48 protein-coding genes (1 of these 48 running past the window's edge) are annotated in these 57671 nt (G+C 72.8%); 28 read left to right on the forward strand and 20 right to left on the reverse strand.

The annotated features are described in order from the left end of the window. From ABZ801_RS39595 to ABZ801_RS39605, 3 genes are all read right to left on the reverse strand, one after another. Window positions 1-104, reverse strand: a 104-nt coding sequence (locus ABZ801_RS39595) for a Clp protease N-terminal domain-containing protein (protein WP_360708722.1), incomplete at its 3' end; no start/stop codon positions are given. Between the two features lie 155 nt (window positions 105-259). After that, the gene (locus ABZ801_RS39600) at window positions 260-1600 is read right to left on the reverse strand and encodes a HAMP domain-containing sensor histidine kinase (protein WP_360708599.1); all 1341 of its coding nucleotides are present in this window, start codon (window positions 1598-1600) and stop codon (window positions 260-262) included. A gap of 8 nt (window positions 1601-1608) precedes the next feature. After that, complete coding sequence (locus tag ABZ801_RS39605; RefSeq protein WP_344958043.1) at window positions 1609-2265, reverse strand: response regulator transcription factor; 657 nt, start codon at window positions 2263-2265, stop codon at window positions 1609-1611. 203 nt (window positions 2266-2468) lie between these two features. On the opposite strand from ABZ801_RS39605, the gene ABZ801_RS39610 reads away from it, so the two are divergent. Genes ABZ801_RS39610 through ABZ801_RS39625 form a run of 4 tightly spaced genes read left to right on the forward strand, consistent with a single transcriptional unit; the run spans window position 2469 to window position 6215 of the window. Further along, window positions 2469-3002 (forward strand): hypothetical protein, encoded by a 534-nt coding sequence (locus tag ABZ801_RS39610; protein WP_360708602.1) that lies wholly within the window; start codon window positions 2469-2471, stop codon window positions 3000-3002. After that, entirely contained in the window at window positions 2999-4231 is a 1233-nt protein-coding gene (locus ABZ801_RS39615) for a peptidoglycan-binding domain-containing protein (RefSeq protein ID WP_360708604.1), read from the forward strand. The genes ABZ801_RS39610 and ABZ801_RS39615 overlap by 4 nt, the downstream gene beginning before the upstream one ends. After that, entirely contained in the window at window positions 4228-5007 is a 780-nt protein-coding gene (locus ABZ801_RS39620; RefSeq protein ID WP_360708607.1) for an ABC transporter ATP-binding protein, read from the forward strand. The genes ABZ801_RS39615 and ABZ801_RS39620 overlap by 4 nt, the downstream gene beginning before the upstream one ends. Beyond that, window positions 5007-6215 (forward strand): ABC transporter permease, encoded by a 1209-nt coding sequence (locus ABZ801_RS39625; RefSeq protein WP_360708609.1) that lies wholly within the window; start codon window positions 5007-5009, stop codon window positions 6213-6215. Before ABZ801_RS39620 ends, ABZ801_RS39625 begins: the two co-directional genes overlap by 1 nt. A gap of 76 nt (window positions 6216-6291) precedes the next feature. Here ABZ801_RS39625 and ABZ801_RS39630 read toward each other — a convergent pair whose 3' ends face one another. Continuing rightward, window positions 6292-7890 (reverse strand): BTAD domain-containing putative transcriptional regulator, encoded by a 1599-nt coding sequence (locus tag ABZ801_RS39630; protein WP_360708612.1) that lies wholly within the window; start codon window positions 7888-7890, stop codon window positions 6292-6294. 318 nt (window positions 7891-8208) lie between these two features. Here ABZ801_RS39630 and ABZ801_RS39635 point away from each other — a divergent pair, with 318 nt between their 5' ends. The 3 genes from ABZ801_RS39635 to ABZ801_RS39645 all read left to right on the forward strand — a co-directional run bounded on the left by ABZ801_RS39635 (window position 8209) and on the right by ABZ801_RS39645 (window position 11892). Beyond that, window positions 8209-8871, forward strand: a complete 663-nt coding sequence (locus ABZ801_RS39635) for a hypothetical protein (RefSeq protein ID WP_360708613.1) — start codon at window positions 8209-8211, stop codon at window positions 8869-8871. Between the two features lie 197 nt (window positions 8872-9068). Continuing rightward, window positions 9069-10484 (forward strand): cytochrome P450, encoded by a 1416-nt coding sequence (locus ABZ801_RS39640; RefSeq protein ID WP_360708615.1) that lies wholly within the window; start codon window positions 9069-9071, stop codon window positions 10482-10484. Window positions 10485-10818: 334 nt separating this feature from the next. Next, window positions 10819-11892 carry a S1 family peptidase gene (locus ABZ801_RS39645; RefSeq protein ID WP_360708725.1) on the forward strand — a complete coding sequence of 358 codons (1074 nt, stop codon included), beginning with the start codon at window positions 10819-10821 and terminating at the stop codon, window positions 11890-11892. Between the two features lie 69 nt (window positions 11893-11961). On the opposite strand, the gene ABZ801_RS39650 is transcribed toward ABZ801_RS39645, so the two are convergent. Beyond that, window positions 11962-13320, reverse strand: coding sequence for a cytochrome P450 (locus tag ABZ801_RS39650; protein WP_360708618.1), 1359 nt, complete (start codon window positions 13318-13320; stop codon window positions 11962-11964). An 81-nt stretch (window positions 13321-13401) separates the two neighbouring features. Here ABZ801_RS39650 and ABZ801_RS39655 point away from each other — a divergent pair, with 81 nt between their 5' ends. From ABZ801_RS39655 to ABZ801_RS39675, 5 genes are all read left to right on the forward strand, one after another. Beyond that, window positions 13402-14241 carry an SAM-dependent methyltransferase gene (locus ABZ801_RS39655; protein WP_360708621.1) on the forward strand — a complete coding sequence of 280 codons (840 nt, stop codon included), beginning with the start codon at window positions 13402-13404 and terminating at the stop codon, window positions 14239-14241. A gap of 90 nt (window positions 14242-14331) precedes the next feature. Further along, the gene (locus tag ABZ801_RS39660; RefSeq protein WP_360708623.1) at window positions 14332-15093 is read left to right on the forward strand and encodes an enoyl-CoA hydratase; all 762 of its coding nucleotides are present in this window, start codon (window positions 14332-14334) and stop codon (window positions 15091-15093) included. A gap of 64 nt (window positions 15094-15157) precedes the next feature. Then, window positions 15158-15715, forward strand: coding sequence for an extracellular solute-binding protein (locus ABZ801_RS39665; RefSeq protein ID WP_360708626.1), 558 nt, complete (start codon window positions 15158-15160; stop codon window positions 15713-15715). An 85-nt stretch (window positions 15716-15800) separates the two neighbouring features. Further along, window positions 15801-17420 carry a cellulase family glycosylhydrolase gene (locus ABZ801_RS39670; protein WP_360708627.1) on the forward strand — a complete coding sequence of 540 codons (1620 nt, stop codon included), beginning with the start codon at window positions 15801-15803 and terminating at the stop codon, window positions 17418-17420. Window positions 17421-17489: 69 nt separating this feature from the next. After that, window positions 17490-17840 (forward strand): SDR family NAD(P)-dependent oxidoreductase, encoded by a 351-nt coding sequence (locus ABZ801_RS39675; RefSeq protein ID WP_360708630.1) that lies wholly within the window; start codon window positions 17490-17492, stop codon window positions 17838-17840. Between the two features lie 146 nt (window positions 17841-17986). Here the strand turns inward: ABZ801_RS39675 and ABZ801_RS39680 are convergent, their stop codons facing one another. Then, on the reverse strand, window positions 17987-19630 hold the full coding sequence (locus ABZ801_RS39680) for an ankyrin repeat domain-containing protein (RefSeq protein WP_360708632.1): 1644 nt from the start codon (window positions 19628-19630) through the stop codon (window positions 17987-17989). A 903-nt stretch (window positions 19631-20533) separates the two neighbouring features. Here ABZ801_RS39680 and ABZ801_RS39685 point away from each other — a divergent pair. Beyond that, on the forward strand, window positions 20534-21175 hold the full coding sequence (locus ABZ801_RS39685) for a GNAT family N-acetyltransferase (RefSeq protein WP_360708635.1): 642 nt from the start codon (window positions 20534-20536) through the stop codon (window positions 21173-21175). A 158-nt stretch (window positions 21176-21333) separates the two neighbouring features. Here ABZ801_RS39685 and ABZ801_RS39690 read toward each other — a convergent pair whose 3' ends face one another. Then, window positions 21334-23295, reverse strand: coding sequence for a BTAD domain-containing putative transcriptional regulator (locus tag ABZ801_RS39690; protein WP_360708637.1), 1962 nt, complete (start codon window positions 23293-23295; stop codon window positions 21334-21336). A gap of 52 nt (window positions 23296-23347) precedes the next feature. On the opposite strand from ABZ801_RS39690, the gene ABZ801_RS39695 reads away from it, so the two are divergent. The 9 genes from ABZ801_RS39695 (at window position 23348) to ABZ801_RS39735 (ending at window position 31914) form a co-directional block, all read left to right on the forward strand. Continuing rightward, window positions 23348-24226: an alpha/beta hydrolase gene (locus ABZ801_RS39695; protein ID WP_360708640.1), complete on the forward strand. Its 879-nt coding sequence runs from the start codon at window positions 23348-23350 to the stop codon at window positions 24224-24226. Window positions 24227-24275: 49 nt separating this feature from the next. Next, the gene (locus tag ABZ801_RS39700) at window positions 24276-24797 is read left to right on the forward strand and encodes a DUF6624 domain-containing protein (protein WP_360708642.1); all 522 of its coding nucleotides are present in this window, start codon (window positions 24276-24278) and stop codon (window positions 24795-24797) included. A 176-nt stretch (window positions 24798-24973) separates the two neighbouring features. Then, a complete protein-coding gene (locus tag ABZ801_RS39705; RefSeq protein ID WP_360708645.1) occupies window positions 24974-27097 on the forward strand; it encodes a BTAD domain-containing putative transcriptional regulator in 2124 nt (707 codons plus the stop codon). A gap of 150 nt (window positions 27098-27247) precedes the next feature. Then, complete coding sequence (locus tag ABZ801_RS39710; protein ID WP_360708648.1) at window positions 27248-27649, forward strand: hypothetical protein; 402 nt, start codon at window positions 27248-27250, stop codon at window positions 27647-27649. Further along, a complete protein-coding gene (locus ABZ801_RS39715; RefSeq protein WP_344945593.1) occupies window positions 27649-27930 on the forward strand; it encodes a hypothetical protein in 282 nt (93 codons plus the stop codon). The genes ABZ801_RS39710 and ABZ801_RS39715 overlap by 1 nt, the downstream gene beginning before the upstream one ends. After that, the gene (locus ABZ801_RS39720) at window positions 27927-28949 is read left to right on the forward strand and encodes an MvdC/MvdD family ATP grasp protein (protein ID WP_360708651.1); all 1023 of its coding nucleotides are present in this window, start codon (window positions 27927-27929) and stop codon (window positions 28947-28949) included. Before ABZ801_RS39715 ends, ABZ801_RS39720 begins: the two co-directional genes overlap by 4 nt. 4 nt (window positions 28950-28953) lie before the next feature. Next, complete coding sequence (locus ABZ801_RS39725; RefSeq protein WP_360708654.1) at window positions 28954-29502, forward strand: MauE/DoxX family redox-associated membrane protein; 549 nt, start codon at window positions 28954-28956, stop codon at window positions 29500-29502. 25 nt (window positions 29503-29527) lie between these two features. Beyond that, window positions 29528-30082 (forward strand): hypothetical protein, encoded by a 555-nt coding sequence (locus tag ABZ801_RS39730; RefSeq protein ID WP_360708656.1) that lies wholly within the window; start codon window positions 29528-29530, stop codon window positions 30080-30082. After that, window positions 30079-31914, forward strand: coding sequence for an ABC transporter ATP-binding protein (locus ABZ801_RS39735; RefSeq protein WP_360708659.1), 1836 nt, complete (start codon window positions 30079-30081; stop codon window positions 31912-31914). Before ABZ801_RS39730 ends, ABZ801_RS39735 begins: the two co-directional genes overlap by 4 nt. A gap of 48 nt (window positions 31915-31962) precedes the next feature. On the opposite strand, the gene fusA is transcribed toward ABZ801_RS39735, so the two are convergent. The 4 genes from fusA to ABZ801_RS39755 form a co-directional block, all read right to left on the reverse strand. Beyond that, window positions 31963-34059 (reverse strand): elongation factor G, encoded by a 2097-nt coding sequence (gene fusA / locus ABZ801_RS39740; RefSeq protein ID WP_360708662.1) that lies wholly within the window; start codon window positions 34057-34059, stop codon window positions 31963-31965. 167 nt (window positions 34060-34226) lie between these two features. Then, complete coding sequence (locus ABZ801_RS39745) at window positions 34227-35189, reverse strand: ATP-dependent DNA ligase (protein ID WP_360708665.1); 963 nt, start codon at window positions 35187-35189, stop codon at window positions 34227-34229. 116 nt (window positions 35190-35305) lie between these two features. After that, window positions 35306-35650, reverse strand: a complete 345-nt coding sequence (locus ABZ801_RS39750) for a hypothetical protein (RefSeq protein WP_360708668.1) — start codon at window positions 35648-35650, stop codon at window positions 35306-35308. Between the two features lie 109 nt (window positions 35651-35759). After that, the gene (locus ABZ801_RS39755; protein ID WP_360708671.1) at window positions 35760-36479 is read right to left on the reverse strand and encodes a WHG domain-containing protein; all 720 of its coding nucleotides are present in this window, start codon (window positions 36477-36479) and stop codon (window positions 35760-35762) included. A gap of 50 nt (window positions 36480-36529) precedes the next feature. Between ABZ801_RS39755 and ABZ801_RS39760 the strand changes: the two genes are divergently transcribed. After that, window positions 36530-37999 carry a carotenoid oxygenase family protein gene (locus tag ABZ801_RS39760; RefSeq protein WP_360708674.1) on the forward strand — a complete coding sequence of 490 codons (1470 nt, stop codon included), beginning with the start codon at window positions 36530-36532 and terminating at the stop codon, window positions 37997-37999. Window positions 38000-38096: 97 nt separating this feature from the next. Then, on the forward strand, window positions 38097-39065 hold the full coding sequence (locus ABZ801_RS39765) for a TerC family protein (protein ID WP_360708676.1): 969 nt from the start codon (window positions 38097-38099) through the stop codon (window positions 39063-39065). Window positions 39066-39121: 56 nt separating this feature from the next. Here the strand turns inward: ABZ801_RS39765 and ABZ801_RS39770 are convergent, their stop codons facing one another. The 3 genes from ABZ801_RS39770 to ABZ801_RS39780 all read right to left on the reverse strand — a co-directional run bounded on the left by ABZ801_RS39770 (window position 39122) and on the right by ABZ801_RS39780 (window position 40649). Further along, complete coding sequence (locus ABZ801_RS39770; RefSeq protein ID WP_360708679.1) at window positions 39122-39253, reverse strand: hypothetical protein; 132 nt, start codon at window positions 39251-39253, stop codon at window positions 39122-39124. A gap of 30 nt (window positions 39254-39283) precedes the next feature. Beyond that, the gene (locus ABZ801_RS39775; RefSeq protein ID WP_360708682.1) at window positions 39284-40024 is read right to left on the reverse strand and encodes a class I SAM-dependent methyltransferase; all 741 of its coding nucleotides are present in this window, start codon (window positions 40022-40024) and stop codon (window positions 39284-39286) included. 130 nt (window positions 40025-40154) lie between these two features. Continuing rightward, a complete protein-coding gene (locus ABZ801_RS39780; RefSeq protein WP_344945629.1) occupies window positions 40155-40649 on the reverse strand; it encodes a VanZ family protein in 495 nt (164 codons plus the stop codon). Window positions 40650-42619: 1970 nt separating this feature from the next. On the opposite strand from ABZ801_RS39780, the gene ABZ801_RS39785 reads away from it, so the two are divergent. Continuing rightward, entirely contained in the window at window positions 42620-42925 is a 306-nt protein-coding gene (locus ABZ801_RS39785; RefSeq protein WP_360708685.1) for a hypothetical protein, read from the forward strand. A gap of 266 nt (window positions 42926-43191) precedes the next feature. On the opposite strand, the gene ABZ801_RS39790 is transcribed toward ABZ801_RS39785, so the two are convergent. Next, window positions 43192-43539 (reverse strand): hypothetical protein, encoded by a 348-nt coding sequence (locus ABZ801_RS39790; protein WP_360708688.1) that lies wholly within the window; start codon window positions 43537-43539, stop codon window positions 43192-43194. Between the two features lie 646 nt (window positions 43540-44185). Continuing rightward, complete coding sequence (locus ABZ801_RS39795) at window positions 44186-46480, reverse strand: N-acetylmuramoyl-L-alanine amidase (RefSeq protein ID WP_360708691.1); 2295 nt, start codon at window positions 46478-46480, stop codon at window positions 44186-44188. Between the two features lie 227 nt (window positions 46481-46707). Between ABZ801_RS39795 and ABZ801_RS39800 the strand changes: the two genes are divergently transcribed. Continuing rightward, window positions 46708-47835, forward strand: coding sequence for a hypothetical protein (locus tag ABZ801_RS39800; RefSeq protein WP_360708694.1), 1128 nt, complete (start codon window positions 46708-46710; stop codon window positions 47833-47835). Between the two features lie 82 nt (window positions 47836-47917). Here the strand turns inward: ABZ801_RS39800 and ABZ801_RS39805 are convergent, their stop codons facing one another. Next, window positions 47918-52216: a ThuA domain-containing protein gene (locus ABZ801_RS39805; protein WP_360708697.1), complete on the reverse strand. Its 4299-nt coding sequence runs from the start codon at window positions 52214-52216 to the stop codon at window positions 47918-47920. Window positions 52217-52643: 427 nt separating this feature from the next. Here ABZ801_RS39805 and ABZ801_RS39810 point away from each other — a divergent pair, with 427 nt between their 5' ends. Continuing rightward, entirely contained in the window at window positions 52644-53699 is a 1056-nt protein-coding gene (locus tag ABZ801_RS39810) for a DUF1080 domain-containing protein (RefSeq protein ID WP_360708700.1), read from the forward strand. Between the two features lie 324 nt (window positions 53700-54023). Here the strand turns inward: ABZ801_RS39810 and ABZ801_RS39815 are convergent, their stop codons facing one another. Beyond that, window positions 54024-54452 (reverse strand): MarR family transcriptional regulator, encoded by a 429-nt coding sequence (locus ABZ801_RS39815; protein WP_360708702.1) that lies wholly within the window; start codon window positions 54450-54452, stop codon window positions 54024-54026. Between the two features lie 155 nt (window positions 54453-54607). Here ABZ801_RS39815 and ABZ801_RS39820 point away from each other — a divergent pair, with 155 nt between their 5' ends. Next, complete coding sequence (locus ABZ801_RS39820; protein ID WP_360708705.1) at window positions 54608-55495, forward strand: MBL fold metallo-hydrolase; 888 nt, start codon at window positions 54608-54610, stop codon at window positions 55493-55495. A 155-nt stretch (window positions 55496-55650) separates the two neighbouring features. Here the strand turns inward: ABZ801_RS39820 and ABZ801_RS39825 are convergent, their stop codons facing one another. Beyond that, window positions 55651-57084: an oxygenase MpaB family protein gene (locus ABZ801_RS39825; RefSeq protein WP_360708708.1), complete on the reverse strand. Its 1434-nt coding sequence runs from the start codon at window positions 57082-57084 to the stop codon at window positions 55651-55653. After that, on the reverse strand, window positions 57081-57671 hold the 3' portion of the coding sequence (gene uppS, locus ABZ801_RS39830; RefSeq protein WP_360708710.1) for a polyprenyl diphosphate synthase. The gene runs 138 nt beyond the window's last position; 591 of the gene's 729 nt are visible here — the last part of the coding sequence; its start codon lies beyond the right edge, outside the window; the stop codon is at window positions 57081-57083. The genes ABZ801_RS39825 and uppS overlap by 4 nt, the downstream gene beginning before the upstream one ends.

The following is a 57671-nucleotide window of genomic DNA, read 5'->3' on the forward strand; positions in this document are numbered from 1 at the left end:
AGAAGGATGTGCTCGGTGCCGATGTAGTTGTGATTGAGCATCCTGGCCTCTTCCTGGGCCAGGACGACAACCCGCCGCGCGCGGTCGGTGAACCTTTCGAACATGTCGTCGCTCCTCGGGCGCCGGTTCCCTCAAGGAGGGTCTTCCTCCCCTTAGGAGTGCGTACCCAGCATTCAACCCCCTGGCGTTCGCTGAACCTTCCTGCGTACGCCGCCAGCGAAAAACCCTGCGATCGCAGGCGGAGGTTCCGGGCGGGTGTTCAGCCGACCGGGACCGTCCGGCTACCCGCCGGGTACATGGCCGCGCCCGCACTCCGCTCGGCGGGCAGCACGGCGGTCACCACCAGACCGCCGCCCTCGCGCGGCACGGCGGTGACGGAGCCGCCGTGGGCGCGCGCGATCGACCGCACGATGGACAGCCCGAGCCCGGCGCCCTTGGTGTCGACGACGCGGTCGCGGTTCATGCGGCGGAACGGCTCGAACAGGCCGGTGATCTCGTACGGGGGCACGACCGGCCCGGTGTTGGCCACCTCGACCTCCACCCGGCCGTCCCCGCGGGTGCGGCTGGACACCCGTACCCAGCCGCCGTCGGGGACGTTGTGCCGGATGCCGTTCTCCACCAGGTTCTGCACGAGCCGTTCCAGCAGCAGCGCGTCGCCCGAGGTGGGCGCCTCGTCCGCCTGCTCGTGCACCCGCACCCCGGCCGCCTCCGCCTCCGCCCCGGTCTGGACGGCGACGTGCCCGACCACGTCGGCCAGGTCGACCGGGGCCCGTTCGGTGATCTCCTGGTCGGAGCGGGCGAGCAGCAGCAGGCCGTCGATCAGCCGTTCGTGCCGGGCGTTGATCAGCAGCAGGCTCTCGCCGAGCCGCCGGACGTCGGCCGAGGCGGACCTGCGGTGCATGGCCAGTTCCACCAGCGCCCGGCCGAGCGTGAGCGGGGTGCGCAGCTCGTGCGAGGCGTTGGCGACGAAGCGGCGCTGCCCGTCGAAGGACTGGTCGAGCCGCTCCAGCATGGTGTCGAAGGTGTCGGCCAGCTCCTTGACCTCGTCGTCCGGGCCGCGCAGCGCGATCCGCTCGTGCAGGCCGCGGTCGGCGGCGGGGGCGGCGGCGATGCGCCGGGCGGTCTCGGTGACGCGGTGCAGCGGGGCCAGCGTGCGTCCCGCGATCAGCCAGCCGAACCCGGCGGCCGCGCCGCCGACCACGGCCAGCGCGACGCCGCCCTGCGTGACCAGCGACGTGACCGCGGCCTCGTGCAGCCGCTCGCTCTGCTCGCGGGCCAGCCGTTCCAGCTCCGAGCCGGTGACCGGTTCGCCGCCGGGACCGCCGATCGTGTAGCGCTGGGACTGCTGCGCCGCGCCGTCGCCCGCGCCGCCCGGCCCGCCGGTCCGCTGCTGCATCGTCGCGATCACCTTGATGCGGCCCTCGGAGATCTTCTGGGTGAACAGCGCGTACGTCACGCCGAGCAGCACCACGCCCGCGACCAGGAACAGCGCGGCGTAGGTCAGGGTGAGCCGGGCGCGCAGCGACATGCGCCGCGGCCGGGCGGGCGCCTCCGCCGGCGCCGCGGCACTCCGCACGGTCGGCGTCACGGTCGGCCTCATGGTCGGCCTCATGGAATCCGGTACCCCGCTCCCTTGACGGTCTCGATGACGGGCGGTTCGCCGAGCTTGCGGCGCAGCTTGAGGATGGTGAGCCGGACGGCGCCGGTGAACGGGTCGGCGTGCTCGTCCCACGCCTTCTCCAGCAGCCCCTCGGCGGACACCACCGCCCCGTCGGCGCGCAGCAGTTCGGCCAGCACGGCGAACTCCTTGCGGGCCAGCGGGACGTAGCGGCCGTCCCGGAACACGCGGCGGCGCGCCGGGTCGAGGGAGATGCCCGCACGGCGCAGCACCGGCGGCGCGGCCGGACGGGCCCGCCGGCCGAGCGCCAGCACCCGGGCGGCCAGCTCGGCGAACGCGAACGGCTTGGTGAGGTAGTCGTCGGCGCCCAGGCCCAGCCCCTCCACCCGGTCGGTGACCTCGGCGGCGGCGGTGAGCATCAGCACCCGGGTGGCCGAGCCGCCGTCCACCAGCTCGCGGCACACCTCGTCGCCGTGCACGGCGGGCAGGTCGCGGTCCAGGACGACGACGTCGTAGTCGTTGACCGCCAGGCGTTCCAGCGCCGCCGCGCCGTCGTGCGCGAGGTCGACGGCGTGCGCCTCGTCCCGCAGCCACTCGGCGATCGCCTCGGCGAGCATCCGCTCGTCCTCCACCACCAGCACCCGCATGCCGCTCCTCTCCGCCGGACGCGCGTTCGCCACGGGCCATCGTGACGGGCGCGGCGTTTCCTTTCTGTTAGGAGAGCGCTGTCAGGGGAGCGCCTGGAACCCGCGGGACGCAGGAAACGGAGGGGAAACAGGCGGTCGAGTTGCATGCCGTGCGTCCGGTCGGAGCCGTCGGGCCCGGCCGCGGAGCAATCGAGGAGCAGACGATGAAGCTTCGGACGCGCGGCGCCCTCGCGGCGATGCCGCTGGCGCTCGCCCTCGCCCTGACCGGGTGCGGCGGCGGGGACGACGGCGACGGCGGGGTGGCCACGGTGAACGGCGGGAACCAGACCAGGCCCGCCGACGCGGCCGGCCTCAGCCCGGAGGAGAGGGGCGTCAAGTTCGCCGAGTGCATGCGCAAGAACGGCATCGACATGGAGGACCCGAAGGACGGGCGGGTGATGGTCAAGGCCAAGCCGGGCCAGGAGCAGACCATGCAGAAGGCCATGGAGGCGTGCCGCCAGTACAGCCCGCAGCAGAACTCGCGGGGCGGCTCGGACCCGCGGATGGAGCAGCGGCAGCGCGAGTTCGCCGAGTGCATGCGCAAGAACGGGGTGGAGAAGTTCCCCGATCCCAAGCCCGGCCAGCGCGGCATCTTCATCGACAAGAAGGCGACCGGCGACGACCCGGACCTTGAGAGCGCTCAGCAGAAGTGCCAGGACGTCCTGGGTGGCCCGGCGGGCGGCGGAGCCGGGAAGTGACCACTGTGGAGGGGCACGAGGACCAGAGGGTCGCGGGCCCGGACGGGCGGCGGCCCGAGGCCCGCGAGACGCTCACCGACAAGGCGCCGCCCGGCACGCCGACGTCCGGGCCGGAGGACCCGCCGAATCCGCCGCAGCCGTCGCGGCGGCAGCGGCGCCGCGGCCGCTCCCGCCGGACGAAGATCGTCGCCGCGGCGGCCGTGGTGGCGGCGGGCGGCGCGGCCACCGCCGCCGCCCTGAACCTCACCGGCGACGCCACGTCGGAGCAGACGGCGCGCGGGCTGCCGCCCAACACCACCAAGGTCACCCGGGAGACGCTGCGCGACACCCAGGACGCCGACGGGGTGCTCGCCTACGGGGAGCAGACCGCCGCGACCAGCCGCCTGCAGGGCACGCTCACCGGCCTGCCCAAGAGCGGCGACCAGATCACCCGCGGCAAGACGGTGTACCGGGTGGACGACAAGCCGGTGACGCTGATGTACGGGTCGCGGCCCATGTACCGCCCGCTGCGTTCCGGCGTGGAGGGCGAGGACGTCCGCCAGCTCGAACGCAACCTCCAGGCCCTCGGCTACGACGGGTTCACCGTGGACGACGAGTACACCGGCGACACCGCCGAGGCCGTCCGGGAATGGCAGGACGACCGGGGCCTCGACGAGACCGGCGTCGTGGAGCTCGGCCGGGTGCTGTTCACGCCCGGCGCGATCCGCGTCGACAGCCTGGAGGCGGGGGAGGGCGACCCCACCTCGCCCGGCCGCAAGGTGCTCAACTACACCGGCACCGAGAAGGCCGTCACCGTGCAGCTGGAGGCCACCGACCAGCGCCTGGCCAAGGAGGGCGCCGACGTGGAGGTCACCATGCCCGACGACCGGAAGGTCGAGGGCCGGGTCGACGAGGTGTCCACGGTGATCGAACCCGGCGGCAACGGGGAGGAACCGCAGACCAAGGTGGAGGTCACCGTCGAGCTCAGGGGGAGCGGGGCGCAGAAGATCGCCGCGCCGTACGCGATGGCCGCGGTGGACGTCACCTTCACCGCGGGCACCCGCGAGAACGTGCTGACCGTGCCGATCGCGGCGCTGCTGGCGCTGCGCGAGGGCGGCTTCGGCGTCGAGGTGGTCCAGGGCGGCCGGTCGTCGTACGTGCCGGTGCGCACCGGCCTGTTCGCCGACGGCAAGGTCGAGGTCTCGGGGAACGGCATCGCCGAGGGCACGGTCGTGGGGATGCCGAAGTGATCTCGCTGACGGACGTCACCAGGACCTATCCGGGCGGGGTGACCGCGCTCGACGGCGTGTCCCTGGAGATCGCCGCCGGTGAGCTGGTGGCGATCGTGGGGCCGTCCGGGTCGGGCAAGTCCACGATGCTCAACGTGCTGGGCACCCTGGACCGGCCCACGTCCGGCACCGTGCGCATCGACGGGTACGAGGTCGGCGGGCTGTCGGACGCCGAGCTGTCGGCGCTGCGGGCCCGGCGCATCGGGTTCGTGTTCCAGCAGTACCACCTGGCGCCGGGCACCCCGGCGCTCGACAACGTCGCCGACGGGCTGCTGTACCAGGGGATACGGCCCGCCGAACGGCGCCGCCGGGCGGCCGCGGCGCTGGAGCGGGTGGGGCTCGGGCACCGGCTGGACCACCGTCCGCTGGAGCTGTCGGGCGGCGAGCGGCAGCGCGTGGCGATCGCGCGGGCCGTGGCGGGGGGACCGCCGCTGCTGCTGGCCGACGAGCCGACCGGCGCGCTCGACTCCGTCTCGGGGGCCGGGGTCATGGCGCTGCTGCGGGAGCTGAACGCCGCCGGCACCACCGTCGTGATCATCACGCACGACCGGGACATCGCCGCGGCGCTGCCCCGGCAGGTGCGCATGCGCGACGGCCGCGTCGTGTCCGACAGCGCGACCGACGGCGCTGTCGACGGCGCGACCGGCGGCGCGACCGGCGGCGCGACGGGCAGTGCGTCCGGCGGCGCGCCCGGCGCTCCGGCCGTGGACGTCGCGGCCGCGCGGGGGGTGGCCTGATGGCCGCCGCCGAGGCGCTGCGCCCGGCCCGGATGTGGCCGGGGGACGTGATGAAGGTCGGCGCGGTGGGGCTGCGCACCCGCCCGCTGCGGGCGTTCCTGTCGGCGCTCGGCATCGCCATCGGCATCGCCGCGATGGTCGGCGTGGTGGGGATCTCCTCGTCCTCGCGCGCCGACCTGGACCGCACCCTCGCCGCGCTCGGCACCAACCTGCTGACCGTCAAGCCCGGCAGCACGCTCACCGGGGAGCAGGCGCAGCTGCCGCTGGAGGCCGAGGCCATGGTGCGGCGCATCGCGCCGGTGCGGTCGGTGTCGGCGATCGGCATGATCGACGACGCCAAGGTGTACCGCAACCGCAAGATCGACCAGGCGGAGACCGGCGGGATCGCCACCTACGCCACCCGGCTGGACCTGCCCGCCACCACCGGCGCGACGGTCGCCAGCGGCACGTGGCTGAACGAGGCCACCGGCCGCTTCCCGGCGGTGGTGCTCGGCGCGAGCGCGGCCGAACGGCTCGGCGTCGGCCGCGCCGGTCCGCAGACGCAGGTGGTGGTCGGCGGCAAGCCGTTCACCGTCGTCGGCATCCTGGCCAAGGCGCCGCTGGCCCCGGAGCTGGACACCGCGGCGCTGGTCGGCTGGCCGGTGGCGCGGGCGGAGCTGGGCTTCGACGGCCACCCCACCACCGTCTACACCCGGTCGGCCGACTCGGCCGTCGAGGACGTGCAGTCGGTGCTGGGCGCGACCGCCAACCCGGCCGCGCCCAACGAGGTGGACGTGTCGCGCCCGTCGGACGCGCTGGCCGCGCGGCAGGCCGCCGACGAGGCCCTGACCGGGCTGCTGCTCGGCCTGGGCGCGGTGGCGCTGCTGGTCGGCGGGGTCGGGGTGGCCAACACCATGGTCATCTCGGTGCTGGAGCGGCGTTCGGAGATCGGCCTGCGCCGCTCGCTGGGGGCGACCCGCGGCCAGATCCGCACCCAGTTCCTCGCCGAATCGCTGCTGCTGTCGGCGCTGGGCGGGGCGGGCGGCGCGGTGCTGGGCATGGCGGTGACCGCCGGGTACGCCGTCTCGCAGGACTGGCCGATCGTCATCCCGGCCTGGGCGGTCGCGGGCGGCATGGCGGCCACCCTGCTGATCGGCGCCGTCGCCGGACTGTATCCGGCGATCCGCGCGTCGCGCCTGTCGCCCACCGAGGCGCTGGCCACGCCGTAGGCGCCCGCGATCCGGTCCGCCCGTCCCGCCCCCTCCCGCGCGGACGGGCGGACCCAGGCTCCACCTCGATCCCGATTCAGGTCGCCTCAGGGGTCGGGGCGGGCGCGGGCTCCGGGACGGCCACGAGGACATCGTTCAGCGAGCGGACCACCGTGGCCGGGAGCACGCCCCGGATGACCAGGTCGTCCACCGAGGCGAACGGGCCGTGCGCCTGGCGCACCGTCACGATCAGCTTGGCGTGATAGGGATCGATGCCGGGCAGACCGGCGAGGACGTGCTCGGGCACGGCGTTGACGTCGACGAGCCCGCCGTCGTCGAACGCGCGCGGCAGATCCGGGCGCCCGACGTGCAGCTCACGGGCCACGGCGGGGTGGTGGGCGACCAGGGCGCGGGCCTGCTCGCGGCGGGCCCCGCGTTCGATCATCGCCACCACCGCGGGAGGCGGCATGACGGCGGGGTCGGTCACGGGCCCGGCGGTCAGCAGCGCCACGTGCACCATGCCGCCGAGCGTGGTCACCAGCGCCGCGGCGGTCGCGGGCAGGTCGTACGGCGTGGAGCCGTCCTCCTCGGCGGTGCCCATGATGGCCCAGAAGACGATGGTGAGCAGCAGGTATCCGGCCGCCGCCAGCCACAGGAGCCGGCTCCGGCGGCGGCCCGCGTAGTAGCCGACCAGCGCGCAGGTCCCCGTGCCGAAGGTCAGCGGCGGGATGCCGATCAGGATGATCCGCAGCCACCACGGGGTCCGGCGCGGCGCGTACGGAGGCACCGCAGGCGGAACCAGGCCGTGGTGCGGGACGGGCGTCTGCGGCAGGGGCGTGGGCGGGACGGTCATCGGCGGGGCCGGCGCGGGCGGGGGCGCGGTGGGCGGCGCGGGCGGTGCGGTGGCTGCCGCCGGACCCGCCAGGGTCGGGTCCGAGCGCAGGATGCGCATGTGGAGCTGCCGCAGGCGGTCGCCCGGCTCGACCCCGAACTCGGCGGCGAAGAACTCCCGGGCGTCCCGGTAGGCGGCCAGCGCCTCGGCCTGCCGGCCGCACCGGTAGAGCGCCAGCATCAGCAGGTGGCGCGGCTGCTCCCGGAGCGGGAAGTCGGCCACCAGCCGGATCAGCTCGGGGACCAGGTGCGCGTGCCGCCCCTGCTCCAGCTCGATCTCCACGCAGGTCTCCAGCGCGGCCGCGCGTTCCTCCGCGAGCCGTTCGCGCGCCGCGTCGAACACCCGGCCGGTCAGCCCGGCCAGCGCCGGACCCCGCCACATCGCCAGCGCCGCCCGCAGCGCGGCGGCGGCCTGCGCCGGGTCGTCGGCGCGGGCGGCCAGGGCCCGCTGGACGTCGCGCTGGAACAGCTCGGCGTCCAGGCACTGCGGCGGAACGTGCAGCGCGTACCCGGCGGGCGTCAGCTTCAGCAGCCGCCCCGGCGTGCGCGGTGACCGGTCGGGCTCCAGCACGCGGCGCAGTCCGGCCACGTACTTCTGGACGACGTTGGCCCCGTTGTCGGGGGGATCGTCCTCCCACACCGCGTCCACGATCGCGTTCGTCGAGACGGGCCGGTTGACGTTCAGCAGCAGCACCGCCAGCACCGCGCGCTGCTTGCCGGGGCCCAGGTCGAGCTCCTCGTCGTCCCGCCAGGCCCGCAGCCGGCCCAGGATCTCGAACCGTGGCGACGGATCGGTCGTGGACATCTGGACCACCGGCATTCCTCCAGGTACCACCCATGCGGCAGTGGGAACGCAGCCCGGCGGCAGCCCGAGCGCAGTGACCGCAGCATAACGACAGTGACTTCGCAGAGGCACTCCATAACGTCACCGGCACCCCATAAGGTCACCCGGGCGATACCGGCCGGTCTCGCCACAGACCGAAACGTTCGCGACAGTCCTGACATAGGAGACCTTTCATGCGAAGACACATGACCGTCGTCCCGGCCCTGCTGGCGTCGGCGACGCTCGTCCTCACCGGCTGTGGCACGGGCGGCGAGGGGGCGAAGGGCGCGGCCCGCACCGATGCGGCCAAGCCCCCCCGCCTCGCCCCCGGCCTCGCCCACGCCGACCGTCACCCCGAACGGCATCGAGCGGCTGCGCCCCGCGCAGATCCTGGCCCGCGCCCGCGCGGCCACGGTGGCGGCCAGTTCGCTGCGGCTGCACGGCGGGATCCGGGAGGACGGGGAGAACATCCAGCTCGACATGCGCTACGCCGGCCGCACGCGGGCGACCGGCGAGATGACCACCGACGGCCAGCGGCTGTTCCTCACCCGTGTCGGCCCGGCCGTCTACATCAAGGGCGACGACGCCTTCTGGAAGGCGGCCGGCGGCAAGGGCGCGGTGCAGCTGCTGTCCGGCAAGTACCTGAAGGCGACCGCCAAGGACGAGGGATGGGGGGAACTGGCCGCCTTCGCCGACCAGAAGAAGTTCCTCACCGAGATGCTCAAGGGCCTGGGCCCCCTCACCGAGGTGAAGGGCGGGACGACGCGCATCGACGGCCGGGCCGCCCTGGCGCTGCAGACCGCGAGCAAGGACCGGATCTACGTGGCGACGGAGGGCCTGCCGTACCTGCTGCGCCTGGAGGGCGGCCGGAAGAACCGCATGGACCTGTCCGCGTTCGGCGCGCCGGTCACCGTCCAGGCGCCGCCGCGGAACCAGGTGGTGGAAGTCTCCGCGCTTCAGTGACCGTCCGCGTGACGGCGCCGGGCGGTGGGAGAGCGGCGGGGCGGTCCGGCTTCGACGGGGGCGCCGGACCGCCTCGACAAACACCCCCATCGGCGGAGACATGCCGCTAAAGTGACACCCCGACTCCGGAAAGTGGCCGAATGGGACGGCCTGATCGCGGTGATCATGCCGTGACCGCCGACTGAGCGAGGGATGCCATGGATGTCCAGCCACCCGCCTCCGGCCCGGCGCTCTCCGCCGGTTCCCTGGAGACCTCCGCGGTCGTACCGCTGATCACGCGCGACTACGACTCCCGTCCCTCCCTGGTGTACGAGCGGCTGCGCGCCAGGTACGGGCCGGTCGCGCCGGTCGACCTGCTGGGCGTGCCGGTGTGGCTGGCGCTGGGCTACCGCGAGGTCCTGGAGGTGCTGCGCGACCAGCGCGGGATCTGGAGCAAGCGGCTCGCCGACTGGCGGGCGCTGGCCGAGGGCCGGGTCCCGCGCGAGTGGCCGCTGCTGCCCGCGCTGGAGGTCAACCACGTGATCTTCCAGGAGGGGGACCGGCTGCGGTCGCTGCGCGCGGCCTACCACCAGGCGCTCAAGCCGTTCCAGGACGCCGGGCACCCGCAGGGCCGGCGGCTGCGCGAGGCCGTCGCCCGCAGCGCCGACGAGCTGATCGACGTCATGACCGAGGGCGGCGGCCGCACCGGATGGGCCGACCTGTCCGCCCAGTACGCCCGGCCGCTGCCGCTCATGGTCGTCGACCACCTGCTCGGCTTCCAGAGCGGCCGCGGCGACGAGGTCCTCATGGACATGTGGCGGGTGCTGGACGCCGGGCCCGACTCCTCGGCCGCGCTCGAACGGCTGCTGGCGGCGCTGGGCGAGCTCGGCGCCGCCAAGATGGCCCGTCCCGGCGACGACTTCCCGTCCTACCTGCTGGCCGCCCATCCCGGGCTGACCGTCGACGAGCTGTCGCGCGAGCTGATGATGCTGGTGGGGGTGACCGGCGACCACACCGGCACGCTCATCGGCAACACCATCGCCGCGGTCCTCGCGTCCGACTCCGCCGCCCGCGAAAGCCTGTCCCTGGGCATGATCCGCGAGACGGTGAACCGGGTCGCGATGGTGAACCCGCCGATGGCCAACCTGACGTTCCGCTGCCCGGCGGTCGACACCCGGCTCGGCGACGTCACCATCGCCGCGGGCGAGCCGGTGTTCCTGTCGGTGGCGGCCGCGCACCAGGACCCCGTGTTCGCCGCCGGGCTCAACTCCGACTCGCTGCTCAGCTCCCGGGCGCACCTGGCCTGGGGCGCCGGGCCGCACGAGTGCCTGGGCCGCGAGCTGGCCACCACCATCGTCACCACCGCCATCAGCCGGCTGTTCGGCCGGTTCGAGGAACTCTCCCTGACCCTGCCCCCCGACCAGCTGCCGTGGCGGTCCTCGCCGCTGATGCGCGGGCTGCGGTCGCTGCCGGTGCGGTACACGCTGGCCGGGAGCCAGGCGCCCGCCGCGCCGCCCGCGGCCGGGCCGCCGGGGGCGCCCGCCGCGCCGCAGGCCGGACCGGAGGGCGGCGCGGCGGCGGCGCGGCCCTCGCTGTGGCGCTTCCTGCGCGGCCTGCGCCGCGGCGCCCGCTGACCCGGGCGGGAGCCGCCGCACCGGGCGAGGCTCGCCCCCTCGGGCCGGGGGACGCCTCGCCCGGTGCGGCAGCGCCGAGCGCAAAAGGACGATCTTGGCGAATGGTTACATAGACGTCCGCATCCGGCCAAGTAGCAATTTTCAGGGTCAAGAACCGACAGGGCGCGGGCATGTCGACCTTGCGCTGACACGGCATTTTCGCAGTGTTGCCATAGTCGGTCAGATCATTGGGCAACTTCTTCGTCTTGTGCGGGATTCCCCGGTGCCTCGAAGATCCAAGTCACTCAGGACACCTCACCCGGAGGCGTCCTGACCGTTTGGAGGCACAGTGAGGATGCGACCCATCCACCCCGCCACTGTCGTCGGAGCCACCGTCATCGCCGCCGCGACCGCCCTGGTCGCCGCCCCCGCCGCGAGCGCCGCGCCCGCGGCCGCCGCGCCGGCGGCGACGCAGGCCGCGCCCGACCCCGGCGGCCTCGCCACCAGCCTGGCGGACCGGCTCGGCACCCGTTCCGCGGGCTCCTACATCGACCAGGGCACCGGCAAGCTCGTCGTCACGGTCACCGACGCCACGTCCGCCGAGCAGGTGCGCGCCGCCGGGGCCGTCCCCCGCACGGTCGCCCGCGACGGCGCCGCCCTCAAGCGCGTCACCGACACGCTGGAGCGCTCGGTCAAGACCCCCGGCACCGCCTGGGCCGTCGACCCGGTCAGCAACCAGGTCGTGCTGTCGTACGACGACTCGGTCACCGGCGACAAGCTGGCCAAGGTGCGCAGCGCCGCGCAGAAGCAGGGCGCCGCCGTCCGGCTGGAGCACGTCCCCGGCACGTTCAGCCCGCTCATCGCGGGCGGGCAGGCCATCTACACCGGCGGGTCGCGCTGCTCGCTCGGCTTCAACGTCCGCAGCGGCAGCACCTACTACTTCCTGACCGCCGGGCACTGCACCAACATCGGCTCGACGTGGTACGCCAACTCCAGCGGCAGCACGGTCCTGGGCACCCGCTCGGGCACCAGCTTCCCCGGGAACGACTACGGCATCGTCCGCTACACCAACACCTCGATCGCCAAGACCGGCGACGTCTACCTGTACGGCGCCGGCTCCCAGGACATCACGTCCGCGGGCAACGCGGTCGTCGGGCAGTCGGTGCGCCGCAGCGGCAGCACCACCGGCGTGCGCAGCGGCTCGGTCACCGCGCTCAACCAGACCGTCAACTACGCCGAGGGCACCGTCACGGGCATGATCCGCACCAACGTCTGCGCCGAGCCCGGCGACAGCGGCGGCTCCCTGTTCGCGGGCACGGTCGCGCTCGGCCTGACCTCCGGCGGCAGCGGCAACTGCAGCTCCGGCGGCACGACGTTCTTCCAGCCCGTCACCGAGGCGCTCAGCGCGTACGGCGTGAGCGTCTTCTGATCCGCGCTCTCGCGATCCGCGCGTGAGACCGGGGCCGGGCGGGCACACCCGCCCGGCCCCGCGTCGTCGTCAGGCCCGCGCGGGCTCCCGCGGGGTGAGGTTCATGTGGATGTCCTCGGCCGCCCACAGCACGAAGCGCTCGACCGGCGTGACCGTCCGACCGGGCGCGGGCTCGAACCGGAACCGCTTGAGCAGGACGGCCAGCACCAGCTCGGCCTCCACCATGGCGAGGGTCGCGCCCTCGCAGCTGCGCGGGCCGAGGCCGAACGGGATGTAGGCGAGCCTGGGCCGCCCGGCCGACGCCTCCGGCGTGAAGCGCTCGGGGTCGAACACCTCCGGGTCGGGCCAGTACTCGGGGTTCATGTGCACGGCCCAGAACGGATAGAAGATGGTCGTCCCGGCCGGGACGGTGTACTCGCCGAGGGTGACGTCCTCGGTGGCCTCGCGGGCGCCGTACGGCCCCGGCGGGTACAGGCGCATCGTCTCGCGGACCACCATGTCCAGGTACGTCAGCCGCCTGAGGTCGGCGTACTCGGGGACCGCCCGGTCGCCGAGCACCCGGTCGACCTCCTCGGTGACCCGCTCGGCCACGTCCGGGTGCCGCGCCAGCAGGTACAGCGTCCAGGAGATCGCGACGCCGGTGGTGTGGTGGGCGGCCAGCATCGTCATCAGCACGGTGTCGCGGATGCGCTCGGGCGACTGGCCTGCCGCCGACAGCGCCGCCACCAGGTCGCTGCGCTCGGCCTCGCCGTCCCCGGTGCCGCGGGCGCGGTGCGCGTCGAGCACCTCGTCGACGACCGAGCGCAGGTAGGCCAGGGCCTCGTCGGCGCGCCTGCGGTCCTTCTCGTCGCCCTGGTACTGGCGCTCCAGGTACTCGGTCAGCACGGTCTCGAACGCCGTCACGACGCGTCCGGCGGTCTCCTCGTCCGCGAGGCCGCTGCCCAGCGCGTAGTGGCAGATCATCCGCAGCGACAGCTCGGCCAGGTCGTGCTGCAGCCCGATTGGGCCCGCGGCGGCGCGCCCGGCCCACCGGTCGGCCAGCTCGGTCGTCAGCGCGGTGAACTTCGCGAAGTGCGCCTCGTGCGACGGGCGCCCGGCCAGCACCGACAGCATCACCCGGCGCCACGGGATGTGCTCCTCGGCCGGGATGGTCTGCAGGTTGCCCGACTCCTGCAACGGCGCCAGAAACTCGAACAGCTTGTCCGGCCGCTTGTTGATCTTGGCGGTGGCCTCCAGCAGCACCGGGTCGGCCACCGACACCGCCCGGTCCACGCCGGGCAGCGGGAACCGCACCACCGGCCCGTACTCGGCGTGCAGCCGCAGCTGGTAGTTGTGCAGCCCGCCCGCCGCCACGATGGCCTCGGCGCCGTCGCCGTCCGCGTCCGGCCCGGGGATCTGCGCTGGGGCACTGCCGTCGCCTGGTCGCATGGCACTCCACGTCGGGGTCGCGATGTTCGGTTCTCCGGGATGGCTCGCTATGCTTCCATGATCTCAGGTATCTCGCGATAAATGACGGTAGTTTCGACAAAGCGCCGTCACGCAGACCGGGAGAGGGCACTGAACACGGTCGATCCGCGGAAACCGAACGTACCCCGCATGTACGACTATCTCCTCGGCGGCAAGGACAACTACGCCGCCGACCGGGAGGCCGTACGCGAGGTCGTCAGCCGCGCCCCGGACACGCCGTTCATGGCGCGCGAGAACCGCGCCTTCCTGCGGCGCGCGGTGCGGTTCCTGGCCGCGTCCGGCATCCGCCAGTTCGTCGACATCGGCTCCGGCCTGCCCACGCAGGGCAACGTGCACGAGATCGCCCACCAGGTCGCCCCCGACTCGCGCGTGGTGTACGTCGACATCGACCCGGTCGTGCTGACCCACGGGCGCGCGCTGCTCGCCGGACGACCCGGCGTGGCGGTCATCCAGGGCGACGCCCGCCGCCCCGACGACATCATGGACGACCCCGAGCTGCGCAAGCTCGTCGACGTCGACCGGCCGGTGGCCGTGCTGATGTTCGCGGTGCTGCACTTCATCGACGACGCCGACGACCCGCAGGGCATCGCCGCCTCCCTGCGCGCAGCCATGGCCCCCGGCAGCTACCTGGCCATCTCCCACGTCACCGACGACTTCGACACCGGCGGCCGGGTCCGGGACGCCGCCGCGGCCTACGACTCGGCCACCTCCCAGATCACCCTGCGCGGCCGCACGGACGTCCTGCGCATGTTCGGCGACTTCGAGCTGGTCGAGCCGGGCCTGACCACGCTGTCCCGGTGGCGTCCCGACCCCAACGCGACCCTCCCGCCCGACGCCGACCGCCAGTGGTGCTACGCCGGAGTCGGCAGGAAGCCCGGCTAGACCCCGGCCCGGGGGAGCGCGGCCGCCCCGCCGGAGGGCGGCTCGGCGGCGGTGAGAAGATCGGCGCATGAGCAGTCTGGAGATGTCCCGGTGACCGCGCTGCTGGACGTGGCCGTCGAGCGCGGCGTGGCCACGCTGACGTTGAACGACCCCGACCGCCGCAACGTCATCTCCGGCGCCCTGGTCGGCGAGATCGTCGCCGCGTTCGACCGGCTGGAGGCGGACGGGACGACCGCCGCCGTGGTGGTCACCGGCGCGGGCCCGGCGTTCTGCGCCGGCGCCGACCTGGCCGACCTGCTGGCCGCCGCCGACGGCGACGCGTCCGGCGTCACCACCGTCTACGAGGGGTTCCTGCGGGTGGCCCGCTCGCCGCTGCCGACCATCGCGGCGGTCAACGGACCGGCCGTCGGCGCCGGGCTCAACCTGGCGCTGGCCTGCGACGTGCGGGTGGCGGCCGAGTCGGCCTGGTTCGACACCCGCTTCCTGAAGATCGGCCTGCACCCCGGCGGCGGGCACACCTGGATGCTGCACCGGCTGGTCGGCCCGCAGACCGCCGCCGCGATGGTGCTGTTCGGCGACCGCCTCGACGGCCCCGCCGCCGTCGCCGCCGGCCTGGCGTACCGCTGCGTCCCCGACGCCGAACTGCTCCCCACCGCGCACGCCCTCGCCGCGGGCGCCCGCGACGTCGACCCCGAACTCCTGCGCCGCACCAAGGCGTCGCTGCGGCGCGCCGGCGACGGACGCGGCCACGACCAGGTGCTGGCGGACGAGACCCGCGACCAGATGTGGTCCCTCACCCTCCCCACCACCAAGGACCGCCTCACCACCCTCCGCCGCAAGATCACCGGCTGACCGGGCCGGGCGCGGCCCCGGGCCGGGGACTAGGATTCCCCGCACCGGGCTGCGCGAGAACGGCATGAAGGACGACGCCTACGGCGTGGCGCCGATCCCCATAGTGCAGGGCGGCCAGAACGTCGCCAGCCACGTCGCGGGCATCAACATCGGCGTGTCCGCCGGCGCCGGGAACTCCGGCGGCGCGCTGAAGCTGGTGGAGTTCCTCACCTCGCCCGAGGAGCAGAAGATCCTCAACGCCGCGTTCGGGACGCTGCCGGTCGTCCCGCGGGCCTACGACGACCCGCGGTTCCGGACCGAGCACATCGGCACCTTCCGCAAGGTGCTGGCCGAGGCGGCGGAGACCATGCCGATGATCCCCCAGGAGGCGCAGTTCGAGACGCTCGTCGGCAACACCGTCAAGCAGCTCGTCGCGGACGCGGCGGCGGGCCGTCCGGTCGGCGAGCATCGAGCTCACCGGCACCGAATGAAAGATTCACCGCACGCCGAGATCGCCCGGCCTCGGACGCGCCCGGCCGCGGACGTGTTCTCCCTGCTCAACCGGCTTGCGGCGGACGGGCGGTACGCGCCGGCCCGAGACCGCGCGTCGCCGACACTGTACGACGGTGCGGCGCGTGCCTAGCTTCGTGGGTGCTCTGGCCGTCGGCGGGCGGACCCGGCCTGTGGCGCGTTCATCTGCACCCCGACTCCGCAAGGAGGACCCCCGGATGAAACCCTCCCTCCGGTCCTGTCTCGTCGCGGCGGTGGCGGCCCTGGCGTCGCTGCTCGCCTCGATGCTCGTGACCGCCGCCCCCGCCCACGCGGCCGTGGGGCTGCGGGTCAGCGGGACGAACATCGTCGAGTCCAACGGCAACCGGTTCGTCATGCGCGGCGTCAGCCACGCGCACACCTGGTACACCTCGCAGACCGGTTCGTTCGCCGACATCAAGGCGCTGGGCGCCAACACCGTGCGGGTGGTGCTCAGCGGCGGGCGCTGGCCCGCCAACAGCCCGTCCGACGTCGCCAACGTCGTCGCGCTGTGCAAGCAGAACCGGCTCATCTGCGTCCTGGAGAACCACGACACCACCGGCTACGGCGAGCAGGACGGCGCCCGCACCCTCGACCAGGCCGTCGACTACTGGCTGGGCCTGCGCGAGGTGCTGGCCGGCCAGGAGAACTACGTCGTCATCAACATCGGCAACGAGCCCATCGGCAACAACCCCGTGACGCCGGGCTGGGCGACCGCCACGTCCAACGCCGTCAAGCGGCTGCGCGACGCCGGGTTCGACCACATGCTCATGGTGGACGCGCCGAACTGGGGCCAGGACTGGCAGTTCACCATGCGCGACAACGCGCAGACGGTCTTCAACGCCGACCCCGACCGCAACACCGTCTTCTCGATCCACATGTACGGGGTGTTCGACACGGCCGCCGAGATCACCGACTACCTGGCCCGGTTCCGCACCGCCGGGCTGCCGCTGGTGATCGGCGAGTTCGGGTTCAACCACTCCGACGGCGACCCGGACGAGGACACCATCATGGCCGAGGCCCAGGCGCGCGGCGTCGGCTACATCGGCTGGTCGTGGAGCGGCAACGGCGGCGGCGTCGAGTACCTCGACATGGTGCAGAACTTCAACCCGTCGCAGCTCACCACCTGGGGCCAGCGGATCTTCAACGGCGCCGACGGCATCCGGGCGACGGCCCGCGAGGCCACGATCTACGGCGGCCAGAACCCGGACACCACGGCGCCCAGCACGCCCGGCACCCCGTCCGCGTCCAACATCACCGCGACCGGCGCCACGCTGACCTGGTCCGCGTCCACCGACACCGGCGGCTCCGGCCTGGCCGGATACGACGTGTACCGGGCCGACGGCACTCTCCTCGGCCAGACCGCCACCACGTCCATCGCCCTGACCGGCCTCACCCCCGACACCCGCTATCAGGTGTACGTGAGGGCCCGTGACGGCGCGGGCAACCAGTCCGCACCGTCGTCCACCGCGACGTTCACCACGGCGGCGGGCGGCGGCACGGGCGCCTGCCGCGTCACCTACACCACCAACGCCTGGGGCAACGGCCTGGTCGCCGGCATCAAGATCACCAACACGGGCACGTCGGCGATCAACGGCTGGTCGCTGACGTTCACCCTGCCGTCCGGCCAGACCATCATCTCCGGCTGGGGCGCGACGTACTCGCCGACGTCCGGCCGCGTGACGGCCACCAACGTCTCCTACAACGCCGCCATCCCCGCCCAGGGCTCGATCGACATCGGCTTCCAGGCCACCCACACCGGCAACCCCGCCAAGCCCGACACCTTCACTCTGAACGGCTCCACCTGCCAGACCACCTGACCGGGCGACTGCCGCCGCGCGCCCCACCCAGGGGCGCGCGGCGTCGCGTCCCCTCCTAGGGTGCGGGGCATGGCAGAGCGGTCTTACCTGGCGGAGCTGTTCTCCCTGGACGGCAAGGTCGCGGTGGTCACCGGCGGCAGTTCGGGCATCGGCCGGGCCATCGCCGAGGCGCCGGCGCGAGCCGGGGCACGCGTCGTGGTGATCGCGCGACGCGAGGAGCCGCTCGCCGAGACCGTCCGCGAACTGGAGTCCCACGGCTGCCGGGCGGCATGGGTCAGCGCCGATCTGGGCTCGCGCCCCGGCGTCCGCACGGCGGCGGACGAGGCCGCGAACGCCGCGCTCGCCCTCGCCTCACCCGACATGAGCTTCCAGATGGGCGTGTCGGTGCTGGTCGACGGAGGAGCCCCGGCCGGTCTGTAACCACCGCCCCGCACAGCGGATCCGGGAGGCGCTGGCAATACCAGACGAGAAGCCGACGAATGACGTCAAGGGCTGGTCGCCCCACGACCTTGGAGGACGAGTGCGCGGTAGGCCATGACGAGTGGCTCGGCGGGTCACTTACCGGGTCATTGGACCGCGCCGGCTCGTTGCAGGAATGCGGCGATGGCCGGCTTGTTCAACTCTCGGGCGATGCCCAGCGGGGTGTGCGCGGTAAGCGTTTCCTGTAGCGCAGGCGGGTCATCGAGCCGTGCGTTGACGTCGGCCCCGGCGGCCACGAGCAATTCGATGGCGCCCGTGTCATCGGCTGCCTGCGGCACCGCGATCGCGTAGTGCAGCGGCGTGACGCCCGTGCAGGTGCGCACGTCCGGATCGGCCGCGTGCCCCAGCAGCAGCGGCAGAGCCTCCCGCGGGCTCATCACGGCCTGGTGCAGCGGAGTGATCCCCCGGACGCCCCAGGAGGTCATGTCGGTGGGCCGGCACGGGTCGGCTCCCGCGGCGAGCAGGAGGCGGATCGTTTCCTGGTGGCCGTGGACGGCTTCCAGCAACGGCGTGCTGTCCGTTGCCGCCAGGTTGGGGTCGGCGCCGGCGTCGAGGAGCAGTCGCACCGCTTCGATGACGGTGTCCGGCCTCCAGTGGTACGCCATTCTCAGCAGCGGGGTTCCGCGCAGGGAGCCGGCGTTGGGGTCGGCGCCGGCGTCAAGGAGCAGACGGATGATCTGAGTACCCGACGTGAACTCAGGCGAACCGCCACCCCGGCCCCAACATTCGAAGTGCAGCGGCGTTTGGCCGGCACTGTCGGTGGCGTTGGGATCAGCACCCGCCTCCAAGAGCATTCGGACGATCTCCAGGCTGGGCGTCTTGTCGTACAGCTTCCGGGGGGCCTCGTGGTCGAGGGCCAGGTGTAGCGCGGTCGCTCCGGCCAGCAGTTCCCCCGACGTGTAGACGTTCCCGTCCAGGAAGCGCCACGGCGTCGACGCGTCCTCCGTGATCGTCGCGGTCGGATCAGCGCCGGCGTCCAGCAGCACCCGAACCACCTCAACGCTACGAGCCATCGCGGCCAGGTGCAGCGGGGTCAGCCCGGAACCGTCCAACGGCCCCAGGTCGGGCATCCCGGCCAGCATCTCTGTCACCGCCGAAAGATCACCCGCCGCGCAGGCCCGGCCGAACCTGTCCGCCTCCGACGGCGGCCCGACGAGTTTGAGTCCACCGAGCATTGAGGACAGACACTCACCGTGAGGTCTGTCCTCGCCGCCTTCGTGGTCTACTTCGTAGACCTGAGGGTCTTCGGCCGTGTCATCCAGGTCCACGACGTAGTAGAACTGCCCGTCGTGGTAGCCGATGCCGAACCATGCACGCGGCTCGGTGACAAGCCCGTCTTCCACCTCCGGGCCGCCATTCAGCCAGACCTGCCATTCGAACTCGTCGTCGGTGCGGAGCGTGCCCTCGCTCCACCGCACCGCCAGCAGCGCCTGCACCCACGGGGGCAGTTGCCGCGGCCCTACCGGGGTCGGCTCGACCCACTCCCGCGGCACGAAGTCGTCCGGCACAACGCCCCCGAGGCGTTCGATCTGCCGCAGCACGTCCTCACCCAGACCACCCGCAGGCGCTTCCACCGACACCGCATCCTCCACACAACCGGTCGGGGTCTTCCACCAAGCGCCGCTTGGGCGGATGACCGGGGGTATCGGGGCGGGTAGAACGACGCAGGTACCGCACGATCCCAATCCGAAGCCCAAACGGTTCTGGTCATCCCGCTTGTCAACGATCAAGGCGACCGATGTTAGTCGGCCAACCGCCAAATCCGTTGATTTTTCGGGGTACTGCCGAGCCCCATTCGCGCCGCCCGCCAACGCCGCGACCAAACCGCACGCTGAGGCCTTTCACCGGACAGATCCGCGTGACGCGACCGGCTGCGCGCCCTGCCCGACCCCGGCCTTTCGGGGGGAGCCCGGCAGGGGGAACGCGCCGCCCGTCACCACGGCCCACACGGCCCCGGCCGCGGCGGCCGCCCTTCCCACTGTTGTTTCCGACATGGATGCCCGCCGACCAGGCTCAGCGGGATCCGCAGGCGCCGGTGGTCCGTGTGGTGGCAGACCACGCGCTGCCCCGGTTCGGTGAGCCCGGCTCCGAAAAAGCGGCCCCCAGGGAGCGCGCGGCCGGGAGCGACGTACCGGGCGTGCAGATCCGCGAGCGCGTTGGCCGTCGGCTCCAACGGGACTTCGACCAGGGGAGGCGGACCACCCAGCACGGGCTGAGGTCGCTCCCCGGCGGCGGGGGCGATGGCGTCCCCGTGATCCTCGGGGAACCATGCGTAGAGGACGCGGAGCTGCCCAGCCCCGGCGGCCCCTCATGCGGTCACCCGCCCCCGCCCCTTTCATGCCTGTGTCGCCACTTCCGGTAGGTTGACGACCCGACTGTCGTTTCTGTCGACCTGGCTGGAACAACTCGGCGGCGATCCTCCGCGCGCGACCGCATGCCGCGGTGAGGACGGAGGCGTCGGCAGATCTCCGATCACCGCAACCTCGGCGGCATCGGCAGATCGTTGATGTCGTCCGGCCGTGATCGGTGCACGGTTCGGCATTCGGGAGACCGCTGGTGTCCGCTCCGCCCCGAAGGTGGGAACCGCCGATCGTTGGTTCGGGGAGGGACGGCGCGCGTCGAAGGAGGCGGGGATGGTGAAGATCCGGACGTTCACCGAACGGGACCGGCCGGAACTCCACGCCATGTACGGCCGCGCCGGCGCCGGCTCGCCCAGCGGTTCGCTGTGGGGCCATGACGAGTCCGAGGCGGCGATCTACCTCCAGCCGTACATGGACCTGGAGCCCGGCTCGCTGTTCCTGGCGATCGAGGACGGCCGCGTCGTCGGCTACCTGGCCGGGTGCCTGGACAGCGCGGCCTTCCCCAGCGAGGTCACGCGCGTGGACCAGGCCATCAAGCGGTACCGCCCGTTCCTCCGGCCGCGGCCGGCGAGGTTCTTCGCCCGCAGCCTCGCCGACCTGGCATGGGCGACGGTCCGGCGGGCGCCGACCGCCGGTGACTTCCACGACGCCCGATGGCCCGCGCACCTGCACATCAACGTGGTCCCCGAAGCCCGCGGCACCGGCGCCGCCGACCGTCTCATGGACCACTGGCTGGAGCGCGTCTCCGGGCACGGCGTCGGCGGCTGCCACCTGCAGACCGTGGCCGAGAACACCCGAGCCGTCCGCTTCTTCAAACGCAGGGGCTTCGTCGAACACGGCCCGGCCCCCGTCATCCCAGGCCTCCGCTACCAGGGCCACCGCGTCCACCAACGCACGATGGTCTGGACCCCCTGACCGCCTGTCTCGCGGTGGAGACGCGATGGTCGGCCGCTGAGACGCGGACTCACCGCGCCACCGGCGGGACGTGCTGGTGGTGAACCGGCGGGCGTACGCGTTGTACCAGCGGCTCGGGCTGCGCGAGGTGGGGCGGCACGGTGACGGCGACAACAAGATCAGAATGCGGCGTGAGCCGTCAGGGCGGTGAGGTGGCGGGCGACCGGGCCCATGGAGAACAGGCCGCTCGCGGCGCCGGCGAGTTCGGCGCGGGCGGGGGCCAGCGCGGTGTGGGCGCGTCGCATCACGTCGCGGTCGCCCAGGGCGATGGCGGCGCGGGCGGTCAGGCACCAGAGGGCTTCGTAGAGGAGGTCTCGTGGTGGCGGCGGGACGTTGCGGAGGGCCGCGGAGGCTTCGGGGCGGCGGTCTTCGGCCAGGAGGACCAGGGGGCGGGCCCAGGGTTCGTAGGGGCCCCAGTCGGGGTCGTGGGGGACGGGCAGTTCCAGGCATAGCAGAACCAACGGGAGCAGGCCGTGTTCCAGGCCCGGCATGCCCGCGCCGTCCAGGAGGGTGGCGGCGGTCTGGTAGGCGGCTCGCACCTCGGCGGGCGGGGCGCCTGAGGTGGAGAGGCGCAGGGCGGCGTACCACCGGGTGAAGACGCCGACCAGGGGGCGTTCGTGGTGGGCGGCCAGGCGGTCGGCGGCGGCCGCGTGCTCGTCGGCGCCGGCGAAGTCGGCCAGGGCGCTGCGGGCCTGCAACCGGATGAGGTGCCCGAGGATCTCGTACGACGCCAGGTCGTGGCGGGCGGACAGGTCGATGAGTTCGGCGCCGATCGCGTCGCGTTCGGGGGCCAGGCCGGCGCGGTGGAAGGTCTGCATCCAGACGCCGTTGAGCGCGAAGGCCAGCAGTCGGGGGTCGTTCAGGCGGCGGGCGAGCGTTTCGGCCTCGCGGGCGGCCCGGGGGCCGCGGGGGGAGCGGGTGCCGCGCATCTCCAGGGCGATGGTGGCGAGGAGTCGGGCCCGGGTCGCCTCATGGGTCGTGGACGTCAGGGCGCGTTCGGCCGCCGCCACGATCCGGGCGGCCTGGTCGGGGTCGTCCGAGCGGGTCCAGATGGCCGGGACGTCGTAGGCGCCGATCACGCGGGCGGTCAGTTCGTCGTCGCCGAGTTCCTCGGCCGCCGCGACGGTGGCCGTGCGCTGGCGCCGGGCCGCTTCCAGGCCGGCGCCGCCGGTCATGGCGAGGCTGCGGAGCAGGCCGACGGTGGACTCCAGGCGGGCACGGGCTCCTGACGTCACGGTGCGGTCGTAGACGGCGGCGGTCTGCGCCCACACCTGGGCCGCGCCGTCGGGGGCGAGGTGCGGGGCGTGGCGCAGGATGTCGGTCTCGAGGCGTCGCAGGGCGGGGCCGGGGTCGACGCCCAGTTCCTCGACGAGATGGGTCCGGGCCCGGCGCAGGACGGCGAGGGCGTCGCCCTGGCGGCCGGTGCGGTAGAGCGCGAGGGCCAGCAGGCGCCAGGCGTCCTCGCGCCAGGGGTGGTCGGCGACGTGGGCGTCCAGGTCGGGGATCGCCTCGGCGGCCAGGCCGAGGGCCAGGCGGGCCGAGGCGAGACGTTCGACGGCGTGCAGGCGAAGCTCGGTGAGACGGGAGCGTTCCGCGCTGGCCCAGGGCTCGTCGGCGAAGTCGGCGTAGGCGGGGCCGCGCCACCAGCCGAGGGCCTCGGTCAGGCGCGCGGGCGCGTCGGCGGACGGCAGGGACGCGGACACGGTCTGTTCGAACCGCCACGCGTCCACCGCGTCGGGGGCGGGGCGCAGGGCGTAGCCGGGGCCTTCCGTCACCAGCAGGTGGGGCGGTGTACGGGGCGGACGCTCGGGTTCCAGGGCGCGGCGCAGCGCGGCGACGAAGGTGCGCACCGCGCTCACGGCACCGGCGGGCGGGTCGTCCCACAGGTCCGCGACCAGCAGATCGACGGGGACGACGCGGCGGCGGGCGACGATCAGCCGGGCCAGCACCGCGCGGTGCCGCGGCCCCTTGAGGGCGATCGCGTCCCCGGCGGCGTCCCAGGCCGTCACCGGGCCCAGCACCCCGAACCGCACCGAGCCTCCTTCCTCCAGGCCACGGTAGCGCGCTGACCGGATGCTCATTCGCGCCCGGCAGGCTGAAACCACCTGATCAGCCAAGAGAAAGGACGGCGTCATGACGCCTGTCATCCCCGGATTCGACTACCGGCGCGTCCCCGTCGCCGACGGGGTCGCCCTCAACGCGGCCGTCGGCGGCTCCGGCAGCCCCATCGTGCTGCTGCACGGCTTCCCCCAGACGCACCTGATGTGGCGGCACGTGGCCGCCGACCTGGCGGCCGACCACACCGTGATCTGCCCCGACCTGCGCGGCTACGGCGACAGCGACAAGCCGGAGGCCGTCGACGACACCACCTACGGCAAACGCACGATGGCCGCCGACGTCGTGGCGCTGGCGCGGGCGCTGGGGCACGAGCGGTTCGCGCTCGCGGGGCACGATCGCGGGGCGCTGGTCGCCTTCCGCGCCGGCCTCGACCACCCCGCGGCGATCACCCGCCTGGCCTGCCTGGACGTGCTGCCGACGGCGGACATGTGGCACGTCATGCACGGCGCCACCGCCGCCGTCGGCTTCCACCTGTACCTGATGGCGCAGCCGCCCGGACTGCCCGAACGCATGATCGCCGCCAGCGCGGACGACTTCTTCGGCCACTTCCTCGACCTGTGGGCGAACGACCCGGCGGCCGTTCCGGCGGACGTCCGGGCCGCCTACCTGCGGGCCTGCCGCGCGGCCGTCCCCTCGATCGTGGCCGACTACCGCGCGTCCGCCGGCATCGACCTCGCCCACGACCTGGCCGACCGCGAGGCCGGCAACCGCCTGGAGATGCCGGTCGCCGTGCTCCAGCAGGACTGGGGCGCCGCGCTCGGCTACGACGCCCGGGCCCTGTGGGGCGCGTGGGCGCCGGACCTGGTCCACACGACGGTGACCTGCGGCCACTTCATGGCCGAGGAGGCGCCCGCCGTCGTCACCAAGGCCCTGCGCGACCTGCTCGCCCGCTGAGCCCGGCCGCCTCTTTCCCACCGGACGCGGGACGGCCACTCTGGTGGGCATGACGGGGATCGACGGGAGGCTGCGGGCGCGGCTGCTGCGACGCGCGAAGCGCGACCAGTGGATTCGCACGGCCGCGCCGCGGAGGGTGCCGCCGCACTACGCCCTGCTCTGGCTGTGGATCGATCGGCGCAACGCGGCGTGGCTGCGGCGGGTCGTGCGCGGACGCGGCTGGCCCGGACGGTCCGTGGCGGGGGAGGACGGCGCGCAGGCCGCGTGGCTGATCGCCCAGCACGCCGACAGGTCGCCCGAGGCGCAGCGGATGTTCCTGGACGCGCTGCGGGCCGCCGTCGCGTCCGGGGAGGCCGACCCCGCCGACCTGGCCCGGCTGGAGGACCGCGTCCGGGTCAACGCGGGCCGTCCGCAGCTGTACGGCACCCAGTACGGGATGACCGAGACCGGTTACGGTCCACATCCGGTCGAGGACCCCGAACGGCTGGACGAACGCCGCGCCGCCGTGGGACTGCCCCCGCAGGCGGAGTACGACGCCGAGATCAGACGCCTGGCCGCGGAGGAGCCGTAGAGGAGCCGGAGAGGAGCCGCGGGCCGCCCCACCCGTGGACCCTCTTCGCGGAGAAGTCTTGCCCGGGTGACCGAACCACTCTACCTTCGTCATGATCGACGACCGCGCGCCCGACCGGCGACGGTGACGGTCCCAGCAGGGCACCCCCGACCGGGGTCGGCGAGAGGCGCGCCGTAGTGGACATCCTCATCCTGGGCGACCTGATCGTCCGCAGCGAAGGCCGGCCCGTCCCGCTGCCGGGGCCGAGCGTGCGCGCGCTGCTCGGCGTGCTGGCGCTCACCCCGGGCGAGGTCGTCGGCGAGGAGCGGCTGCTGACGCTGGCGTGGGGCGCCGACAAGGGGACCCGGCGGGGGCTGCAGTGCGCCGCGCACCGGCTCCGGGGCTGGCTGCGCGACGTCGCGGGGACGGCCTGCGGCCTGGAGCACACCGGGTCCGGGTACCGGCTCACGGCCCCGGACGACGCCGTCGACGTCACCCGGTTCACCCTGCGGGCGCGGGAGAGCGAGACGGCGGCCGACCCGCGACGGCGCCTGTCGCTGCTGGCGGCCGCGCTCGGCGAGTGGCGCGGGCCCGTGCTGGGCGGCCGGTCCGAAGGGCTCGACGCCGACCCCGTCGTCTGGGCCGTCGAGCAGGCGCGGGTCGACTGCGCCGCTGCGCTCGCCGACCTGGCGTGCCGGCTGGGCCGCCAGGCCGAGGCCGTGCCGCTGGTGCGGGAGGTCGCCGCGGCCGCGCCCTACGACGAGCCGCTGCAGGCCGCGCTGGTCCGGTTGCTGGCGACGTCCGGACGGCCCGCCGAGGCCCTGCGCCAGGTCGAGCGGGTACGGCGGCGCCTGGCCGACGACCTGGGCATCGCCCCGTCCGCGGAGATCCGCAACGCCCACGCGGCCGCGCTGCGGGGCGACGGGCGCCTGCGGCCCGTGCCCCGGCAGCTCCCGCCGGACGTGCCGGACTTCACCGGCCGCGCGGCGGAGACCGCCGCGATCAGCGAGCCGATGCTGACGGCCGCCGACCGCCACGGCCCCCTCGTCTTCGTGATCAGCGGGCTGCCCGGAATCGGCAAGACCGCGCTCGCCGTGCACGTCGCGCACCGCACGGCCGCGCTGTTCCCGGGCGGGCAGCTGTACGCCGAGCTGCGCGGCCCGGACGGCCGCCCGGCCGACCCGCGCGACGTCCTCGGCCGCTTCCTGCGCGTCCTCGGGGCCGCCGACGCCGCCGTCCCCGCCGCGCTCGACGACCGCGCCGCGCTCTACCGGTCGCTGACGGCCGACCGGGGCCTCCAGGTGATCCTCGACGACGCCGTGGACGAGGCCCAGGTGCGTCCGCTGATCCCCGGGTCGTCCGGCTGCGCCGTGCTGGTCACCGGCCGCACGTTCCTCGGCGGCCTCGCCGGGGCCCGGCAGATCCGGCTGCAGGGCCTGGACGGGCCGGACGCGGTCCGGCTGCTCGGCCGGGTCAGCGGCCGCGACGGCATGGCCGACGACCCGGCGGCGGCGCGGATCGTCCGGTTCTGCGACCGTCTCCCGCTGGCCGTGCGCGTCGCCGGGGTGCGCCTGGCGGCCCGGCCCGCGCTGAGCCCCGGACGGCTGGCCGCCGGCCTGCGCGACGAGGACGGCAGGCTGGACGGGCTGGAGGTGCACGGGCTGGCCGTCCGCCCCGGCCTGGACGCCGCGTACTGCGCCCTGGACGCGGGGCCGCGCCGCACGTTCCGGCTGCTCGGCCTGCCGCGCACGCGCGACTTCGCCGCGTGGACGGCCGCCGCCCTGCTCGACGTCCCGGTGGACACGGCGACCGCGCACCTGGAGGCGCTCGCCGACGCGGGGCTGCTCGACCCGCTCGGGGACGACGCCGCCGGGCAGCTCCGCTACGGCCGGTGCGACCTGCTGCGGCTCTACGCCGCCGAACGCGCCCGCGCCACCGAGCCGCGGGCGGCGCGGGACGCGGCCGTGCGGCGGGTGCTCGGCGGATGGCTCTACCTGCTCGACGAGGTCGGAGCCTGGTTGTTCGGCACGTCGTCGCGGTACGCGGGACCGGCGCGCGCGTTCGGCTACCGCGTCCCGCTGCCGGAGTGCCCCGAGGCCTGGTACGACGCCGAGTCCGGCGCGGTGCGCGCGGCCCTGGGGCAGGCGTGGGAGCACGGCCACGACGACCTGACGGTGGCGCTGGCCGGCGCCGCCCTGCCGTTCCTCGCCCGGCTCGGCCGCGACGACGAGCGCCGCCGCGTCCTGCGGGTGGGCCTGGCCGCCGCCGACCGCGGCGGCGACCGGACGGGCCGCCTCGCCCTCCTCGGCATCCCCGCCTGACCGGTCGATCTCCCGACCGCGCCGCCTCACCTGTCACCGCCTCACCCGTCGCGGCCCCGCCCTCGCACGCGTGACCTGGGGTTCCGCGCGCCGGGAGGCTGAGAGCGAACTGAGAGCGGAGCGAAAGCGCCGATCGGCGATGCTGCAGCAGTGATCGAATCCGCCGGTCCGACGGCCTCCAGACCCACCGACCCGCCGGCGTTCCTGCGCTTCGATCCACCGGAACTGCGGGACGGTTCGCTCATCGTACGTGGTGTCCCCGCGCGGCTTCGCGAGGGGCGACGGCTGGCCCCCGGCGCGCCCCTCGGCTACCTGTACCAGCAGGTCGACGAGGACGAGCCGGAGCACGACCTGGCGTTCACCGCCGGGCACTACGACGAGGACGAGCTGGTCTGGCGGTTCTCCGGAGAGGTGACCGGGATCGCCGGGATCACCGAGCCCTTCGCCGGGCCGCCGCCCGGCGAAGGCTCCGCGGGCTCCGGCGGCCCGCCGTCGCCTCCGTCGTCCCCGGAACGTCCGCCGGAGACCCCGGCGGAGAAGGGAAGTCAGTGATGTCCCACACCCTCACCCGAGAGCCGCTGCAGACGGCTCTGTCGTTCATCGACGGGCACCGCATCGAACCGCAGCCGCCGGCCGACCCGAGCCTGCAGCCGCTGGCCTACCTGTACTCCCAGTGGGACGGCTACCCGGCCATGCCGGAGGAGGGCCACTACGACGAGGAGACCCAGACCTGGGTCTTCCCGCCCGGCACGATCACCGCCGGCGTCGCCACCAACACCAACACCAGCTGCTACATGGGCAGCGACAAGTGCAGGGACGACACCTGCGCATGATGTCGACGGCCCCCCGGGTCCTCATTCTGACCCAGGAGTTCGATCCCACGGTCGACCCGGTGATCCAGACCCTGTCGGCCCGGGGAGCCGAGGTCGTCCGCGTCGACCTCAGCTACTTCCCGCGCCGGCTGACGTTCACCACCTCCGACTTCGACGGCCGCCGCCGCGTCATGCGGCACGGCGACCGCGAGGTCGACCTGGACCGGCTGGCGTCGGTGTGGTACCGCCGCCCGACCGCGTTCGAGTTCGACCCGGACATGGGCGAACCGGAGAAGCTGTTCGCCCGCAAGGAGGCGATGCAGGCCGTCGGCGGCATCCTGCGCGCCACCGACTGCCTGTGGGTGAACCGGCCCGACATCGACGCGGTCGGCGAGCTCAAGCCGTACCAGCTGGAGCTGGCCAGGCGGGTGGGGCTGCGCACGCCGCGCACCCTGCTGACCAACGACCCGGCGGAGGTCGCCGCGCTGGTGGAACGCTCCGAGCGGCCGATCGTCTACAAGTCGCAGATCGGCGGGGTGATCCACTATCCGGGCGCGTTCCCCGGCGGGCTGCTCACCGCGGTGGTCGGCGACGAGATCCACGAGCACCTCGACCGGGTCGGCCACACGATGTGCATGTTCCAGGAGTACGTCGACAAGGCCTACGAGGTGCGGCTGACCGTGATCGGGAACAAGTACTTCCCGGTCGTGATCGACTCGCAGAACGACGACCGGACGACGGTGGACTGGCGGGGCGCCTCGGGCGAGGTCGGCTCGCTGCCCTACGGCGACTACCGCCCGCTGCCCGAGGACGTCGTCAAGAAGACCCAGGAACTGCTGACCGAGCTGCACGCGGTGTACGCCGCCGTGGACTTCATCGTCACGCCCGACGGGGAGCACATCTTCCTGGAGGTCAACCCGGCGGGCCAGTTCATGTGGATGCAGCACGACCTGGGCCTCAACCTCGGCGACCACATGGCCGAGCTGCTGATGCGCGGCGGGCCGTTCACGCGGGGAGAGGTGACACAGATCGGCTACTAGCGACGTGCCGTCCTACCTGGCGGCAGGTGCGCAGGCGGTCGTCGCGGTGACGTTCGCGTTCTCGGCGGCCGCCAAGCTCACCGGCCGGGCCGCCTACGCGGACTTCCGCCGCTGGCTGTCGACCGGCGCCGGGGTCCCGTCGCGTGCGGCGGGACCCCTGGCGGCGGTGACGGTGGCCGCCGAGGCGGCGACGGCGGCGGCCGCGCCGTTCCCGGCGTTCGCCGTCGCGGCGCTGGCGGCGGCGACGCTGCTGATGGCGGTGTTCACCGTCGCCGTCGCCCGGATGGTCCGGGGCCGGGTCCAGGTGCCGTGCCGCTGCTTCGGCGTGGGACGGCGTCCGCCCGGCGCCGTCCACGTGGTGCGCAACGCGATCCTGCTGCTGGTCGCGGCGGCGGGCGCCGTCCTGGCCGCGACCGCGGCCGGGCCGCCGCCGCCGGGGCAGACCCTCGCCCTCACCGTGATCGCCGGCGCGGCGGTCGCGCTGCTGCTGATCGACCTGGAGGAACTGGTGTTCCTCGTCCGGCCCGTCCGGCCCGGGTCCCCTTCCCGCTAGTTCCGCGTTCCCGTGAGGAGGCCGCATGTCGTACGCGACGGCCGCGGTGACGACCGTCGGCGCGCTGTGCCTGGTCAACATGGTGCTGCTGCTGGCCGTCATCCGCCGCCTCGGCGAGCACACCCGCCTGCTGGCCGACGGACGTCCCCGCGGACCGGCGGCCGAGCCGGCGCCGCTGGACGTCGCGCCCGGCACCCGCGTCGGCGAGTTCGAGGTGACCGACGCCGACGGCGGGCAGGTGACGCGGGACGGCCTGAGCGGCACGACGCTCGTCGGTTTCCTGGCGCCCGGCTGCCCGCTGTGCGAGGACAGCGTGCCGGAGTTCCTCGCCCGCGCGCAGGCGGCGCCCGGCGGCCGCGACCAGGTCCTGGCCGTGGTGCTGGGCGCCTCCGCCGGGGTCGGTGAGCTGTGCGAGCGGCTCGCGCCGGTGGCGCGCGTGCTCACCGAGCGCGAGGAGGGAGGCCCGCTGGTGCGCGCCTTCGGGGTGGGCGCGCTGCCCGCGTACGGCGTGCTGCGCGACGACGTGATGGTCGCCAGCTACGCGCTCCCCGAACGCATCCCCGACCTGGCGTCCGCGTGACCCGCGACCGGGCGGCCCCGCGCCACCTGGCGTCGGCGGTGGAGCTGGCCTGGGCGTCGGGCCGCGCCCGGCTGCTGCTGCGCGTCGCGCTCGCCGTCGTGGCCAGCGCCCTGCCGGTGCTGGTCGCCTGGCTGACCAAGCTGGTGCTCGACCGGCTCGCCGTCCCCGGCGCGCCGCTGCTGGTCCCGGTCCTGGCGCTGGGCGCGGCCGGGGTGACCGCCGCCCTGGTGCCCCAGCTGCTGCGGTACGTCGAGGGCGAACTGGGACGGGCCATCGACCTGACGGCGCGCGGCCGTCTCTACAAGGCCGTCGCCGCCATGCCCGGCCTGCGCCGTTTCGAGGATCCGCGCTTCCATGACCGGTTGTCGCTGGCCGCCGACACGGGCCCGACCGGGCCGTCCGAGGTCGTCGACGGCGGGCTCGACGGCGTCCAGGGCCTGCTGATGGTCACCGGGTTCCTCGTCACCCTCGCCGTGCTGAGCCCGTGGATGCTGGTGCTCGTCGCGGTGACGGGCGCCGTCGCGTTGCACGGGCAGATCCGGCTGAGCCGCTTCCGCGCGCGCATGCTGGCCGACCTCGGCCACGCCACCCGCCGCGAGTTGTTCTACTCGCAGCTGCTCACCAGCCTCGGCGCCGCCAAGGAGGTGCGCCTGTACGGGCTCGGCACCCTGTTCGGCGGCCGCATGCTCGCCGAGCTGCGCTGGATCAACGCCGCCCGGCGCCGCATGGGCCGCCGCGAGCTGTTCGTCCAGGGCGCGCACGGGCTGCTGTGCGCCCTGGTGGCCGCCGGCGGGCTGGTGTGGGCGGTGCACGCGGCCCGCGCCGGGCGGCTCACCATCGGCGACGTGTCGGTGTTCGTCGCCGCCGTCGCGGGCGTCCAGGACGGCCTGACCATCGTGACCAGCAGCGCGGGCCGCATGCACGAGGCCATGCTGCTGTTCGGCCACTACCGGCACGTCGTCGACGCCGGGCCCGACCTGCCGCCGCCGCCCCGCCCCCGCGGCGTCCCCCCGCTGCGCGAGGGCATCGAGCTGCGCGACGTCTGGTTCCGTTACGGCGACGACCTGCCGTGGGTGCTGCGCGGCGTCACCCTGACCATCCCCGCCGGGGAGGCCACCGCGCTCGTCGGCCCCAACGGCGGCGGCAAGAGCACCCTGGTCAAACTGCTGTGCCGCCTGTACGACCCCACCCGCGGCACCGTCCTGTGGGACGGCGTGGACCTGCGCGACCTGCCCGTCGAGGAACTGCGCCGCCGCATCGGCACCGTCTTCCAGGACTTCATGGCCTACGAGCTGAGCGCCGCCGACAACATCGGCGTCGGCGACCTGGCCGCGCTGGACGACCGCGCACGCATCGAGGCCGCCGCCCGCCGCGCCGGATGCCACGACACCCTGGCCGCGCTGCCGCGCGGCTACGACACGATGCTGTCGCGGACGTTCGAGTCGCCGCTGTGGGAGGACCCGGCCACCGGCGTGCTGCTGTCGGGCGGCCAGTGGCAGCGCGTGGCGATCGCCCGCGCCCTGCTGCGCGACGACACCGACCTGCTGGTCCTGGACGAGCCCAGCTCCGGCCTGGACGCCGAGGCCGAGCACGAGGTGCACCGCGGCCTGCGCGACCACCGCACCGGCCGCACCAGCCTGCTGATCTCGCACCGGCTCAGCACCGTCCGCGACGCGTCCACGATCGTGGTGCTGGAGGACGGCACGGTCACCGAGCGGGGCACCCACGAAGAGCTGCTCGACAGGGACGGCACCTACGCCCGCCTGTTCACCCTCCAGGCCAGCGGCTACCAGGACGCCGCCGACGACGCGTCCCCCCTTCCGGCGACCTGACCGGCCGCGCGGACGTGCCGGGAGACACGTCCGCGCGGCCTCAGGCGGTCAGGTACCGGAGATGACCTTCTCGGTGACGGCGCGGGGCGCTTCGGCGTAGGCGGCGAACCGCATGGTGTAGCCGGCGCGGCCCGACGTCATGCCGCGCAGGGCGCCGACGTAACCGAACATCTCGGCCAGCGGGACGCGGGCCTCGATGACGCGGGCGCCCGAACGTTCGGTCATGCCGGACACGTGGCCGCGGCGCGCGTTGAGGTCGCCGATGACCGCGCCCACGTGCTCCTCGGGCACGGTGACCTCGACGGCCATCACCGGTTCGAGCAGGACGGGGTCGGCGCGCCGGACCGCCTTGGTGAACGCCCGCGAACCGGCGATCTTGAAGGCGAGCTCGGAGGAGTCGACCTCATGGTGCTCGCCGTCGAGCAGGACGACGCGCACGCCCGTCATCTCGTATCCGGCCAGCACGCCGAACCGCATCGCCTCCTGGCAGCCCGCGTCCACGGCCGGGACGAACTCCTTGGGCACGCGGCCGCCGGTGACCCGGTTGACGAACTCGTACGCGGCGTCGCCGCCCTCGATCGGCTCCACCGCGATCCGCACCCTGGCGAACTGGCCCTTGCCTCCCTTCTGCTTGCGATGGGTGTGGTCGACGCCGTCCACGGCCGCGCGGATCGTCTCGCGGTACGCCACGCGCGGCCTGCCCACGTCGGCGACGACGCCGTACTCGTCCCGCATGCGATCGACGAGCACCTCCAGGTGCAGTTCGCCCATGCCGCCGAGGACCGTCTGCCCGGTCTCGGCGTCGGCGCGCACGTGGAAGGACGGGTCCTCCTCGGCGAGCCGCTGGATCGCGGCGGCGAGCCGGTCCTGGTCGGCGCGCGAGCGCGGCTCGACCGCGACCTCGATGACCGGGGCGGGGAAGTCCATCGACTCCAGGACCACCGGGGCGGCGGGGTCGCACAGCGTCTCGCCCGTCGTGGTCTGCCTGAGGCCCATGACCGCGACGATGTCGCCGGCGCCCGCCGACTCGATCTCCTCGCGCCGGTTGGCGTGCACGCGGTAGATCTTGCCGATGCGCTCGCGCCGCCCCCGGACCGGGTTCAGCACGGCCGCGCCTGCCCGCAGCCGTCCCGAGTAGACGCGGACGAAGACGAGCCGGCCCAGATGCGGGTCCGACATGATCTTGAACGCGAGGGCGGCCAGGGGCTCGTCGTCGGACGGACGGCGCCGCACCACCGCTCCGTCGGCGAACCCCTCGACCGGCGGGGCGTCCAGCGGGGACGGCAGGTAGCGCACGACCGCGTCCAGCAAGGGCTGCACCCCCTTGTTCCTGAACGCCGAGCCGCACAGCACCGGTGTGAAGGTGTGCGCGCCGTCCGTCGCGACGGTGAGCCGGCGGATGGCCGCGTGCAGGTCCTCCTCGGACGGCCCGGTGCCGTCCAGCACCAGCTCCAGCATCCGTTCGTCGTGTTCGGCGAGCGTCTCGACGAGCCTGCCGCGCCATTCGCGGGCGGTGCCGGCGAGGTGCGCCGGGACGTCGGTCACGTCGAACGTCGTGCCGTCGTCGTCCGACCACAGCAGCGCCCGCATGGCGACCAGGTCGACCACGCCCGTGAAGTCGGCCTCGGCGCCCACGGGCAGGTGCAGCACCAGCGGCACCGCGCCCAGACGGCTCTCGATCATCCGCACGCAGCGGTGGAAGTCGGCCCCGGCGCGGTCCATCTTGTTGACGAACGCGACCCGGGGCACCGAATACCGGTCCGCCTGGCGCCACACCGTCTCCGACTGCGGCTCGACCCCGGCGACGCCGTCGAACACCGCGACGGCGCCGTCCAGCACCCGCAGGCAGCGCTCCACCTCGACGGTGAAGTCGACGTGCCCGGGGGTGTCGATGATGGTGACGGCGTGGTCGGTGCCGTCGACCCGCCAGCGGCAGGTGGTCGCGGCGGAGGTGATCGTGATGCCGCGGTCGCGTTCCTGCGGGGTCCAGTCCATGACGGTGGTGCCGTCGTGGACCTCGCCGATCCGGTAGGAGACGCCGGTGTAGTACAGGATCCGCTCGGTCGTCGTGGTCTTGCCCGCGTCGATGTGGGCCATGATTCCGATGTTGCGGACGTGGGCCAGGTCCAGGAATGTGGCGACCATGGGGCCGGTCCTCCTTACGGTCGGTTGACGACGACCGCGTGCGGACGGGCGTGACCGGCGGACCGGACGGGCCCGCGATCACGAAAATCACGCGGTGAGCGCGACGGTAACCCGGCCGGTCACGGAAATGCCAAGGGTTTTTCCGCCGGCCCGTTGCGGGAAATGCGCTATTGGCCGGCGGCGCGGCGGGCGCGGGCGCGGCGTTTTCCTTCGTGCATGGCCTGCACGCGGGCCACCGGAATGGCGCGGCCCTCCTCGATCAGGTCGGCACCGAGCGATTGCGGCGCGGGCATCAGTTCCGTCCACGGATCTCGTTCGGCGACCAGAGGCGCGGCCGTGCGCAGGGTGAAATCGCCGGGGGCGACGTCGTCCAGATCGTGCCAGGGCACGGGGAACGACACCGGCGCGCCCGGACGGACCCGCGGGCTGTAGGCGGCCACCACCGTCGCCGTGCCGGCGCGGGTGGAGTCGACGAACACCTTGCCCGCCCGGTCCTCGCGGATGAACGCCGTCGTGGCGAGCGCGGGGTCGAGCCGTTCGGCGCGCGCGGCCAGGGCGCGGGTCGCGGCCGCGGCCTCCTCCATCGTCGCCCGCGCCACCGGCACGAACACGTGCACGCCCTTGGAACCGCTCGTCTTCACCGCCCCCGCCAGGCCGGAGTCGGCCAGCGCCTGCCGGACGAGATGAGCGGTGCGGACGGCCAGGCCGAACGACTCCCCGCCGCCGGACGGCGGGTCGATGTCGAGCACCAGATGCGTGGGCTCGTCCCAATGCCCGACGCGGACCAGCGGCAGGTGGTATTCGACGGCGCGCTGATTGGCGAACCACAGCAGCGTACGGCGGTCGTTGCACAGCGCGTACGTCACCTCGCGCCTGGACGACTCGGCCCACAACCGTGCTTTCGGCACCCACGGCGGGGTGTATTTCGGCAGGTTCTTCTGCATGAACGGTTCTTGGCCGCGCAGTACCCGGACGACCGACAACGGCCGGTCCGCCAGTTGCGCGACGAACCGTTCGCCGATGGCGTCCAGATAGTCGACCAGGTCCCGCTTGGTCGCGTCCGCGCCCTCGAACAGGGGTTGCTCGAGATTGGTGAGCGAAACCCCGTCGCGGACCTCACCGCCGCCCATGCCGACCACCTCCCGGGTGGGAAATACCTCGCGCGGCGATATTCATGCGCGGGTGTGCTTTCCGGCGGCGGCCGCCGTCCCACCGGTGGCCGCCGCCGGACGCGCCGAGCGGACGGTCAGCCGCCGGTGCGCGAGACGATCCAGTCGACGGTGCGCCGCGCCCCCGAGATGCGACGCTCCAGCTTGCTCCGGCGCGGCGGCGCCGGGGCGGAGCAGGTGATGCGAACACGAACCGGCCTCTTCGGGCCGCGCGCCGCCACGGCGCCGGTCGCCGCCGCGAGGCCGCCGTCGGGCGGGCCCGCCGCAGCGTGCGCCAGGTCGGCCAGCCGGGCGCCCGCCCCCGCGAGCTCCCGCAGGGCGTGCTGTTCGGTGTGCTGGTCGGAGGCGTTGAGCACGCACGCGTACAGCGCCTCGACCTCGGCCATCTGAGCGCCCAACCGCAGCAACGGCTGATCGCCCATTCCGTGGATCCCCGTCACACCTCCATGGTCGGTCATTCGCACGGTTTTGCGCACCCGGGTTTCGCAAGATCGCCCGCATGTCGCCGCGCCGTCGGGGGAGCCCGCCGGGTCAGGGCGCGGGCGCGTCGAGGGCGGCCCGCAGCGAGCGGACGGCGGCGTCGGGGGCGTCCCCCAGGCCGACGCCCAGGTTGACCAGCATCGAGGTGAGCACGGTCTCGGCTCCCCCGGTGAACTGACCGGCGAGTTCCAGCATGACGAACCCGTGCACCGCGCTCCACAACTGGGCCGAGACGTGTTCGGGGTCGTCGCGGCGCAGCCGTCCCGCGTCCATGGCGCGGGCGGCGGCCTCGACCAGCACGCCGAACGTCTCCGCGGCGAACGTCTCCGCGGCGAACGTCTCCACGCCGAACGTCCCGGCGCCGGACGCGGCGCGGCCCGCGACCGGCTCCTCGGCGGGCGGCGCCTGCCCGTCCAGCGGCACGCCGCCGAACATGACCGCGTACAGGTGCGGGTTGGCGCGGGCGTTGGCCCGGTACGCCAGTGCCAGGCGGCCGAGGTCGGCCACCGGGTCGGCGGTGCGGGGGACCGCCGCCATGTGCTCGGCCAGCCGCGCGAACCCCTCGACGATCACCGCGTGCACCAGTTCCGGCATGCCCCCGAAGTGGTGGTAGACGACCATCGTCGACGCGCCCACCTCCGAGGCGAGCCGGCGCGTGGTCAGCGCCCGGGGGCCCTCGTCGGCCAGCAGCCGCGCCGCCGCCTCCAGCAGCCGCACCCGGACCGGCCGGACGTCCCGGTCCGGCACCCCGTTGGTTGACACCTTTGTCATAACGACGTTATACCTCACATAACGCCGTTATGACGATCGGGAGGTGCCCGATGACCCCCAGCGCGACCGAGCGCGGCTACGCCCCCGTCCGCACCGAGCACACCGCCGTCGACCTGGCGGTGACCGGGACCGTCCCCGAGCACCTCCACGGGCGCTACGTGCGCATCGGCCCCAACCCGATGGGCGGCTTCGACCCGGAGGCCGACCATCTGTTCGCCGGCGACGGCATGGTGCACGGCGTGCGGCTGCGCGGCGGGCGCGCCGAGTGGTACCGCAACCGCTGGGTCCGCACCGCGGGCGTCTCCCGCGCCCTCGGCGAACGGCCCAGGCCCGGACGCGTCCACGCGGGCATGGACTTCGCCGTCAACACCAACGTCCTCGGCCACGCCGGCAGGACCCTCGCGCTGGTGGAGGGAGGCACCCGGCCCTACGAACTGACCGACGAACTGGAGACCGTCGGCGCCTGCGACTTCGACGGCACCCTGCCCGGCGGCTACACCGCCCACCCGCACCGCGACCCGGACACCGGCGAACTGCACGCCGTCTCCTACTTCTTCGGCTGGGGCAACCGGGTGCAGTACTCGGTGCTCACCGCGGCCGGGCGGATCCGCCGCATCGTGGACGTCGAGGTCGGCGGCAGCCCGATGATGCACGACTTCGCCCTCACCGACCGCCACGTGGTCCTGTTCGACCTGCCGGTCACGTTCGACCCGCGCCTGGCGACCCGCGGCATGCCGCGCTGGCTGGCGCGCCCCGGGCGCTCCCTGCTGTCGCGCGTGGTCGGTCGCACGCCCATCCCCGAGCCGGTCATCGCCCGCGCCGCGTGGCTGGGGTCGCGCTACTCCTCCGGCCTGGGCGTCCCGTACGCCTGGAACCCGGACTACCCGGCCCGCGTGGGGGTGCTGCCGCGCGACGGCGGGTCCGGCGGCGTCCGCTGGTTCGAGATCGCGCCGTGCTACGTGTTCCACCAGCTCAACGCCTACGAGGACGGTGACGTGATCGTCGTCGACGTCGTCCGGCACCCGAAGATGTTCGCCGGCGGGACGGTGCCGGGCGAGGGCGTCCCGGTCCTCGAACGCTGGCGCGTCGACCCCGCCTCGGGCAGGGTCACGCAGGACGTCGTGGACGACCGTCCGCAGGAGTTCCCGCGCGCGGACGAACGCCTGGTGGGGCGGCGCCACCGCTACGGCTACTCGGTCGGCGCCGACACCGGCGCCGGGCGCGAGCGGCTCCTCGACTTCGACCCGGACGTGCTGTTCAAGCACGACCTGGTCGCGGGCACGACCGCCGTGCACCGGTTCGGTCCCGGCCGCGCCGCCGGGGAGTTCGTCTTCGTGCCGGCGTCGGACGACGCGGACGAGGACGAAGGCGTGCTCATGGGATACGTCCACGACACCGCGACCGGCCGCAGCGACCTGGCCCTCGTCGACGCGCAGACCCTGGAGACCGTCGGGCTCGTCCACCTGCCCGTCCGCGTCCCGTCCGGCTTCCACGGCAACTGGTTCCCGGCCGCACCCTGACGCCCCGCGGAGTTTCCGGCGGCCGGTGACAACGCGGGACATTGTCACGACTCCTCGTGACTGGCAGGGTTTTGTCGCGTCGGCCTCAGGAGGAGCAGTGGACGTTACTTTCGGCGTGTGGGCGCTGACCGTCGTGGGCCTGTGCGTGCTCATCGCCGTGGACTTCCTCATCGGACGCAAGCCGCACGAGGTGTCCACCAAGGAGGCCGGCATCTGGTCGGCGGTATGGGTGGCGCTGGCCGTCGCCTTCGGGCTGGCCCTGCTGGCCTTCGGCGGCGGCGGACCGGCCGGGGAGTTCTTCGCGGGCTTCATCACCGAGAAGTCGCTGAGCGTGGACAACCTGTTCGTGTTCGTGCTGATCATGTCGAAGTTCGCGGTGCCCGCGCCGTACCAGCAGCGGGTGCTCATGGTCGGCGTGCTGATGGCGCTGGTGATGCGGGCGGGCTTCATCGCCGCGGGCGCGGCCGCCATCTCGGCCTTCTCCTGGGTGTTCTACATCTTCGGGGCGTTCCTGATCTGGACGGCGTGGAAGCTGGTCCAGGACGCCCGCTCCGGCGGCCACGACGAGGAGTACGAGGAGAACAAGCTGCTCAAGGCCGTCGAGCGCCGCTTCGGCGTCGCCGACCGCTACCACGGCACCAAGCTGTTCGTGCGGGAGAACGGCCGGCGCGTGATGACGCCGATGATGGTGGTGATGCTGGCGATCGGCTCCACCGACGTGCTGTTCGCCCTCGACTCCATCCCCGCCATCTACGGCCTGACCGAGGACCCGTACATCGTCTTCACCGCCAACGCGTTCGCCCTCATGGGGCTGCGCCAGCTCTACTTCCTCATCGGCGGGCTGCTCAAGCGGCTGGTCCACCTGACCTACGGGCTGTCGATCATCCTGGGGTTCATCGGGGTCAAGCTGGTGCTGCACGCGCTGCACGAGTCCGGCGTGCACGTCCCGGAGATCGGCATCGCGGTCTCGCTGGGCTTCATCGTCGTCGTGCTGGCCGTGACCACCGTCACCAGCCTGCTCGCCACCAGGCGGCAGACCGCCCGGCAGCAGGAGCCGAAGGCCTGACGCTGCCGGAACGCCGGGGCGGGCGGCGGGAGCACCGCCCCGGCGATGGCGGACGGTCAGACGCCGTCGTCGTCGGTGACGACGAGGCGGGCGAACCCGTCGCCGATGACCGCGTTCTCCGGCGCGGACGCCACGACCTGGTAGGACCGCGCCGCCGTCGCCGCCGTCGTGTCGCCCGCCAGCGGCACGTCGAAGGTCGCCGTCGTCGCCCCCGCCGGTCAGGCGGCGGGCTTCTCCCAGACGGAGACGTGCCGGCCGCTCTCGCTGGTGAACGGCGCGCGCGTCCAGTCCTCCCAGCGTTCGCGCAGGCGCATGCCCGCCAGCTCGGCCATCAGATCAAGCTCGGCGGGCCACACGTACCGGAACGGAATCGAGGTGAACTCGCAGCGGCCGTCGACGACCTCGACATAGTTCGAGCTCATCGACTGCGTGGCCACGTCGTAGACGTCATACGCCCACCCCGTCGGGCTCACCTGGAACGGCACGACGTTCTGCTCCGGCGGCAGTTTCCGCAGCTCCGGAACGCCGACCTCGATGACGAAACAACCGCCCGGCTCCAGATGCGCGGCGACGTTACGGAAACAGGCGACCTGCGCCGCCTGCGTCGTCAGGTTGTTGATGGTGTTGAAGACCAGGTAGGCGAGCGAGAACGTCCCGTCGACCCGCGTGGTGGCGAAGTCGCCGATCGTCACGCCGACCGCGTCGCCGCCGGGCTTGGCGCGCAGCCGCCGCACCATCGCCCGCGACAGGTCGACGCCGTGAACCGGGACGCCCCGCCGCGACAGCGGCAGCGCCATACGACCCGTCCCGACGCCCAGTTCCAACGCGCGGCCGTCCCCGGCCAGTCCGGCGAGGAAATCCACCGCCGGATCCAGCATTCGCGGCTCGAACATCACCGCCGACGTCTCGTCGTACCGCGCCGCGACCCGTTCACCGAAATACCCGTCCGGATCATCCACGCAGCGACCGTAACTCCGCGATGTTCCACCCCGCCAACCATTTCCATGAGCGCCCCGCGCGGCGCGGGCCGGCCGCCTCGACCGATCGACGGCCATGGCGCCCGGCCCGCGAGCACGACGTTCCGGCGGGCTAGGACCGTCCGCGCAGCAGCCGGGACGTCTTCCGCCCGATCAGCAGGTACGCCAGCACCACCCCGACCGTGTTGAGGATGACGTCGTCGACGTCGAAGGCGCGGCCGAGCACCACGGTGCCCTGCACCGTCTCGATCATCAGCGACACCACCGCGCCGACCAGCGCCAGCCGCACCGGCCCGCGCATCCGGGTGGACACGACGGGCAGCAGCACGCCCAGCGGGGCCAGCAGGATCAGGTTCCCGCCGACCTGCACCAGCGCCTCCTTGGCGGGCCGGTCGAGGTAGAACCGCAACGAACGGCCCGGGTCGGTGTTGCCGCCGGCCTGGCCGTGGTCGTCGATCGGGCTGAGCGTGAAGCGAAGCGCGAAGTAGAAGAAGGCGCCCAGCGCGGCGAGGGCGACGCCGACGGCGATGACGTGCAGCAGCACGACGTACCATCGCGTTCCGCTGTCTTCCTTGGGGGGATCCTCTGTCTCGGACGGCGCGGCCACCTCATGCTCCTCTTGACTTGTACGGGGCGTCGCGAGACATGCCCACCAAAGCCGCTGATATTCGTCCCCGGCGAAGATGGTCGCTTCCGGCTGTATATAAGGCCCTTTCTGGCTCTCGATGACGCCGCCCACCCGCCATTGCCGCCGCGACAGGCGAAGGAATGCGGCGGCGCCCGGGCGCCGCTCGTCCTCCGCGCCGGAGCCTCCCGCCCCGCGCCGGTAACGAGGGCGCCCAGCTCGAACGCCGTGCCACGCCGCCTCCAGCACCCACATTGATCAGTCGGCCGTCGACCGGCGCGCGTCCATGGCCCTGCCAGATATGAGGGCGGTGCCAGCAGGCTGTGACGGGCATGTGCCGTCCTGCGACGACTCGGCGGCACCACCACGCTGATCGGCTCGGCGGTAAAAAGTACGCGACCACGCCCCCGTCCGCCCGACGTCAACGCCGGCATTTGGGCCAGGCAAGCGCAAGCCCGGCCTGCGACGTGCGCCATTCCGTGCGCGTCACCCGGTGATCGCCTGGCTGAGACCCGTGCGCGTGTGCGCGTCTGGTTAAGGGTGGGTGGCGGTGGGTTGGTTCTGGTGTGGTCGGGCGCCCGATGTGGTGATCGGGTGGTTGGTGCCGGTGAGGGTGTGTGCTGCCGCTGGACGGGTGGTGGGCTCGTTGGGGTGTGGTCGGGCGGGCTTGTGATTGTGTGTCATTGCACGCACCCGACACGATGATCGGCCGGCTGAGGCGGTGGATGTCTCCGGTCCCATCAGATGCGGGGGCGGTGGCAGGTGGGGCGTCGGACGTGGCGTCCTGCGCAGGATTCGCCAGGCGTATTGATGATCAGGTAGCCCGGACGGGCGTGCTCCATGGGCCTGCTGGACACGAGATGGTGCCGGCCGCCTTCGGAGGCGTGGTCAGGCCCGTGCTTGCAGTTGGGTGCCATTCAGGCGCCCGCATAATTGATCGGCTCGCTGACCCTGGTGCGCGTCAGTGGCCCCCTCGGATGCGGTGTGGGGGCTGGCAGGTTGGTACGGGTGTGTCCAGGCGGGAGGCCGCCGTCGTACGCCATTCCGTCCGCCCGCCAAGTGATCGGGTTGGTGCGTGCCCAGGCGCTGACTGGATGCTGCGCTCTGCGCCAGGGGACTGGTGGGGGCGTGCCCAGGGCGGGGTGCCGTCTTGTGCCGGGATCATCGACTGTGTGCGGCGGAGGCGGTGTCGAACCTGCGGTGGAGGAGCGAGGCCTTGACGCCCGGCAGAGGCGTACCGCTTTCAGGGGGAGAGGGAAGGCATGGCGAGGGCCCGGGCGGTGTGATCACCGGCCGGGCCCTCGGCTTGGCTGCTCAGCTGCTATCGGCTGGCTAGCCAGGGTGTGACGGGACTACCACCAGCCCCAGCCACCGCCCCAGCCCCAGCCGCCCCAGCCCCAGCCGCCCCAGGGGCCCCAGCCCCAGCCCCAGCCGCCGGTCTGGCTGGCCGAGTGGGCAACGGTCGCGTGGCTGGCGGACTGAGCGCTGACAGTGGAGTGCTGCGGCGCCGCTGCGGTCGCGGTGCTCGCCATGGCCGCCGTCGGAGCGCCCACAGCCAGAGCACCGGCCGCCAGTCCGGCGACGGCGAATCGCTGAACCTTCTTCGTCATTTTCCTGTTCACCCCCGTCGCTGTGTGCAGTACACAGCTCTGACTGTTTGTTCCAGTTCCGACCATATTCGCCGGATGCGCCCGGTAGGTGGTTAAAAGTGCAACTCGCTTCCAAGGTTCGCTATGTCATCTGGGGGATCCGGTGACCGGGACGCCGAGGGCCCGGCTAGCGGATGCAAGTCGGGCCCTCGATAATTTCCAGCGGTGGTGGCGCTACCTCGCCGCACTGCTGACGCTGAACGTGCCACCTGTGCCCGCGATCGTTGCCGACTTCGTCAACATCACCCCGCTGAAACCGTGTCCCCAGCCGCCGTGTCCCCAGCCGCCGTGTCCCCAGCCGCCGTGGCCGAAGTGGTGGCCGAAGTGGTGGCCGTGATGGAAGAAGTGGCGGTGGTGGTGGCCGAAGTGACGGTGGTGGTGGCCGAAGTGGTGGTGGAACCTGTGGTGGTGCCTGAACCCGTCGTGCGGGTCGGAGACCTGCACGCTGGCGTTCTGATGAGTCGCCGAGACGGGTCCGGCGAGAGCCATCGTCGGGGCTCCGAGAGCCACGACCGGCGCCGCGACGCCCGCGATGGCAATGCGCTGGATTCTCGTCGTCATCTGTTGTCGCCCCCCGTCCGCTGTGCGATGCACACAGCGGCTGCATGAGGTGTATCTATGGTGGGCCAAATATCCGGGAGATATTGCAATCGGGTGTCAAATCTGGACAGCGATCCTTTCCCCGATATTTGGCTGTGCTTGGCGTTCGCCGAGCTTTGCTTGCGTCCTGCTGTCGGCGCTGTGGTCTGGTGTCACGCCGCCACGTGTGGCCCGCTTACGCAGATCTCCGGGGGCGGTGTGCGGCCATGAACGGTAGATCATCCGAGGGCTCGATCCTCGGTGTGTCAACGGCCTTCAGCGGTATCGCCGCGGTGTCACCTGGCAGCGCTCACCACGGTGCTGGAGAACGCGCCGCCAGGCCCCGCGAACGTGACCGTCTTCTTGAAGAACACTCCGCCGTCGTCGAACCCGAAGCGCCCGTGCCCGAAGCCGAAGCCGCGGTGCTCGAACCCGAAGCGGTGGTGGTGCCCGAACCCGAAGCGGTGGTGCCCGAAGCCGAAGCCACCGTGGTGGCCCCAGCCGTCGTTCCAGCCGACCGAGTGCGCCGCGACGCTGTGCTCCGACACCGAGGTGGTGGAGGCCAGGGCCATCGTCGGAACCCCCAGGGCCATGGACCCGGCCGCGACACCCACGACGGCGAGCCGCTGGATCTTCTTCGTCATGTGCTGTCACCCCCGTCCGCTGCGCGAGCGCACAACGCCCTTTTAACTTTCAACCTACGCCGCCCGATCTGTCGGGTAGATGGTTAAAAGTGCAACTTAATCCCAAGGTTCGCTATGTCATCCGGGCTGCCCCCCAGGCCCGCCGGATCGCTGTCTCCGGCCACTGCGGCATGGCCGCCCGAATCCCCTCGGACGAGGTGGATCGGCCCCTCCCGCGCCGCCCTCCGAGGGCAAGGCCGGCCGCGCCGTCCGCTGCACCGGAGGGCATCCGGCAGCCGTCCGATCAAGGGTGTGATCGTAGGGGCTCTGGAAGCTCAAGTGGTCCAGCAAGGAAGGGAGACGTCGGCGACCTCCCACCGCGCCTCGGCGCCGCAACCAGAGATCACCACGCGCCTCCCGCAGTCGATCGATCGCGGTCACCACACAGAGATCGCCGGCGCGGCTCATCGTCCGGACATGCGTCCACCTGTCCCCGTCCGATGAGGATGACCGCCCCCACTGCCGCCGCCCGGCTGTCCAGCGCTGTGCCGCGGCGCGCAGATCTGGCTGGCGCGCCGGTCGCACACAGTGCGCTTCTCAGGCGTTGCCGGCATTCGGCCGATGCCCGCCTGGGGGCCTCCCAGAGGCCCCCAGGCGGGGCTGGGCCCTACTTGATGTAGGCGATGCCGTCGGTGACCACGGTGGGGCGCCCGGAGGTGCCCGCCACGACGATCTTGATGGTGTGCTTGGCGCTGGTGCTCCAGGTCTTGGTCCAGACGACCTGGCGGTAGTAGCTCTTGCTGTACCTGGTGTCGACGTAGGCGGTCTTGACGCCGTCCACGTAGACGTAGAAGGCGCCGTAGTTGGTCGACCGCCTGACGATCAGGCCGACGGAGCGTCCCGTGAACGTGTAGGCGGCGCTGGCGTTGCGGGCGGTGCTGTAGTAGGCGCGGCCGCCGACGTAGCTGCTGCCGCTCGTCGCCTTCCAGGTGCCGGTGCGCCTGGAGCCGCTTTCGTGGATCAGCGAGCCGGTACGGGTCACCGCGGAGACCCGCGTGTTCCCGGCGGCGTCGGCCGCGGTCAGCGACCAGACCGTGGAGGCGTTGGACTTGGCGGAGGACTTCCAGTTCGTGGTCGTGGGCGAGAACGTCGCCGCGGTGGGCGAGGTGGCCCTGATCGACTGCAGCACCGTGTTGTCGGTGGCCTTCCAGCCGAGCTTGACCGGGATCGAGCCGCCCAGGGTGACGGTGCCGGTGTTCACGCCGAGTCCGGCGGGGGTGGTGAAGACCGGCGCGGTCGTGTCGACGGTCATGCGGTAGGCGGGCGAGGTCGCCGTGGTGCCGTTGATGTTGGTGGCGCGCAGCCGGACGTCGTGGGACCCGGCGGACAGGGTGATCTTCGCCGAGGTCGACGTCCCGCCGGGCCTGGCGACGACCGTGTGGCCGACGAGCACCTCATAGCCGGAGACGGCGGCGGGCTTCCAGCCGAGCGTCACCGTTCCCTTGGTGTAGTAGGTGGTGCCCACCTTGGTCGCGCCCGCGGTGGAGGTGAGCGCGACGGACGTGACCGGCGTCGCCCACTGCTTGGCCTCGGTGCGGATCGCCGGAAGCTTGTCGTAGAGCAACTGCCCTGGGCACTCGGTGGCGTAGCCGTCACGATGCCCGGAGACGGTGTTGAAGCTGACCGTTTCGCCCGCCGGGAACTTGCCGTTGTTGATCGTGGTGGTCATCGAGGCCTTGCCGGTCGGGTCGCCGCCGTGCAGGCCGAGTTTCCAGGCGGCGACTCTGGCGACCGCGCTGAGAGCCGGCTGCGCGGGGGCGGTCTTGGTGTAGTCGCCCAGCACGGAGATGCCGGACGAACCGGTGTTGAACCCGTAGGTGTGCGCCCCGATCAGCGGCTTGTCGATGCCGCCCTTGCGGCCCTCGAAGATGGTGCCGCACTTGTCGACCAGGAAGTTGTAGCCGAGGTCGTTCCAGCCGTTGGTCTTGACGTGGTAGAGCAGCAGCGACCGGACGATGGCCGGGGACTCGGCGCAGGTGTAGTTGTTGGTGCCCGCCGTGTGGTGGGTGAAGACGACCTTGACCGAGGGCGCGTATTCGGCGGGTTCCTTGACCAGGCTCTCGTCGGCGCCCCACTGCGCGCGGGTGACCACGGTGGGCTGCGGGGCCGTGCTGGACGCGGCGGTGACGCCCGCCGACGTGCCCGACTCCGGCGACGCGGACGAGGTGGGAGACGGCGATCCGGTCGGGTCCTCGCTCGGCGGGGCCGGATCGGCCGGCGGGGCCCCGTCGGCCGGGGACGCGGGATCGGCCGGCGCCGACGGCTCGGTGGCGGTTTCGGTCGGGCCGGCGGTCGGATCCGTGGACGGGTCCGCTGCGGGGGGCTCGGTGCTGACGGCACCGGCCAGCACCGCCGTCCCGGGGCCGATCGCCCGGGGCTTCGGCTTCGCCGCGCCGTCGCCCGGGTCGATCAGCTCGACGCGGAGCCCGGCCGGCAGCGCGCGGCCCTTGCCCGCGACGCGGACCTGCACGCCGTTGGACGGGCCGACCCACAGGGGCGCGGTCGCGCCGCGTACCCGCGACTCCGACCGCGCGTCGTCGCCGGGACCGTCCTCGTTGTGCGCCTCCACCGGCTGCCACGGCGTCCAGGTGCCGCCTGCGGCGCTGCGGGTACGGACCTGCACCGTCCCGTCGATGACGGCGCGGGGGTCGGTCCAGGAGACCCCCAGCATGCTGAACGGCTTGGTGCGCTCGGCGGGCAGGCCCATGACCTGGTGCTGTGCGCCCGCCGTCCCCTGCGCGCCGGACATGTCGCGCAGGGCCACGGTGTGCACCTCGCCGGGACCGGGACGGGGTGCGGATCCGGCCGAGGCCGTGAGGGAGTCCCCGCCCAGTACGTAGACCACCGCTCCGGCCGAGACCAGCCCGGCGGTGGACAGCGCGACGATCACGCGCCTTTTCATGACTCTCCGCTCTCGTAGAGGAACGATCGGTGTCCATCTCGAGAAAAGCCCTTCCGGCGGGGATGGGAGGGCGAGCACTCGATTATCGACTCAGACAGGTCAGCGTAACGTTGGCCGCTTTTGTCACAGAACTGGTCCCGCGCACCAGGCCGGACGCGGCCACGGAACCGTCCCGTCGGACGGTTATTCGGTTGGCGGATGTGCCGGGGCTCGTTAGCCTCGCGCCGGTGAGCGGTGGCGTGATTCCGGTGTTGTGGTTGTGCGGTCCGTCCGGTGTCGGCAAGTCGAGCGCGGCGTTCGAGATCTTCTCCCAGATCTCCCGTGCCGGAGTCCGGGCGGCGTTCCTCGATCTCGATCAGATCGGTCTGTGCTATCCCGTCGACGACGAGCACCGCGTGAAGATCGACGCACTGGGCGCGGTCTGGCCGAACTACCGGGCGGCCGGGGCGGAGTGCCTGATCCTTTCCGGCGTCGTGGACACCGCCGAGCAGGCTCGGGCGTACGCCGGCGCGATGCCGGGCGCGGCCGTGACCTTGTGCCGCCTGCGCGTGCACGCGGACGAGCTGCGCCGGCGGTTCGTCGGCCGTGGGTGGCGTCCCGAGCTCGTGGACCGGGCCGTCGCCGCGGCTGGCGCCCTGGACCGCACCGGCTTCGCCGACCTGTGCGTCGACACCGACGGGCTGGCGGTGCCCGAGGTCGCCCGCACGGTGCGTGAACGGATCGGCGAATGGCCCGCCGCCGCGCCGTCATCGCCGCCCGCGCCGCTCGTCCCGCGAGCCGGTGCCGCGATCGCGACGCCGACGCTGTGGTTGTGCGGGCCGGTGGGCGTCGGCAAGTCCACGGTCGGATACGAGGTGTTCCGGCAGGTCATCGGCGACGGCGTCACGGCCGCGTACGTGGACGCGCGGCAGATCGGCTTCCTGCGGCCGGCCGGCGGCGACCCCGGCGGCCACGCTCTCAAGGCGGCCAACCTGGCGGCCCTGGAAGCGGTGTTCCGCTCGGCCGGGGCGCAGTGCCTGATCGTCTCCGGGGAGGCCGGTCACCCGGACGCCTACACCGGTCTCTTCCCGGCGTCCGTGCTGACGGTGTGCCGCCTCGACGCCGGGCCGGACCGGCTGGCCGAGCGCCTCCTTATGCGCGGCCGGGGGCACGGACCGGTCATCCCGGGCGACGAGTTGCGAGGGCTGCCCGAGGAGACGCTCCTGAAGATCGCCGAGCGCGCCGCAGCCGAGGGCGCCACCGGAGCAGACGGCGCCGTCCGTGTCGACACCGATGAGCGGTCGGCGGCGGACGCGGCGCGGGCCGTGCGCGCGGCGGCCGGTGACTGGCCGCGCCCGCGCACCCCGTCCGCATGAAAAGGCGGCGGGGCATGAAAAGGCGGCGGGGCCGGGTGCGGGAGGTGGGCACCCGGCCCCGCCGGGGCGGGGGGCGGTCGTTCTATGAGAGCGGGGCGATCCGGATGTTCTTGAAGCGGATGCCGCCGCCGTTGTTCTCCAGGCCGATGTGACCGGCGAGTTCGCGGTCACCGGTGTAGGTGTTCACCAGCTGGTCGTTCCAGTAGATCTTGTACTCCTGGCCGCGGACCTCGATGCGCACCTTGTTGTAGCCGCCGCCGACCGGCTTGACGTTGAGGATGTCGGCGGCGTCGATCCCGTCGATCGAGCCGGTGCGGAACCGGGCCTCCTCCACCCGGTCCAGGATCGAGACCTGGTAGCCCTTGGTCTGCGGGTCGGCCACCGCGGAGTCGCCGTCCGGGATCCGCAGGAAGATGCCGGAGTTGGCGCTCACGCTGTCCTGCTCGTACTCCAGTTCCAGCGTGTAGTCGCGGTACTGCCCGCGCTGGTACCACAGCGCGCCGCGTCCGCCCTGCGGCGTCAGCACACCGTTGTTGACCGTGAACGAGCCGGAGCCGGCGTGGTCCCAGCCGCCCAGGGTCTTGCCGTCGAACAGGTTCACGAAGCCGTCGGAGCCGGCGACCGGCCTCCAGGTGACCTTCGTGGTGTCGGCGACGTAGTCGGTGCGCAGGTTGGCGGGGGTGTCGCCGTTCACCACCAGCACCTTGGCGCCGTCCTTGACGCAGGAGTTCTGATATCCGGCGCAGGCCACGACGATGTCGTCGGCGCCGACCGGGCTGGTGTAGGTGAGCTTGGCGTTGCCCCTGGCGTCGGTCTTGGTGATCGTCTCCTCGGCGAGCTGGTAGGGGGTGCCGCTGGTGTGCCCGGCGGGCAGCGGCGCGGCGGGCGCCTTGCGGAACACCTGGATGGTCATGTCGTGGCCCTTGGGCGAGGTGCCGCGCCTGGGGTTGAGCTTGGCGACGGCGGTGTGCTGCTTGCCGGTGTCGCGGGTCGCGTTGTCCGGCGTCACCCTGATCGTGCCCTCGACCTTCTTCGCCACGGTGACCTTGGCCGCCGTGCCGGTGCCGAGCGCGCCGCCGGACGAGTCGGTCACCGTGACCTTGGCGGTGTACTCGCCGGGCTTGGCGTAGGCGTGCGTCACCGACGCGCCCTGGCCGGTCGTGCCGTCGCCGAAGTCCCACGTGTACGCGGCGTCGGACGGGGCGTCCGGCGCGGCGGCGGTGAACGTGACGTTCAGCGGCGCGGGTCCGCTCTTCTCGTTGGCGGTGACCTGGACGCCGATCGCCTCGGCCATGCCCTTGCCGTTGAACCGGACCGAGTCGACGTCGAACAGCGCGCCGGTCGAGTCGGGGTTCTTGAAGACGAGGAACAGCTTGCCGGCGCCGCCGCCCGGGTCGGTGAGCGGGACGGCCGGCAGGGTGACGTACCGGTCGAAGCCGCCGGTGCCGGCGACCTTGGCCGTGCCCGCCAGCGGACCGGTCGGGGAGTCCTTGCGGATCTCGATGGTGCCGCCGGCCCCGCCGGAGGACACCCGGAACGTCGCCGACGTCATGTTCTTCAGGTCGACGGGGTTGAACGCCAGCCAGTCGCCGTTGTTGATCGCGCCGATGCGCCGGCCGCCCTCGGCGCCGCCGTGGCTGACGATGGACGTGCCGTTGTTCTCGGTGAAGTGCTCGGCCTGCTTGCGCTTCTTCTGCAACAGGATCTGCTGGGTGCCCTCCAGGCCGGGCACGCCGTCGGAGCCCTTGTCGGTGTACGTGGCGCGCAGCACGGTGAAGACGTTGGCGTCGTCGCCGTGGCCTTCGACGTTCTCCAGCGCAAAGCTGCCCTCGCAGCCGTTCTTCTCCAGGATCGGATGGGCGTGCAGGTCGTGTCCGAGCGCGACCTGCAGTTTGACGGCCTGGCAGTCGATCTGGCCGTCCTCGGCGTCGGTCACGTTGATCTTGTAGGGGATCGTCTCGCCGAAGTCGGCGAAGCCGCCGTTGGCGGGCGACGCGATCGTCACCGCCGGCGCGTTGTTGCCCGCGGTGATCGGGAACGACTGCACCGACGACTTGCCCGTCACGTCGCTGACCATCAGCCGGGCCTGGAAGGCGCCCTTGGCGGTGTAGGTGTGCTCGGCGACCGGCTGGTCGGAGTCGGTGGTGCCGTCGCCGTCGAAGTCCCACGCGTAGGCGATGGGGTCGCCGTCCGGGTCATGGGTGCCGGTGGCGTCGAACTTCACCGTCAGCGGGACGCTGCCGGACGTCGGCGTCGCCGTCGCCTGGATGACCGGCGACCGCTTGCCCTTGACGTAGTCGACCTTGTAGAGGCCGACGCGCGGGCCGACGGTGAAGAACCCGCCGCCGTAGTCCAGGAAGTACAGCGACCCGTCCGGGCCGAACTCCATGTCCATCGGCTGCCCGTTCACCGAGCCGTCCGTGCTGGTGAACACGTTCGGCAGGAAGGTGTTGATGTTGAGCAGGTCGCCCTTGTCGTCGAGCTTGACGTCCCAGGCGCGGTGCCGGGAGTAGTCGTAGAAGAACGGCGTGCCCTCGTAGTAGGCGGGGAACTTGGTGTCGGACTGCAGGTTCTCGTCGTACCGGTAGACCGGCGCGCCCATCGCCGTGCGGCCGCCCGGGGTGGGCGGGCAGAACTGCGGCAGCTCGTTCCAGGTGGCGCAGTCGTTGGGGTACCACAGCAGCGGCGGCGTCATCGGCGGCAGCTCGCGCAGCCCCGTGTTGTTCGGCGAGTCGTTGACGAGGTTGTCGCAGTCGAACGGCGGGCCGGTGGTGCCCGTGGCGAAGTCGTAGTCGAAGTACGGCTTCTTGTTGGCCTGGCAGTACGGCCAGCCGTGGTTGGCCGGGCCGCGGATCTGGTTGAGCCGCTCGTACGCCTCCGGGCCCTGCGTCGGGCTGTCCTCGTTGGCGTCCGGGCCGACGACGCCCATGTAGACCCAGTCGGTCTTCTTGTCGACGTCGAACCGGAACGGGTTGCGCTCGCCCATCGTGTAGATCTCGGGCTTGGTCCTGTCGGTGCCCGGCGGGAACATGTTGCCCTCGGGGATCGAGTACGACCCGTCGTCGTTGACCTTGATCCGCAGCATCTTGCCGCGCAGGTCGTTGGTGTTGGCGGCGTGGCCCTGCTCGTCGTAGTCCTCGCGGCCGGGCCGCTCGTCGATCGGCGAGTACCCGTTGGACTGCCACGGGTTGATGTTGTCACCGGTCGACAGGTACAGGTTGCCCTTGGAGTCGAAGCCGATGTCGCCGCCGACGTGGCAGCACAGGCGCCGCTGCGTCGGGACGTGCAGGATCTTCTGCTCGGTGCTCAGGTCGAGCCTGTTCCCGACCAGCTTGGCGCGCGACAGGACGTTCTCGGGCGTCGTCCCGGCGGGGGAGTAGTAGAAGTAGACCCAGCCGTTGTCCTTGAAGTCCGGGTCGAGTTCGACGCCCTGCAGGCCGTCCTCCTCGCCGGTGTAGACGTCGATGGTGGCGGCCAAGGAGACCTCGCCCGTCCGCTGGTCGAACAGGCGGAACTCGCCGCGCCGGCTCGTCATCAGCACCCGGCCGTCGGGCAGCACGGCCAGGTCCATCGGCTCGCCGACGTCCTTGGTGAGCAGGCTGGTCTGGAAGTTCTTCCACACCGTGGCGCCGCAGTCGGACGCGACGGCGCCCGCCGCGGTCTGGATGCCGCCCAGCAGGTGCTTGCGGAACCCGTCGTCGTTGTACGTGGCGGCCTGGGTGCCCAGGCCCGAGTACCACGAACGTCCCTGGCGGACCTCGCCGCACCAGCTGATCGGGTGGTCGTAGCCCATCGTGCCGGTGCCGGGGGTGTAGGACTTCTCGTCCACCCCGGCCAGGACGTGCTGGTTGCCCCGCACGTTGGCGGTGTAGTTGTAGAACACGTCGTTCTGCTGGACGCGGCGCGGCAGGTCCTTGGTGGACGGGTGCGCCGGGTCGTACACCATGAGCTGCGCCTGCTGCGCGGCGGGCTTGGGTGACTTGGTGCGTGCGCCGATGGTGGCGCCGTACCAGTCCCAGCCGGGTTCGGCGTCGGCGGCGGTGTTGAGCGCCACCAGGCCGCCGCCCCGCTCGACGAAGCCCCGCAGCGCCGCCTGCTGGTCGTCATCGAGGACGTCGCCGGTCACCGACAGGAACACCACCGCCTTGTACTGGGCGAGGTTCGTCTCGGTGAACAGGCCGGAGTCCTCGGTGGTGTCGACGGCGAAGTCGTTCTCCGCGCCGAGTTCCCGGATGGCCGCGATACCCGCCGGGATGGAGTCCACGCGTTCCCCGGCGGTCTTGGAGAACACCAGGACCCGGTAGGAGGCGGCGGCCTTCGACCGGACGGTCTCAGCCCTGGCCGCCGCCGGCACGGCGGCCAGCATGGACAGGAGGAGCATCAGGGAGATGGACAGGAGCAATAGTCGGCTTTGAACCCAAGGCACGACGTCCTCCCCTGGACGTGTGAGCCCCGCGTCCTCCCCCGTGTGGTCGGGGCCGCGTTGATCAGTGCCTCCCGGATGCTAGAGGACTTTGCCCGGGTCGCCTAGATCTTTCGTTTCATCACTCGATGACTTTCTCCTGAAAGAGGCGAAAGATGATGCCGTCATTGATCAAGGTGGTATGCCCTACGAGCTGGCCTGGTGTCCGAATATGCGACAAAGGAGGGCCGGTCGTGGCCACATCCGGCCGCCCCTCCATCTGGGCGCCTCCGGGCTCCGTCCGGCGGACGGATCGACAACCCCTTTGCCAACTTTCGCCATTGACGAGACAAACATGCGCTGTAACAGTGCAAAGCAGGCTTCGTCCCCGGACCGAGGAGGATTCGTGGCTCCCCACCGACGCCGCCGCACGCCCCGCAGGACCATCGGCCTCACCTTCACGCTCGCGCTGGCGTCGACCGGGATGCTCGCGCCCGCGGCCACGGCGGCCACGGCGTCCGGCGGCGCCTCACCGGCCGCCTGCCCCGCCCCCGACGCCCGCCCCACGGTCTGGATCCTCGACGAGCGCACCACCGTGCCCAGCCGCCCGACCTCGGGCGGCTGCACCATCAACGACCTGATCGACGACGAGCGCGCCTGGGCGAGCAAGGGCGCGTTCCTGCGCCACGTCACCGCCGTGACCACCCGCCTCCGCAAGAAGCACCTGCTCAGCGGCAGGGAACAGGGCAGCCTGGTCGCCGCCGCGGCCCGCTCCGACGTCGGCAGGGGGAGCGGCTACGAGACCATCTTCGACGGCACCGCCGACTCGCTGTCGCGGTGGCTCCAGGCGCCCGGCGGCTCGTTCAGCCTCCAGCCGGACGGGACGATCCGCACCGTCGGCGGCCTCGGCATGCTGTGGTACGCGGGCAAGGACTACGGCGACTTCTCGCTGCGGCTGCAGTTCCGCGACGCGCGCACCGACGGCGGCTACTCCAACAGCGGCGTCTTCGTCCGCTTCCCCGACCTGCGCACCCCGCTGGAGGAGCGCCCGGCCGGCAGTTGCGGCACGGTCGGCTCGGCCCGCACCTCCCCGGCCTGGGTGGCGATCTACTGCGGCCACGAGATCCAGATCTACGACGGCCCCACCGGCGAACCGCAGAAGACCGGCTCGGTCTACAACTTCGGCACGATCGGCCTGGACCGGGCCCGCCCCACCCCGCCCGGCACCTGGAACGACTACGAGATCCGCGTCGAGGGCCAGCACTACACGATCATCCGCAACGGCGAAGTGATCAACGAGTTCGACAACACCCCCGGCAAGAACTCCTCGCGCGCCGGCGACCCGCCCACCGACCTGCGCCAGTTCACCCGGGGCTTCATCGGCCTGCAGAACCACGGCTCCAGCGACGTGGTCGACTTCCGCAACGTCCGCGTCCGCGAACTCCCCGCCCCCCGACCCTGACCGTCACGGGTTCGCTGACGCCCGCGGCAGACGAGGTCGTGGGCGCCCTGAGCTGAACGCCCCCCGCGAGGCCGAGGTGGCCAACACCGCCAACCTGCCCGCGGGGGCGCTGATGCCACGCCGTTCCGGCCTGCCGGGCCCGCTGTTGCCGGCCGCGACGCCGACGTTCGGCTGGCCGTCCGGCGGGGACTCTACGAGATCGTCTTCGGCGCCCTCGGCCGCGTCGCCGTGCCGCGCACCGTCTGCTACCCGCAGGACCACGGCGGGACGAGAACGTGGGAGGAGGTCTCGTCGGCTACCGGGATCCGGATCGCCGGCGTCGCCTCATGGACGGGTGATGGCTTGCTCGAGCAGGTTCTGAAGGACGCGCTGTTGCTCAGGGGAGAGGCCGGCCAGCGGTGAGTCCTGGGCGAGCAGTTCGAGGAGCCGTTCGCGGAGGGCGTTGCCCTCCGCGGTGAGGACGAGGTGCTTGGCGCGGCGGTCGGTCGGGTGCGGGCGGCGCTCGATGAGGCCCTGCTTCTCGAGCTTGTCGACGACGAAGGTGGCGTTGGACGGCTCGCAGCTCATGCGCTCGGCGAGATCTCGCATGGTCATCGGTCCGGTCATCTCCCGCAACGCGGTCGCCTGGGCCGCGGTGAGGCCCAAGGCGACGGCGCGTTCGCGAACGTGATCGGCGATCTGCTGGGCCAATCCGTTCACCAGGCCGCACAGCTCCCGCTCGGCGGTGGCCTGCGGGTCTGGAGACGTCGTCATGCGTCGATGCTAGCAAGTCCCTCAAGCCAGCATATTTCTAGCTTGAATATTTCTTGCTTGATGCTTACTGTGGTGCCCTCGCCGCCGGGGGACGCGGCGATGACCTGTTACCGACGTACTCACCCGGCGAACTCACGCCGACGAAGGAGAAGGACATGGCGACCTCCGTGGTTGACCACGACGAGCGGTTGCGGCGGCCTGCGGGAATCCGCTCGCTACGGCTGGGCGACACGACGGTGTCCTTTGTGCCCGACGGGGCCGTGCAGCTCCCGCCGCGCGGCTGGCTCCCGGACACCACCGACGAGGTGTGGACCGCCCACCCGGACTACCTGGACGACTCCGGTCACCTCGTGGCGAGCATCGGCGGCCTGCTGGTGGAGAACGGCGACCGCGCACTGCTGATCGACGCGGGGTTCGGGCCGCAGTCGCTGCCGCCCGATCCGGGAACCCCACGCGGCGCCATCCACGGGGGCGCGCTCCTGGACAATCTGGCCGAGCTCGGCCGCAGGCCGGAAGAGATCGAGTCGGTGGCCTTCACCCACCTGCACCCCGATCACCTCGGCTGGGCCTGGCATCCCGCCCCCGGCGGCGACCAGCCGGCGTTCGCCCATGCCGACCACCTCGTCTCCGAGCCGGAATGGGCCCAGCGCGACCTGCTGGAGACGCAGGGCATGACCGAGGAGCTCACCGCGATGGCACCGCGCGTCCGCACGGTGACGGACGGGCAGGAGATCTTCCCCGGCGTGCGGGTCCGGATCAGCGCCGGTCATACGGCCGGGCACGCGGAGTACGTCATCACATCGGGCGGACAGCGGCTGATCGCCTTCGGTGACGCCCTGCACTCACCGATCCAGGTCGATCACCCCGAATGGTCCGCTGCCGTCGACCACGACCCCGTACGGTCCGCCGAGCACCGTCGCCGTCTGGTCGCCGAACTGGAAGAGCCCCACACGATCGGCTTCGGCGTCCACTTCGCCGACGTGGTGTTCGGGCAGGTCCGGCGGGACGGCGACCGCCCCGCCTGGCGCCCCCTCGACGCCTGACCCCGCCGGGGGACCGGTACAACGACGATCGCGTGCGGACTCCCCACCACGTCGCGCACCGGGTACTGGCCGGGCATCGTCGCAGCCGCGCCGACCGCGACGGCCACGACGATGCCCGGCTTCGATCGGCTCGTCGGCCTGACCGGGGCCGACGGTCAGGCCTGGGTGAGCAGGGAGGTGTAGGCGACCGAGGAGCGCTGCCCCGACATGAACGCGACGAACTCGCGGATGAACTCGCTCCGTGAGTAGGAGCCGCCCTGGTCGCCGCCGTCCAGGTCGCGGGCGAACGCGGTACGGAACAACGCCCGGTGCTCGCCGGCGCTGATGGTCTGGTCGCCGTCGGCGTCGGCGACGTCGAACAGCACCTCGGCGACCTTGATCAGGGCGGGCCCGGCCAGGGAGGGAGCCGCCGCCGCGTACTCCTCCCGGGAGATGCGCCCGTCCCCGTCGGTGTCGAGCGCGGCCTGCAGCTCCCGCCACCAGGCGGCGTAGGCGTCGTACAGGCGGTGCTCGTCGTCCTCGTCCAGATCCAGCCGGCCGGCGATCTCCCGGGCCATGGCCGCCAGATCGGGCCAGTCCAGGTGGCCGTTGCCGGTCTGGTCCAGCACCTCGGCGAAGAACCGGTCGGCGGAGACGGCCGCCCCGCCGGTGGCCTCCGCCGGGTCGGGCGTGAGCAGCCGCCACAGGGCCGCGGCCCGCCTCGTGCGGCGGCGCAGCGCCCTCAGCACCTCGGGGCTGTCGCCGCCCGCGGGATCGAGGATGCTCATCACCGTGTCGGTCCGCGTCCAGGACCGGGGGAGCAGGCGGGTCGCCACGCCGCTGCCCACGTGGACGCCGCGGTTCAGCGCCTGCGCGCCGGGCACGTCGCCCAGTCCCGCCCGCCGCCGGAACTCCTCGGGCAGCGACGCCACGATGATCGCGCCCGCGACCGGACCGGCCACCGCCCGGCCCATCGCCCACACCGCGGGCCGGCCGCGCAGCAGCGGCGGCGGAGGCAGGTGGGAGAACAACCGGAACAGGATGATGCGCATCGCCTCGGTGTTCTCCAGCTCCCGGGCGATCACGTCGTCGTAGTAGGGCCAGAACTCCTGCAGCGTGGCGGGCAGCCGGCCGGCGTCGCCCTCCAGCAGCTCCAGGAACGCCCGGAACTCGGCGTACAGGCGCCGCAGGCCGGGGCCGTCCAGGGACTCACCGCTCAGCCGCACCATCGTCACCGTCGACTCGAACAGCGACGCCACCACCCACGCGCGGGCGGCGGGGTCCATCGCGTCGTAGGGCCGCCCCTGGTCGTCGGTGCCGGACATGCGCGCGTGCAGCCGGTTGAGCCGGGCCACCTCCCGGTCGCGGATCCGGCTGTCGCCGGACAGGATGCGGCGGGTGCTGAGCAGCGTGTTGCGCAGCCGCCGCCACGGATGCGCCACGAACGTGGAGTTGTCGATCAGCGCCGCGCCGATCTGCGGATGGGCGGCCTCCAGCACGGTCGCCCGCACCACCGCCAGGCCCCACCGGGCGTCGTCGCAGTACCCGTGCAGCAGCGAGTCCGTCCCCAGGAGGGCGGCGGGGCCGGCGGTGGGTGTGCTGTCGCTCATGGTGCTCCGTTTCCTGTCGTGGTCGGCGTCAGGACGTCGCCGAAGCGGCGTTCGCGGCGCCGGTAGGCGTCCAGGCACTCCCAGAAGTGCTCGGCCCGGAAGTCGGGCCACAGCACCCGAGGGAAGATCCACTCGGCGTACGCCACCTGCCAGAGCATGAAGTTGGAGATCCGCTGCTCGCCGGAGGTGCGGATGACCAGGTCCACGTCCGGGGTGTCGGGGTACGGCAGGTGCCCGGCGAAGCTCTCCTCGGTGACCTGGTCGGCCGGCACGCCCGCACGGATGAGCGACCGGGCCGCCTCCACGATGTCGCGGCGCCCCCCGTGGTCGAACGCCACCGTCAGCGTCATCCGCCGGTTGCCGCCGGTCAGCTCCATCAGGTCGGTGACGTCCCGCGCCAGCGACCGCGGGATCCGCGGATCGTTGACCCCCAGGAACCGGCAGCGGATTCCCCGCGCGTACAACGACGGCGCGTGCTTGCGCAGCGTCCGCCGCACCAGCCGCATGATGAAGTCGACCTCGTCGCCGGGACGCCGCCAGTTCTCCGTGGAGAAGGCGTACAGGCTGAGCCACCGCACCCCGGCCGT

The sequence above is a fragment of the Actinomadura sp. NPDC047616 genome, from assembly GCF_040642915.1.
GTDB classification, from domain to species: domain Bacteria; phylum Actinomycetota; class Actinomycetes; order Streptosporangiales; family Streptosporangiaceae; genus Spirillospora; species Spirillospora miaoliensis.

Bases quoted from the DNA above. Each gene is read 5' to 3' on its own strand.
- ABZ801_RS39600 (WP_360708599.1), bottom strand. From the start codon at position 1,600: ATGAGGCCGACCGTGACGCCGACCGTGCGGAGTGCCGCGGCGCCGGCG.
- ABZ801_RS39605 (WP_344958043.1), bottom strand. From the start codon at position 2,265: ATGCGGGTGCTGGTGGTGGAGGACGAGCGGATGCTCGCCGAGGCGATC.
- ABZ801_RS39610 (WP_360708602.1), top strand. From the start codon at position 2,469: ATGAAGCTTCGGACGCGCGGCGCCCTCGCGGCGATGCCGCTGGCGCTC.
- ABZ801_RS39625 (WP_360708609.1), top strand. From the start codon at position 5,007: ATGGCCGCCGCCGAGGCGCTGCGCCCGGCCCGGATGTGGCCGGGGGAC.
- ABZ801_RS39630 (WP_360708612.1), bottom strand. From the start codon at position 7,890: ATGTCCACGACCGATCCGTCGCCACGGTTCGAGATCCTGGGCCGGCTG.
- ABZ801_RS39635 (WP_360708613.1), top strand. From the start codon at position 8,209: ATGCGGCCAAGCCCCCCCGCCTCGCCCCCGGCCTCGCCCACGCCGACC.
- ABZ801_RS39640 (WP_360708615.1), top strand. From the start codon at position 9,069: ATGGATGTCCAGCCACCCGCCTCCGGCCCGGCGCTCTCCGCCGGTTCC.
- ABZ801_RS39645 (WP_360708725.1), top strand. From the start codon at position 10,819: ATGCGACCCATCCACCCCGCCACTGTCGTCGGAGCCACCGTCATCGCC.
- ABZ801_RS39650 (WP_360708618.1), bottom strand. From the start codon at position 13,320: ATGCGACCAGGCGACGGCAGTGCCCCAGCGCAGATCCCCGGGCCGGAC.
- ABZ801_RS39655 (WP_360708621.1), top strand. From the start codon at position 13,402: ATGACGGTAGTTTCGACAAAGCGCCGTCACGCAGACCGGGAGAGGGCA.
- ABZ801_RS39665 (WP_360708626.1), top strand. From the start codon at position 15,158: ATGAAGGACGACGCCTACGGCGTGGCGCCGATCCCCATAGTGCAGGGC.
- ABZ801_RS39670 (WP_360708627.1), top strand. From the start codon at position 15,801: ATGAAACCCTCCCTCCGGTCCTGTCTCGTCGCGGCGGTGGCGGCCCTG.
- ABZ801_RS39675 (WP_360708630.1), top strand. From the start codon at position 17,490: ATGGCAGAGCGGTCTTACCTGGCGGAGCTGTTCTCCCTGGACGGCAAG.
- ABZ801_RS39685 (WP_360708635.1), top strand. From the start codon at position 20,534: ATGGTGAAGATCCGGACGTTCACCGAACGGGACCGGCCGGAACTCCAC.
- ABZ801_RS39690 (WP_360708637.1), bottom strand. From the start codon at position 23,295: ATGAGCATCCGGTCAGCGCGCTACCGTGGCCTGGAGGAAGGAGGCTCG.
- ABZ801_RS39695 (WP_360708640.1), top strand. From the start codon at position 23,348: ATGACGCCTGTCATCCCCGGATTCGACTACCGGCGCGTCCCCGTCGCC.
- ABZ801_RS39700 (WP_360708642.1), top strand. From the start codon at position 24,276: ATGACGGGGATCGACGGGAGGCTGCGGGCGCGGCTGCTGCGACGCGCG.
- ABZ801_RS39715 (WP_344945593.1), top strand. From the start codon at position 27,649: ATGTCCCACACCCTCACCCGAGAGCCGCTGCAGACGGCTCTGTCGTTC.
- ABZ801_RS39720 (WP_360708651.1), top strand. From the start codon at position 27,927: ATGATGTCGACGGCCCCCCGGGTCCTCATTCTGACCCAGGAGTTCGAT.
- ABZ801_RS39730 (WP_360708656.1), top strand. From the start codon at position 29,528: ATGTCGTACGCGACGGCCGCGGTGACGACCGTCGGCGCGCTGTGCCTG.
- fusA (WP_360708662.1), bottom strand. From the start codon at position 34,059: ATGGTCGCCACATTCCTGGACCTGGCCCACGTCCGCAACATCGGAATC.
- ABZ801_RS39745 (WP_360708665.1), bottom strand. From the start codon at position 35,189: ATGGGCGGCGGTGAGGTCCGCGACGGGGTTTCGCTCACCAATCTCGAG.
- ABZ801_RS39750 (WP_360708668.1), bottom strand. From the start codon at position 35,650: ATGGGCGATCAGCCGTTGCTGCGGTTGGGCGCTCAGATGGCCGAGGTC.
- ABZ801_RS39755 (WP_360708671.1), bottom strand. From the start codon at position 36,479: ATGACAAAGGTGTCAACCAACGGGGTGCCGGACCGGGACGTCCGGCCG.
- ABZ801_RS39760 (WP_360708674.1), top strand. From the start codon at position 36,530: ATGACCCCCAGCGCGACCGAGCGCGGCTACGCCCCCGTCCGCACCGAG.
- ABZ801_RS39790 (WP_360708688.1), bottom strand. From the start codon at position 43,539: ATGACGAAGAAGATCCAGCGGCTCGCCGTCGTGGGTGTCGCGGCCGGG.
- ABZ801_RS39795 (WP_360708691.1), bottom strand. From the start codon at position 46,480: ATGAAAAGGCGCGTGATCGTCGCGCTGTCCACCGCCGGGCTGGTCTCG.
- ABZ801_RS39805 (WP_360708697.1), bottom strand. From the start codon at position 52,216: ATGCTCCTCCTGTCCATGCTGGCCGCCGTGCCGGCGGCGGCCAGGGCT.
- ABZ801_RS39815 (WP_360708702.1), bottom strand. From the start codon at position 54,452: ATGACGACGTCTCCAGACCCGCAGGCCACCGCCGAGCGGGAGCTGTGC.
- ABZ801_RS39820 (WP_360708705.1), top strand. From the start codon at position 54,608: ATGGCGACCTCCGTGGTTGACCACGACGAGCGGTTGCGGCGGCCTGCG.
- ABZ801_RS39825 (WP_360708708.1), bottom strand. From the start codon at position 57,084: ATGAGCGACAGCACACCCACCGCCGGCCCCGCCGCCCTCCTGGGGACG.